The 57,671-nt window shown below is 41.2% G+C and carries 48 protein-coding genes and 1 tRNA gene (1 of these 49 running past the window's edge); 32 read left to right on the top strand and 17 right to left on the bottom strand.

The annotated features are described in order from the left end of the window. Positions 1–746, top strand: partial view of an ATP-binding protein gene (locus H6A27_RS04020; RefSeq protein WP_204507776.1) — the 3' end only. Its footprint begins 1,765 nt before the window's first position; the window shows 746 of its 2,511 coding nt (coding positions 1,766–2,511); its start codon lies off the left edge, out of view; its stop codon occupies positions 744–746. Between the two features lie 41 nt (positions 747–787). On the opposite strand, the gene H6A27_RS04015 is transcribed toward H6A27_RS04020, so the two are convergent. Then, positions 788–2,869 (bottom strand): hypothetical protein, encoded by a 2,082-nt coding sequence (locus H6A27_RS04015; protein ID WP_420867842.1) that lies wholly within the window; start codon positions 2,867–2,869, stop codon positions 788–790. A 336-nt stretch (positions 2,870–3,205) separates the two neighbouring features. Between H6A27_RS04015 and H6A27_RS04010 the strand changes: the two genes are divergently transcribed. Then, the gene (locus H6A27_RS04010) at positions 3,206–4,912 is read left to right on the top strand and encodes a GH35 family beta-galactosidase (protein WP_204507775.1); all 1,707 of its coding nucleotides are present in this window, start codon (positions 3,206–3,208) and stop codon (positions 4,910–4,912) included. 57 nt (positions 4,913–4,969) lie between these two features. Here H6A27_RS04010 and H6A27_RS04005 read toward each other — a convergent pair whose 3' ends face one another. The 7 genes from H6A27_RS04005 to glsA all read right to left on the bottom strand — a co-directional run bounded on the left by H6A27_RS04005 (position 4,970) and on the right by glsA (position 12,761). Continuing rightward, positions 4,970–6,253, bottom strand: a complete 1,284-nt coding sequence (locus H6A27_RS04005; protein ID WP_204401766.1) for a murein hydrolase activator EnvC family protein — start codon at positions 6,251–6,253, stop codon at positions 4,970–4,972. A 62-nt stretch (positions 6,254–6,315) separates the two neighbouring features. Beyond that, positions 6,316–7,143, bottom strand: coding sequence for a lipoprotein insertase outer membrane protein LolB1 (lolB1, locus tag H6A27_RS04000; RefSeq protein ID WP_204401764.1), 828 nt, complete (start codon positions 7,141–7,143; stop codon positions 6,316–6,318). Between the two features lie 28 nt (positions 7,144–7,171). After that, positions 7,172–8,956 carry a tetratricopeptide repeat protein gene (locus tag H6A27_RS03995; RefSeq protein WP_204507774.1) on the bottom strand — a complete coding sequence of 595 codons (1,785 nt, stop codon included), beginning with the start codon at positions 8,954–8,956 and terminating at the stop codon, positions 7,172–7,174. Positions 8,957–8,970: 14 nt separating this feature from the next. Beyond that, positions 8,971–9,405 (bottom strand): dUTP diphosphatase, encoded by a 435-nt coding sequence (gene dut, locus H6A27_RS03990; RefSeq protein ID WP_204507773.1) that lies wholly within the window; start codon positions 9,403–9,405, stop codon positions 8,971–8,973. A gap of 57 nt (positions 9,406–9,462) precedes the next feature. Beyond that, on the bottom strand, positions 9,463–10,794 hold the full coding sequence (locus H6A27_RS03985; RefSeq protein ID WP_204507772.1) for a deoxyguanosinetriphosphate triphosphohydrolase: 1,332 nt from the start codon (positions 10,792–10,794) through the stop codon (positions 9,463–9,465). A 142-nt stretch (positions 10,795–10,936) separates the two neighbouring features. Further along, on the bottom strand, positions 10,937–11,914 hold the full coding sequence (gene glsB, locus H6A27_RS03980; RefSeq protein WP_204401756.1) for a glycine N(alpha)-acyltransferase GlsB: 978 nt from the start codon (positions 11,912–11,914) through the stop codon (positions 10,937–10,939). Between the two features lie 28 nt (positions 11,915–11,942). Continuing rightward, positions 11,943–12,761, bottom strand: coding sequence for a lyso-glycine lipid O-acyltransferase GlsA (glsA, locus tag H6A27_RS03975; protein ID WP_204507771.1), 819 nt, complete (start codon positions 12,759–12,761; stop codon positions 11,943–11,945). Positions 12,762–13,272: 511 nt separating this feature from the next. Here glsA and rsmH point away from each other — a divergent pair. The 15 genes from rsmH (at position 13,273) to H6A27_RS03900 (ending at position 31,596) form a co-directional block, all read left to right on the top strand. Further along, the gene (rsmH, locus tag H6A27_RS03970; protein ID WP_204401752.1) at positions 13,273–14,187 is read left to right on the top strand and encodes a 16S rRNA (cytosine(1402)-N(4))-methyltransferase RsmH; all 915 of its coding nucleotides are present in this window, start codon (positions 13,273–13,275) and stop codon (positions 14,185–14,187) included. A 9-nt stretch (positions 14,188–14,196) separates the two neighbouring features. Continuing rightward, on the top strand, positions 14,197–14,553 hold the full coding sequence (locus tag H6A27_RS03965) for an FtsL-like putative cell division protein (protein ID WP_204401750.1): 357 nt from the start codon (positions 14,197–14,199) through the stop codon (positions 14,551–14,553). Then, positions 14,553–16,664, top strand: a complete 2,112-nt coding sequence (locus H6A27_RS03960; protein WP_204401748.1) for a penicillin-binding protein — start codon at positions 14,553–14,555, stop codon at positions 16,662–16,664. The genes H6A27_RS03965 and H6A27_RS03960 overlap by 1 nt, the downstream gene beginning before the upstream one ends. A 46-nt stretch (positions 16,665–16,710) precedes the next feature. Further along, a complete protein-coding gene (locus H6A27_RS03955; protein WP_204507770.1) occupies positions 16,711–18,162 on the top strand; it encodes a UDP-N-acetylmuramoyl-L-alanyl-D-glutamate--2,6-diaminopimelate ligase in 1,452 nt (483 codons plus the stop codon). Positions 18,163–18,210: 48 nt separating this feature from the next. Then, on the top strand, positions 18,211–19,479 hold the full coding sequence (locus H6A27_RS03950) for a phospho-N-acetylmuramoyl-pentapeptide-transferase (protein WP_204401744.1): 1,269 nt from the start codon (positions 18,211–18,213) through the stop codon (positions 19,477–19,479). Between the two features lie 10 nt (positions 19,480–19,489). Further along, positions 19,490–20,824: a UDP-N-acetylmuramoyl-L-alanine--D-glutamate ligase gene (gene murD, locus H6A27_RS03945; RefSeq protein WP_204401742.1), complete on the top strand. Its 1,335-nt coding sequence runs from the start codon at positions 19,490–19,492 to the stop codon at positions 20,822–20,824. A gap of 12 nt (positions 20,825–20,836) precedes the next feature. Further along, positions 20,837–22,117, top strand: a complete 1,281-nt coding sequence (locus H6A27_RS03940; protein WP_204401740.1) for an FtsW/RodA/SpoVE family cell cycle protein — start codon at positions 20,837–20,839, stop codon at positions 22,115–22,117. Between the two features lie 147 nt (positions 22,118–22,264). Continuing rightward, positions 22,265–23,395 (top strand): undecaprenyldiphospho-muramoylpentapeptide beta-N-acetylglucosaminyltransferase, encoded by a 1,131-nt coding sequence (murG, locus tag H6A27_RS03935; protein ID WP_204401738.1) that lies wholly within the window; start codon positions 22,265–22,267, stop codon positions 23,393–23,395. Beyond that, entirely contained in the window at positions 23,385–24,758 is a 1,374-nt protein-coding gene (locus H6A27_RS03930; RefSeq protein ID WP_204507769.1) for a UDP-N-acetylmuramate--L-alanine ligase, read from the top strand. The genes murG and H6A27_RS03930 overlap by 11 nt, the downstream gene beginning before the upstream one ends. Further along, the gene (locus tag H6A27_RS03925; protein ID WP_204401734.1) at positions 24,759–25,493 is read left to right on the top strand and encodes a cell division protein FtsQ/DivIB; all 735 of its coding nucleotides are present in this window, start codon (positions 24,759–24,761) and stop codon (positions 25,491–25,493) included. Between the two features lie 6 nt (positions 25,494–25,499). After that, on the top strand, positions 25,500–27,257 hold the full coding sequence (ftsA, locus tag H6A27_RS03920) for a cell division protein FtsA (RefSeq protein ID WP_204507768.1): 1,758 nt from the start codon (positions 25,500–25,502) through the stop codon (positions 27,255–27,257). Positions 27,258–27,333: 76 nt separating this feature from the next. Further along, complete coding sequence (ftsZ, locus tag H6A27_RS03915; protein ID WP_204401730.1) at positions 27,334–28,635, top strand: cell division protein FtsZ; 1,302 nt, start codon at positions 27,334–27,336, stop codon at positions 28,633–28,635. A gap of 127 nt (positions 28,636–28,762) precedes the next feature. Beyond that, complete coding sequence (locus H6A27_RS03910) at positions 28,763–29,212, top strand: GatB/YqeY domain-containing protein (protein WP_204507767.1); 450 nt, start codon at positions 28,763–28,765, stop codon at positions 29,210–29,212. Between the two features lie 118 nt (positions 29,213–29,330). Continuing rightward, positions 29,331–30,248, top strand: a complete 918-nt coding sequence (locus tag H6A27_RS03905; protein WP_204507766.1) for an ABC transporter ATP-binding protein — start codon at positions 29,331–29,333, stop codon at positions 30,246–30,248. Positions 30,249–30,297: 49 nt separating this feature from the next. Then, positions 30,298–31,596: an ABC transporter permease gene (locus H6A27_RS03900; protein WP_204507765.1), complete on the top strand. Its 1,299-nt coding sequence runs from the start codon at positions 30,298–30,300 to the stop codon at positions 31,594–31,596. A gap of 77 nt (positions 31,597–31,673) precedes the next feature. Here H6A27_RS03900 and recO read toward each other — a convergent pair whose 3' ends face one another. The 4 genes from recO to H6A27_RS03880 form a co-directional block, all read right to left on the bottom strand. Continuing rightward, positions 31,674–32,399 carry a DNA repair protein RecO gene (gene recO / locus H6A27_RS03895; protein ID WP_204507764.1) on the bottom strand — a complete coding sequence of 242 codons (726 nt, stop codon included), beginning with the start codon at positions 32,397–32,399 and terminating at the stop codon, positions 31,674–31,676. Positions 32,400–32,595: 196 nt separating this feature from the next. Then, complete coding sequence (locus tag H6A27_RS03890; protein WP_204507763.1) at positions 32,596–34,044, bottom strand: catalase; 1,449 nt, start codon at positions 34,042–34,044, stop codon at positions 32,596–32,598. An 11-nt stretch (positions 34,045–34,055) separates the two neighbouring features. Then, a complete protein-coding gene (locus H6A27_RS03885; RefSeq protein ID WP_204401719.1) occupies positions 34,056–34,493 on the bottom strand; it encodes a flavodoxin family protein in 438 nt (145 codons plus the stop codon). Between the two features lie 5 nt (positions 34,494–34,498). Next, the gene (locus H6A27_RS03880; protein WP_204401717.1) at positions 34,499–35,362 is read right to left on the bottom strand and encodes a YncE family protein; all 864 of its coding nucleotides are present in this window, start codon (positions 35,360–35,362) and stop codon (positions 34,499–34,501) included. Between the two features lie 106 nt (positions 35,363–35,468). Between H6A27_RS03880 and H6A27_RS03875 the strand changes: the two genes are divergently transcribed. The 11 genes from H6A27_RS03875 (at position 35,469) to gpmI (ending at position 47,184) form a co-directional block, all read left to right on the top strand. Then, a complete protein-coding gene (locus H6A27_RS03875) occupies positions 35,469–36,353 on the top strand; it encodes a LysR substrate-binding domain-containing protein (protein WP_204401715.1) in 885 nt (294 codons plus the stop codon). A gap of 195 nt (positions 36,354–36,548) precedes the next feature. After that, a tRNA-Glu gene (locus H6A27_RS03870) sits at positions 36,549–36,620 on the top strand. A 41-nt stretch (positions 36,621–36,661) separates the two neighbouring features. Continuing rightward, positions 36,662–36,916: a 30S ribosomal protein S20 gene (rpsT, locus tag H6A27_RS03865; protein ID WP_204507762.1), complete on the top strand. Its 255-nt coding sequence runs from the start codon at positions 36,662–36,664 to the stop codon at positions 36,914–36,916. A gap of 187 nt (positions 36,917–37,103) precedes the next feature. Then, positions 37,104–39,065, top strand: a complete 1,962-nt coding sequence (gene gyrB, locus H6A27_RS03860; RefSeq protein ID WP_204507761.1) for a DNA topoisomerase (ATP-hydrolyzing) subunit B — start codon at positions 37,104–37,106, stop codon at positions 39,063–39,065. 259 nt (positions 39,066–39,324) lie between these two features. Then, entirely contained in the window at positions 39,325–42,003 is a 2,679-nt protein-coding gene (locus H6A27_RS03855; RefSeq protein ID WP_204507760.1) for a 4-alpha-glucanotransferase, read from the top strand. A 177-nt stretch (positions 42,004–42,180) separates the two neighbouring features. Then, positions 42,181–42,783, top strand: a complete 603-nt coding sequence (locus H6A27_RS03850) for a ribonuclease HII (RefSeq protein ID WP_204401707.1) — start codon at positions 42,181–42,183, stop codon at positions 42,781–42,783. A 452-nt stretch (positions 42,784–43,235) separates the two neighbouring features. Then, on the top strand, positions 43,236–43,673 hold the full coding sequence (locus H6A27_RS03845; protein WP_204401705.1) for an Hsp20/alpha crystallin family protein: 438 nt from the start codon (positions 43,236–43,238) through the stop codon (positions 43,671–43,673). A gap of 105 nt (positions 43,674–43,778) precedes the next feature. Then, entirely contained in the window at positions 43,779–44,732 is a 954-nt protein-coding gene (locus H6A27_RS03840; protein ID WP_204507759.1) for a DnaJ C-terminal domain-containing protein, read from the top strand. A 75-nt stretch (positions 44,733–44,807) separates the two neighbouring features. Further along, on the top strand, positions 44,808–45,161 hold the full coding sequence (locus tag H6A27_RS03835; RefSeq protein WP_204507758.1) for a type II toxin-antitoxin system RelE/ParE family toxin: 354 nt from the start codon (positions 44,808–44,810) through the stop codon (positions 45,159–45,161). After that, a complete protein-coding gene (locus tag H6A27_RS03830) occupies positions 45,127–45,429 on the top strand; it encodes a helix-turn-helix domain-containing protein (RefSeq protein WP_204401699.1) in 303 nt (100 codons plus the stop codon). The genes H6A27_RS03835 and H6A27_RS03830 overlap by 35 nt, the downstream gene beginning before the upstream one ends. A 240-nt stretch (positions 45,430–45,669) precedes the next feature. Next, the gene (gene gpmI / locus H6A27_RS03825) at positions 45,670–47,184 is read left to right on the top strand and encodes a 2,3-bisphosphoglycerate-independent phosphoglycerate mutase (RefSeq protein ID WP_204507757.1); all 1,515 of its coding nucleotides are present in this window, start codon (positions 45,670–45,672) and stop codon (positions 47,182–47,184) included. 441 nt (positions 47,185–47,625) lie between these two features. Here gpmI and H6A27_RS03820 read toward each other — a convergent pair whose 3' ends face one another. Both H6A27_RS03820 and H6A27_RS03815 read right to left on the bottom strand, forming a co-directional pair. Beyond that, positions 47,626–48,939, bottom strand: a complete 1,314-nt coding sequence (locus H6A27_RS03820) for a leucine-rich repeat domain-containing protein (RefSeq protein ID WP_204507756.1) — start codon at positions 48,937–48,939, stop codon at positions 47,626–47,628. A 6-nt stretch (positions 48,940–48,945) separates the two neighbouring features. Further along, on the bottom strand, positions 48,946–49,098 hold the full coding sequence (locus H6A27_RS03815) for a hypothetical protein (protein WP_204507755.1): 153 nt from the start codon (positions 49,096–49,098) through the stop codon (positions 48,946–48,948). A gap of 235 nt (positions 49,099–49,333) precedes the next feature. Here H6A27_RS03815 and H6A27_RS03810 point away from each other — a divergent pair, with 235 nt between their 5' ends. After that, positions 49,334–49,915 (top strand): DUF3109 family protein, encoded by a 582-nt coding sequence (locus tag H6A27_RS03810; protein WP_204507754.1) that lies wholly within the window; start codon positions 49,334–49,336, stop codon positions 49,913–49,915. 192 nt (positions 49,916–50,107) lie between these two features. Here the strand turns inward: H6A27_RS03810 and H6A27_RS03805 are convergent, their stop codons facing one another. Genes H6A27_RS03805 through H6A27_RS03795 form a run of 3 tightly spaced genes read right to left on the bottom strand, consistent with a single transcriptional unit; the run spans position 50,108 to position 55,388 of the window. Continuing rightward, entirely contained in the window at positions 50,108–51,841 is a 1,734-nt protein-coding gene (locus H6A27_RS03805; RefSeq protein WP_239469562.1) for a TonB-dependent receptor, read from the bottom strand. 5 nt (positions 51,842–51,846) lie between these two features. Continuing rightward, complete coding sequence (locus tag H6A27_RS03800) at positions 51,847–54,855, bottom strand: tetratricopeptide repeat protein (RefSeq protein ID WP_204507753.1); 3,009 nt, start codon at positions 54,853–54,855, stop codon at positions 51,847–51,849. 8 nt (positions 54,856–54,863) lie between these two features. Then, positions 54,864–55,388 (bottom strand): NUDIX hydrolase, encoded by a 525-nt coding sequence (locus H6A27_RS03795; protein ID WP_204507752.1) that lies wholly within the window; start codon positions 55,386–55,388, stop codon positions 54,864–54,866. Positions 55,389–55,661: 273 nt separating this feature from the next. Here H6A27_RS03795 and H6A27_RS03790 point away from each other — a divergent pair, with 273 nt between their 5' ends. The 3 genes from H6A27_RS03790 to cysK all read left to right on the top strand — a co-directional run bounded on the left by H6A27_RS03790 (position 55,662) and on the right by cysK (position 57,476). Next, complete coding sequence (locus H6A27_RS03790) at positions 55,662–56,126, top strand: Lrp/AsnC family transcriptional regulator (RefSeq protein WP_204401689.1); 465 nt, start codon at positions 55,662–55,664, stop codon at positions 56,124–56,126. After that, a complete protein-coding gene (locus tag H6A27_RS03785; protein WP_204507751.1) occupies positions 56,126–56,461 on the top strand; it encodes a DUF4491 family protein in 336 nt (111 codons plus the stop codon). The genes H6A27_RS03790 and H6A27_RS03785 overlap by 1 nt, the downstream gene beginning before the upstream one ends. 82 nt (positions 56,462–56,543) lie before the next feature. Continuing rightward, a complete protein-coding gene (gene cysK, locus H6A27_RS03780; RefSeq protein WP_204507750.1) occupies positions 56,544–57,476 on the top strand; it encodes a cysteine synthase A in 933 nt (310 codons plus the stop codon). The last annotated feature ends 195 nt before the right edge of the window (positions 57,477–57,671 follow it).

Raw genomic sequence — 57,671 nt, 5'->3', positions numbered from 1 at the left:
CACATGATATGCTACATACTATCTCACCAGATAATAGTGGAATAGCCATAGAGTCAATAACATGCTGTATGCACCCAGATGAAGTATTCAATAGAATAGAAAAAGAAAGATTTGATATTCTCTTCACAGACATACAAATGCCTGCTATGGACGGTTTCAGTCTGCTTGAAGCAATACGAGCAATGTCATGTCAACAAGCACAAAAAATACCCGTAGTAGCCATTACAGCACGAGCCATGCCCGATGACGAAGCATTCCGCATCAAAGGTTTTTCCGCTGTATTACGCAAACCTTTCAATATAGTTGACATAAAGAATGCAATAAACACAGCTTTGGGAAATTCACCAATAGAAAATCATATTCAAGAAAAAGGAAATAAAGAAGACTCTTTAAATAACGATAAATTAAGCGAAGAATTCAATTTTTCCAGATTAACAGAGTTTTCAATGGATGATGACAAAGCTGCACAACAGATTTTATCCACATTTGCCGATGAAACCAGAAAAAATATTATCAGATTAAAAGAGGCAATTGACAAGAAAGATACTATGTCTGTTTGTGCTATTGCTCACAAGATGCTGCCAACTTTCATAATGATTGAAGCAAAGGATGCAATCCCGTCACTTCAATGGCTTGACGAACATAAAGGAAAAGGCATGGAACCTACAATAGCAGAATCCCATGCCCTTAAAATAATAAGTATAGCCGAAAACGTAGTAAATAATATATGTAACCTAAATTCTTGAAATAACAACAGGAACCCAAAATCCTGTCATATATTTTCTGTTCAGTTAAACTTTATAAGATATTTCTTTTTCAAACCAAGATAATCGAATGTCACTACAGCCTCGTCCGACTTGTTCTCAGCCTGTTTTATATCGGTCCTTACCTGAGCATTGTCTGAAAAAGCAGTAACCTTTGGCAATTCATCTGTATCAGACAGCTGATAATTTATATTATATACATCATAGCCTGTATATCCATTACCATGATCTGCTCTAACAGGCAGAGAAGGTAATTCCAGATTATTACCGTTAATCTGTAAAGAAACAGTAGGAACATGAGGATAATCAATATCAGTCATTTTATTGCTGAAACCAATACCTATAATGTCGCATAAAGGTTCTGCACCCTCACCTTCTGCTACACAATAAACAGCATGTTTACCGCTCAGATTTTCAACGTACTCAGCCACATCAAGTTTCAGTCTGGTAATTACTTGTTCTGAATCTGGAGCAACAACTGCTTCCGCAATTTTTTTACCCTTCCATACACTGTTGTCCCATGGCCCGTCAAGCCATATATTAATCTTGAAAGGTTTGTCAGACAAAGGCTTAACGAATAGATTAACACATGTCGAATCACCTTCTTGTACTCCTCTGAAAGCCTTCAAGCCTTTAATATCTGCATTCAAGCCTCCAAAGCCAAAATACTTGAATCCTATGATATCACCATTCTTCATTCCGCCTACTACCATATTGTTATCCCATATATCCCATGAATCCTGCAATAAATTATTATCAGAGAAATAACAGGCATAACCGGCAGAATAATATTTAAACGGATCAAGACCGAAAATGCTGAATCCTTCAGAAGTTACTTCTGCGCCTTTATATTCGTCGCCATTGGCAGCCTTAACGGTCAATACATTATTTTTCAAATATGGATCATAACCAGTAATAGTAACTTTACCTCCTTCGGATACAGGTGTTTCATCGTATTCCACTTTTATAGGAGCAACCATAGCCTGACGGGCAAAGCCGAAGCCACGCGGACATCTGTGATAGAATACATACCACTGATCGTTTATCATCTCAATACTTCCATGAGTATTATGTCCAGCTCCGGAAGTAATGATAGATTTTCCATCGCTGCTCAAAACAGGGGCTCTATTATCCACCAATACTCCACCAATCTTCCATGGTCCTAATGGAGTATCACCATAAGCATATCTCAGAGTAGAGTTAGAACTGGCAATACCATATTCAGGTCCTGAATATCCACTATATACAAAAACATATTTATTGCCGACCTTTCTTATAGATGAAGCCTCGAAGAAATTATATTCGCCAGCTTTCTCGCCATCAAAAAGACATTTATAGTCAGTTCCTTCAGGATCCTTAACATCACCATAACTGTTTCCAGCTGGAATAAAATAATTTATAATATCATGTCCTGGCATTACTGACCACATTGTATTAGGGTCAAGCCTTGCTGCATGAGATTTCTGAAAGCCCCAATACACATAAGCTCTGAATCCGGTTTCGTAATCAGGATCTGATTCGTCATTAACATATTCCACTATAGCGGCAGGATCGAAGTCAATGAAACTTCCCTCAAGAAGGCTTTTACCATCTGAAGCGACATTTAATGGAGTAAAAGGTCCATCCGGTCGGTTGCTTTTTACTACCATACCCTCTCTATTCTTTCCACGGCAGTTTGGATATAGATAATATTCTTTTGTCCCGTCCCTATGCTTTAGCTCAACAATATCAGGAGCATACATAATGTCCCATTCATCACCATTATTGTAAGTAAACACAGGACCTTCATCTCTCCATTGTGATAAATCTTCAACTGGAGCTGACCATGCTCTTACGTCAAAGCCACAATATTCTTTGAAAATAACGTCATGCGACCCGTAAACATACACTCTGAATTTCCCCGCACAGTCAGGATCTTCAAACACTTTAGGTTCACCGTCAGGAACATGTTCCCACAACGGAAGATACGGGTTACCCTGTCCCACATAAACATACTCTTTTTCCTCCATAACCTGTTTATTACCATTACTACATGATGTCATGACACAGGCGAAAATTACGCCTCCCACCAAAAATGGAAGATTCTTCAATAAAGATTTTCTCATATCATTCATTTAATTAATTACCAGTATTCTTTCGCCATATATCATTATTAACAGACGCACATAATGACCAATGCACGCCAACATTATAAATCAATCTAAAGATAGTTAAGATTTATAAGATTCATGTATATTGATATTACATATATTTAGGTTTATGTAACGTTATACAGTAATGATGTTACATATTCTTTACCACACATTACATCTATGCTTTATAACATAAAAGGATATAAACGACTTGGATAAAATGACATGAAAAAGAAGTATTTTTGAGTTGTAGATTACACTATTTTACTGGCAAAAAACGTTGTTATAACATAAAAGAACAATAAAAACATGAGAAAACATTTATTAACATTATCTCTATGTCTTGCTCTTACCACAATTAATGCCCAAGACATTCCGCATTTCATAAAACAGGGAAGCGCTACACAAATGATTGTAGATAATAAGCCAATGCTTCTACTTGCAGGTGAAACCGGAAACTCATCGGTTTCATCAGTAGAAGACATTGAAACCATCTTTCCGAAACTCAAACGTATTGGATTAAACACAGCTCTTGTACCTGCCTACTGGGATCTGATAGAAGCGGAAGAAGGAAAATTTGATTTCTCACTTATCGACAAAACCATTACTGAAGCCAGAAGACACGACATGAAAGTGGTTTTCCTATGGTTCGGCGCATGGAAAAACTCAATGAGCTGTTATGCTCCTTTGTGGTTCAAAAGCGACTACAAAAAATATCCACGCTGTTACACTGAAACAGGAAAGCCGCTTGAAATAGCCAGTCCTTTCTCGGAAAATGTTTTCAATGCCGATTCTAAAGCTTTCGTAAGGTTTATAGAACATATAAAAAGTATTGATGAAAAAGAGAATACAGTAATCATGATTCAGGTAGAGAACGAGATTGGAATGCTTGAAAGCGCAAGAGACCATTCAAAGATAGCAAACGATTTGTTCTATTCTGCTGTTCCTGATGAACTTATAATGTATCTGAAAAAAAACAATAAAACACTTCACCCATGGCTGAAAGAAAAATGGCAGAAGGCCGGTGGAAAAACAGAAGGTACATGGGAAGAAGTTTTCGGAAAAGACATATTCACTGATGAAATTTTCATGGCATGGCAATATGCAGCTTACGTAGAGAAGATGATACAGAAAGGTAGAGAGGTATATAATCTGCCGATGTATGTCAATGCAGCGATGAACAGCCGCAACAGAAAGCCGGGCGAATATCCTTCTGCAGGACCGCTTGCCCACCTTATCGATATATGGAAATGCGCCGCACCAAGCATAGACATGCTTGCTCCTGACTTGTATGACAATGGATTCGTGGACTGGGTAGCGCAGTATAAGCTCCATAACAATCCGCTTTTTATCCCTGAAATAAGACTTGAGCCTAACGATGGAGTGAGAGCATTCTATGTATTCGGACAGCATGACGCCATTGGCTTCAGTCCTTTCTCGATAGAGGATGCTCCCGACGACGGCAATTACAAACTAACCAAAGCATATGCAAAACTTGACGAACTTATGCCTCTGATTACCAGACATCAGGGTAAGGAACAGATGAAAGGCATATTATTCGACCAGATGAACAAGGAAAAGAATATTGAGTGGGACGGAATAACTCTTTCGTGCAAGCATTTCTTTACTCTCCCCTGGGACGCCCGTGCCACTGACGGAAGTGTATGGCCTGAGGGCGGAGGCTTAATCATAAAATTGAACAAGCTGGAATATATTGTTGCCGGAAGCGGTATTGTTATAGAATTCAAATATCCTGACGAATTGAAAGGATTTATACAGAAGAAGCTTGGCGAGGATGGTTTCATTGCTGCCGGAGGGGACACAACAGATAAAGAAAAATGGTACTCAGAAAAACGTATCGGAATAGGTTCGGTAGATGAAGTCAGTATAGACAATGAAGGCAATATGAAATATTTACGCAGGCTGAACGGCGACCAGGATCATCAGGGACGACACGTAAGAATAGGAGTTGACGATTTCAGCATTTTGCACGTGAAACTATACGAATATAAATAAATATACATAGCAAGACTTCCCTGCCTGTACAATAGACGCAGCAGGGAAGCTTAAATATCATCTAACAATCCATTGTTCAGGATTAAGTTTCGCAGTCTCCTTACGAAGCTGAAAATGAAGAACTGTATTTCCGTCGGCATCTGTATTTATCTGTCCGATAACGTCGCGTGTCTTCAACTGGCTGCCTTTTTTTACAATTACAGATTCCAGATTACAATAAACAGAGATGTAACTTCCATGTCTGACAAGCACATTTGCCAGTCCATTATACTGGAACACAGCAGTAACCTCACCATCGAATATTGTACGGGCCATCGCCCCCTGCTTGGTTTTTATATCAATTCCCTTATTGTCAAGGCGTACATTCCTCAAGCCCTCAACCTGATACTGCCCATAATGCCCTATTATAACGTATGCGCCTGTCACTGGTACAGGAAGTTTACCTTTATTACGTTCAAAAGAGCCTGAAAGCTTACTGTCTGACTCATCAACACGATATACATCCATTTGTTCCTTTACCGGCTTATCCTGTTCTTCTGTCGCTTTTTTCTTTGCTGCAGCCTGTCTGCGACGACGTTCTTCCTCAGCTTTTTTACGTGCGGCCTCAACCTCTATAGCTATCAGACGGTCTATTTCAGAATTTAGTCTGTTGGCAGCCTTTCGCTGTATTTCAAGTTCCTTTCTTATTTGAATCTGCTTGTTTTGTATTGAAGACAGAATTTTCTTTCTTTCAGCCTCCTGTTCTTCAAGCTTTTTCTTCTCAGCTTCCTGATGCCTCAAAAGTTCCACTTTGGCATTATACGTTTCTTCAGTAACTTTTTTCTTTTCTGTTATTTCGGCCTGCTTATTTTTAATCTCCTCCCCTTTCAGACGCTGAAAATCAGCATACTGGCGCACATAGCGCAAACGTCGGTACATCTGACTAAGATTATCCGCCGCAAATATAAACATAAGCTTCTCCTGAATAGAGCTGTTACGATGAAGATATTTCAAGGATTTTTCATAACGCGCCTGTTTCTGTTTGAGTTCAGCGCCAAGAGTTTTGAGTTCACTCTCCAGACGATTTATCTCCTGCTGAATACTGTTTATGTCTTTCTGTACCGAAGAAAGATACTTTTTCCTCTCAGAAATCTGTCCGGTTATCAGAGAAAGATTATCAAGCTGACTTTTTACATCCTTACCTGTTGATTTTAACAATGTCTCCGATTCACTAATTCGTTTGTGTAATTCATTACGTTCCTTCTCCAACTGTCTTATTTTAGGCGTGGATTGTGAAAACACTGTCTGAAATGACAATGCAAACAGCAATGATATTAAGAAAGAGATGAATTTGTGAGGCATGTTAATTATGAAGTTATAGAAGTTTTGACGTTAAAGAAGTTATATGACCAACTTACATTTCATCACTTAAGCTGCTCAAATATTTTCAATAGTTCCGGAAGTGAGATTTTTTTATACTTTGAGGACAGTTCAGTATTTGTATCCCAATTTGAGTCAGTTCCAATTCGCGAAAGTTTCATATCAAGCGAATACTTTTTTCCTGTTCCTTCAGTATATAAATTAATTCTCTGTGGAAATACATCACGGTTCAGCATCGTAAAATCTGAATAACTGCAATGCAGAGAGTATGGCAATCCCTTGAGCGATATAACAGTTTCTTCCAAACGTCCGTCTGTAGCCGAAGTAAAAAAACTATAGTCTATCTTTTTTGATGACTTCACCTTAAGTTGCGCTCTGCTATCAGCAGATGTAAGACTGAATTCATCTGCATCCGACAGAGACAAACTTGGTTTGCCAGGCAAAAAGATTTCATTCAATATCAACGATTGGATAATATTGAAATCAATCCGTGTATTCATAAGACTGCTTAATTCGGAGAAACTTACTTCTACATAACGCTTGTTCATCCTGTCCACAGCCAAAACATAATCAGGCGTAATATCAATTCGCACCACTTCAATGCCTAATAAAGGAGCGACACTCAAACGTATTATTTCACCACGACGAATACGCATATTGGCATTGATACTCTTTGTTGAGGAAGTACCTGTATTAAGTTCTATGCGTGTTCGTGCTGTAAGATTTTCACGTGCAGGAGTCCATTCTATTACTTTCTCCATATACTCCACGCCGGACAGGCCGCCAATTGTAGTATTACGAAGCGATTTTCTTGATGTGGAACATGATGCCATCAACACCAGACAAAGTAATAAATATATAATGCGTTTCATTTTATATAAGTTATTTAGTTGTAATTCACTATTCCACATATTTTTCCAATTCTATTTTGCGTTTCAGCCGCTTCAATTCTTCTTCCGACCGCGGGGTACTGCCATCCTCCGGTGTACTTCCCATCGCATCAGCCTTTTTCCAATACTCAAGAGCCTTATCCTTGTCTCCTAATTTGAAATATATATCGCCGCAATGCTCCACTATCACCTGACTGGAATCACCACCGTTCTTCATAGCCTGCTCAATGTAAATTCTTGCTTCAGTGTATCTTCCTTTTTCAAAAAGAATCCATGCGTAAGTATCAAGATAGGTCGCATTCTCAGGTTCGGCCTTCACAGTAATGAAACTCATTTCCTCAGCCTTGTCAAGGTTTGTGCGCTCTACAGACAAGTAATAAGCATAATTATTAAGTGTATTTATATTATTGGGATTATACACCAACGATGAATCGTATGCCGCATAAGCTTCAGCCTTCATTTCCTTTGTGTGATACAAATCGCCAAGTATGGAATAAAAATCTGAGGCAATATTCTTATCACTCTTATCATTAATTTGCTGTACACCCTTATTGAAAACATCCAATGCCTTGTCTGTCTCGTCCTTCTGATAATGAGCCAATCCTAAATAATAGTAAAACTCCATTGCTTCAGGATTATATACTATGGCAGGAGTAGCAACACGTATAACCTCGTCAAGGTCATTCTTGTTGATGGCATAGCTCAAAAGCTGAAGTCTTGCAGGTTTGTTTTCAGGATCCAGTTCCAGAACCTTATTAAGTACAGGAACAGACTCCTTCTCCATTTTTTTTGTAATAAGATACTGTGCATACAGCATCGGCACATCTGCATTAGGCTGTTTCTTTGTAAGAATGGTTTCGAAAAGACGGATAACCTTTGTACTGTCCCTGTCAGTCTGTTCCGATCTTAAAATCTGCTGACGCATGAAATCAAGTTTCAGCTTTGTATCCACATTTTCGTTCACCAATATGGAATCCAATTGCACAGCATACAGGCTGTCCTGACCTGTTTTCTGATAATATGATGCCAATGATACCATAGCAGGAGCATAATCAGGCTCTTCCTTCAGGATGTCCTGATATACTTTCAACGCCTCATCGTTACGGTCATTGCTCAGATATACATCACCAAGAACTGTTCTGTAGCGCATATCGTACGGATATTCATCCACTAAAGACTGTATCTCGCTGAAAGCCTTCTCCATATTGTCAAGCTGGAGATATGCACGGAATTTCTCCATACTCAACTGCTCGGATTTTCCGTCAAGTTCTTCAATACGGTCAAGCGTAGCGACAAGATTGTCATAGCTTTTAGTACGACCGTAAAGATCGGCCAACGAAAGCAGAGGTTCAAGACGTGACGGGAATATATGTGCCATATCTTCATACACTGATATAGCCTTCAGCCAATTCTGTTTTGACTGATAATAAGATGCCAAAGTCTGTTTATACCAAAAATTACCCTCGTCGGAACGTGAAGCCTGTTTTAATGCCTCCTCTCCCTTAGCTTCCTGACCTAAGAACATATAGAACTGTGATATTTCGTACAGAACTGCAGCCGACTGTGGGTATATGTCAAGGCAATGTTCGTACAGTTTGAAAGCCGCATCGTATTCTCCTTTCTGCTTCATACGTACAGCTTCCAGAAAATAATAATCAAACTTACGGCGTTGTTCATATGTCAAAGGGTCTTTCAGCTCCGAAACGGCCTTGTCCGCACGCTGTTTCTTTTGATTCAATGTCCCGCAAGAAAAGAATAAAGGCAATATAAAAATTAATAAATAAATGTACTTCATTGGTTTTTCTATAATCATTTCTTTCCGCTGTGGCCGAAACCTCCAGTTCCACGCTCAGTCTCGTCCAGTGTGTCAGTTTCATCCCATTCGGCCTGTTCATGACGCGCTATAACCATTTGTGCTACACGCTCACCATCTTCTATTACAAAAGGCTCGTTCGACAGATTAACGAGTATGATACATATCTCACCTCTATAATCGGCATCTATCGTACCGGGACTGTTCAATACAGTAACACCTTTCTTTATAGCCAAACCGCTACGAGGACGCACCTGTGCCTCATAACCCTCTGGGAGCGCCATGAAAAGCCCGGTAGGAACAAGACAACGCTGAAGGGGCTGAAGAGTAATTGGAGTATCAATATTCGCACGTAGGTCAAGACCTGCAGAAAGTGATGTCGCATACTGCGGCAACGGATGTTTGGATTTATTGATTATTCTAATTTTCATATAGACAAGTGTATTTATAATAGTGCAAAGTAAATAGAAATATTTTATTTCTCAAAATCAAACGGCCGGCAGGCTGTTACCATTAATTTTTCTATACAAATCAAGTGCATATACATCCGTCATTCCTGAAATATAGTCAAGGACTGCTATAATTCTTCCATATAGTGTAGGCGCAGAAATGTCATATTGTGCGGAAACTCTGTTTATAAGGAGTTGCGAATATGCCTTTTCGGGATAGCGTACAGCCTCTATCATCAAATCAATAAGTGTGGATATAACCTGATAACCTGCCAATTCAATATCTACGACATCTTTCGAACAGTATATACGCTTGAAAGCTGTATCCGAACAATTCTCGTATGCTTTCCGCACATGCTCATCAAGATGGCTTATCAACTGCCCTTTAAAAGTTCCCGCCAGAATACTTTCCTCGTTTTCCAGAAAGACACGTGTACATTCCTTGACCAATATTCCGATGGCAGTGCTGCGGAGATATGCTATCTGCTCGTTAGTATCTGTTACCATAGAGCATATCATGTCCGTACGTTCCAAGCGTTCCTTACTCAGGAAACCTCTGTACAACTGTTTTGTCTCCTCCGATGTAAGAATTTTCAGCTTATGGGCATCTTCTATATCCATCATCTGATAGCAGATGTCATCGGCAGCCTCTACAAGATACACTAACGGATAACGGGCATATTTCACCGGTTCGCCTTCCTTGCTCAATCTGACAATGCCAAGCTCATCGGCAATCTTCCGGAAATATTCCTCTTCGGTAATGAAGAAACCGAATTTCTGTTTTCCGCCTGCCAGGACAGATGAATAAGGATATTTCACGATAGAGGCGAGAGTGGAATATGTCATCACAAAACCACCCTTCCTACGTCCTTTGAATTGATGGGTTAGCAACCTGAATGCATTGGCATTCCCTTCGAAATGAATAATGTCATTCCATTCCTCAGGAGTAAGCAAATCTCTTAACACTTGGCCTTTACCTTCGGAAAAATATGTTCCGATAGCCTTCTCGCCCGAATGTCCGAAAGGTGGATTGCCAAGGTCATGGGCAAGACATGCCGCAGATACTATTGAACCTATCTCGCTTAGATGTGTATTTGCCAGTTCAGGATGTTTACAGAGCAAACCCTGAGAAACTTCATTTCCTAACGAACGACCTACACACGACACTTCCAGACTATGCGTAAGCCTGTTATGGACGAAGATACTGCCCGGCAACGGAAAAACCTGGGTCTTATTCTGCAGACGACGGAACGGAGCTGAGAACACAAGTCTGTCGTAATCCCGCTGAAACTCTGTCCTGTCGTCCTTACGCAATTCATGAAGATGTTCCAATCCGAAACGTTTATTTGATATAAGTTGCTGCCAATTCATGTATATCTGTATTTAGTAATGCAAATATATAGTTTTGTTTCCCAAAATTCAACTTTTTGATAATCAATAAAATCGGGCAATTAAAAAGGGCGAAGACAAAAAAAACTCTCCGCCCTATCAATATATTATCCAATTTTCATTGTTATCTCATTAAAGGATTTGCGCCTGAAGTAAGATTCAAAGCTTCAGGATGTTCCTTTATGTAAGATTCTATGTGACGCACACGTTTTTCTTCAAGAATCTCATCTACCGCAATAAGTATTCCGGTTTCCTCCACATCGCCAAAACCATAATTTATGGCAGTACCGAACATGCGCATTGTTGGCGACAAGCTCATATAGGCATTAACCAAAGGAGGAATATTATATCCAAGTTTACGTACCTCGGTGTTAAGTATCTTATAGTCTTCCTTAAACGTATCGCAGCAGAAAAGTTTTTCAAGCACTTCCACGTCTGTTTCTATTTTAAGTGGCTGAACCGGAGTAATAAGTCCGTCAGGATCGCTGAAATGCTTGTTAAGGAAATACAGAATCATGTCACGTCCCAGTCTGTTATAGCTCGGATACATTGTCATCTTTCCGAAATAATATTTCATATTCGGATTGATTACTGTAAGGGCTCCAAGTCCGTCCCACAAATTATCAAGGGCAAACAGTCCTTTAGAACCAGCACGGCTTGACTGATATTCAAGAGTAACGAACGAACGTCCAAGCTCCACGGTATATGGCATATACTCTTTAAGGAACTTCTCTGAAAAATCGAACATGTGAGCTGTAGCAAGCACAGGTTTTCCATGTTGGTCAAATTCCACTTCATCGCCAAACAAATAGCGATATCCGCCCAATATTTCCTCAGCATCAGGATTCCATACCACAAGCTGCTTGTATGGATTCTCCATCAAATCATATTCGTCAAGGTCAAGCGACTTGCCTGTACCACCGCCTGCTTCGCGGAATGCGATTTCGCGCAGACGACCAATTTCCTTAAGCACATTTGGAGAGTCCTTCCATGTAACAATATAAATCTCATTGTTACTCTTATTGGTAAATCTTAATCGCTTTTCTTCAGTCAATTCCGATTTTAAGATTTCCTTGTCAATCGGAGCAATAATATCTTCCATATATCTTCTTGTTTATTTTCTATCTTATCTATAGCTTGTAAACTATATCGCGTACGTATGCCGCCCATGCCGCATGCGAACGCGACTTATCAAAAGTCTGCCAAGGTATAGGCTTGCCAATCGTAATCTTGAATGTCTTATGTCTGTTTTTATACATCTCGTCGGCAAGATACAACATGGCGATATTGAATTTTATTCCCAAAAACTTACACAGATTGGCCAAGTTATAAAAGAAATCAGAGTTTCTGCCCTCGAAATGAACAGGGATGACATCCCTTTGAGTTTCAATGCTCTTGGTTATAAATGTCTTTTTCCATTCCAAATCTCTTATCACTCCATTACGCCTTCTTGAGCATAAACCGGCAGGGAACATAATTATATGTTGGTCCGAATGAAATCCGGCCTCCACCATACGTGGAAAATCTCTTGACTGCGAACCGGTTTTATTTATAGGAATACATAATGGAGCAAGACCATGCAGATTCATCAGCAGGTCGTTTACAAGATATTTTATTTTCCCGTCGTAATGCTTGCCCAGAACATAGCCTAAAGCTATACCGTCCTGGCCTCCAAGAGGATGATTCGATACGAATGTACATAATCTGTCATCCGGAAGGTTCTCAAGTCCTTCTACTTCCAACTTAATATCCAAATAATCCATACATGCTTCCAGAAAATCTACACCAACTTTATCTGATACACTTGTAAGGAAAGCATTTATCTCATCCTGATGAACTATTCGTTTGAGATAGGAAACCACAAAACGCGGAACACGACGAGCTTTATCACCCGCCTTTTCCTTTAGGACTTTATCAATATCAATCAGAAAAACAGAATTGTCTGACATATTTATTCTTGTTCTTTTGAAGTTATACACCGCAAAAATAGTGTATCTTTTGCAAAAAGTTACATTTTCTACTAAAAATTATACAATAATACGCCAAAAAAGATGGAATGGCATATTTTCTGGAAGATATTTTACATCTGATTGAAATAATCTCTTTTACCGAGGAATGGGCTTCATAGACATCAGATATACCACATTTTTTGGTGCCGACTATAGTGGGCAGCATTGCTGACAATCGTGGGCAGCATTGCCGACTACAGTGGGCAGCATTGCCGACTACAGTCAGCACCAAAAAGCCTGCCGATGTTCTTATCAGCATTCAGCCAGCCCATCATTCAGCCATATAAACAGTCCCGCAAAACAACTGTGTCCAAATTTTAAGTCACATACCGTACCTGTTGATAACTTTTGGAAAGATTTTCAGAGTTTGATACCAAACTTTTGTAAGGAAATTTATAATTTTACGCCTCAATTGGATATATAAGGTATAAAGCATTAAAAAACAACATATATGGACGATATTAAACAGACATATCATGTTCCGGTCCTTCTGGAAGAAAGTATAAACGGATTAGACCTGAAAAAAGGGGGCGTTTATGTTGACGTTACTTTCGGAGGCGGAGGACATTCCAAAGAGATATTGCGAAGGATGGATAAGAGCTGCAGACTTTACAGCTTCGACCAAGACGAAGACGCTGAAAGAAATATTGTCCATGACGACAGATTTACTTTTGTAAGAAGTAATTTCAGATACCTGAAAAATTTCCTCAAATATTACGGAATAGAGGAAGTTGATGGTATATTAGCCGACCTCGGAGTATCGTCACACCACTTTGACGATTCTGAAAGAGGTTTCTCATTCAGGTTCGACGGCAAACTCGACATGAGAATGAACAAAAGAGCAGGAATGAATGCGGCCGATATCCTGAACAACTACGACGAAGATAAACTGGCTGATATTTTTTATCTGTACGGTGAACTGAAAAACAGCAGAAAATTAGCGTCGGTCATTGTAAAAAGAAGAAATGTAAAGTCTTTTGATACCATTGAGGACTTTCTGGAAGTAGTGAAACCACTTTATGGCAAAGACAGGGAGAAAAAAGAACTGGCCAAAGTATTTCAAGCACTCAGAATTGAAGTAAACCACGAAATGGAAGCTTTGAAAGAAATGCTGTATGCCGCAACCGAAATGCTGAAACCGGGAGGAAGACTGTCAGTCATCACTTACCACTCTCTTGAAGACAGAATGGTGAAAAACATCATGAAGACAGGTAATATAGAGGGTAAAATGGAACAAGACTTTTTCGGGAACATCAAGACTCCGTATAAGATTATAAACAACAAAGTCATTGTACCGGACAACGAAGAAATAGAAACAAATCCACGCTCAAGAAGCGCGAAACTTAGAATAGCCGAGAAAAAATAAAATTAAATTATGAGCAGCAAGGACAAGACAAAGAACGAGCACAAAGGTTCAAACATTACCTGGGGAAGTATTCTGGGAGGAGACATCCTTGCCCATGATTTCTTCAGGAGACAGATTAACCTGCTATGCCTGATTGTAGTACTTACAATTGTATATATCGACAACAGATACTCCAGCCAAAGGGAAATGATAGAGATAGACAAACTGAAAAAAGAGCTTACAGACATCAAGTATGATGCACTGACTATCTCGTCTGAGCTTACAGAAAAGAGCCGACAGTCGAAGATTGAGACTTACATTTCCGAGAAGAGCAATCCATTGAAGACTTCTGCACAACCACCATTCTTGATTAAGGAGGATTATTAATGATACCTGGACATAAAAATATTACTCTCAGATATACGTTTTTCGTACTTATCATGGCACTGCTTGCTATCGCTGTAATAGTCAAAGCAGGAATTATCATGTTTGCCGAAAGACAATACTGGAAAGATGTAGCCGACAGATTTGTCAGAGAAAACGTAATAGTATTCCCTACAAGGGGTAATATCATATCATCCGACGGTAAACTCATGGCAAGCAGTCTGCCTGAATTCAGAATTTACATGGACTTCAAGGCCGGAGGAGTGAAGAAGGATACTATGCTGATGAATCATTTGCAGGAAATATGCGAAGGACTGCATAGAATTTTCCCCGATCAGAGTGCCGCTGAGTTCAGAAGGACAATACTGAAAGGAAGAAAGGCCGGAAGCAGAAATTATCTTCTTTATCCCAAAAGAATCTCATACATCGAATATAAGGAAGTAAAGAAATTACCTGTATTCTCGCTCAGCAGATACAGAAGCGGACTTCACGAACTGGCATATAACCAAAGGAAGAAACCTTTCGGCTCGCTTGCAATGAGAACATTGGGCGACCTGTATCCTGACACCGCACTTGGAGCAAAAAACGGATTGGAACTTACATACGACAAATATCTTAAGGGAGAGGTAGGTATAACGCACAGACAGAAAGTCAGAAACCAATATCTGAATATCGTGGACAAAGCTCCCGTTGACGGATGCGACCTCATTACGACAATAGATGTCGATATGCAGGATATAGCAGAAAAAGCCTTAGTGGACCAGCTTACAAATCTTGAAGCCGAAGCCGGTGTCGCTATTGTTATGGAAGTGAGTACCGGAGAAGTTAAGGCCAACGTAAACATGACAAGAGCAGGCGACGGCAAATACTACGAAATGAGGAATCTGGCCGTTAGCAACCTTATGGAGCCAGGTTCAACATTCAAGACAGCGTCCATCATGGTTGCAATGGAAGACGGTTATATCACTCCGGATTATGAAGTAGATACAGAGCAAGGTACAGTGAACATGCATGGCAGCAGAATGAGAGACTGGAACTGGTACAAGGGTGGATATGGAGTGATAGACGTAACGAAAATCCTTGAAGTATCATCAAACATCGGTGTATCAAGAATAATCGACAAATTTTATGGAGATAACCCTCAGAAATTTATCGACGGACTGAAAAGGATGAGCATAGATACTCCGCTTGAGTTAGGATTTACCGGAGAAGCAAGTCCAAGAATATTAGGTCCGAAAGACAGATATTTTGCCAAAACGACTTTACCATGGATGAGCATCGGTTACGAGACCCAGATACCACCTATCTATATACTGAATTTCTATAATGCAATAGCAAACGACGGAAAGATGGTAAAGCCAAAATTTGTAAAGGCAATAACAAAGGACGGCGACATAATAAAAGATTTCCCGACTGAGACAGTAAACGAACAGATATGTTCAGAAAACACACTAAACCAGATAAGAACAATTCTTAAAAGTGTTGTGGCTAATGGACTTGCCAAACCTGCCGGAAGTAAACTTTTCAGCGTTTCAGGTAAGACAGGTACGGCTCAGATTTCACAAGGAAAAGCCGGATACAAAAATGGCGGCACCAAACACCTTGTAAGTTTTTGCGGATATTTCCCGTCAGAAAATCCTATGTACAGCTGTTATGTAGCTATACAGGCTCCTAAAGCCAGTCCTTCGGGTGGTGTTCAGGCGGGAAGTGTATTCAGCAGAATAGCCGAACGAGTTTACGCAAAACATCTGTTCTTTGATTTGGCTCAGGCAAAAGACTCTACGTCCATTATGATACCAGACGCAAAGAACGGCTACACAAGCGAAACAGCATATATACTTGACGAGCTAAATATAAACTGTAACTCGTTAAGCGGCGATGCAAAATGGTGTAAGGCGACAAGTGGAAGCACAAGCGTACAACTTAGCGAGCTGAACACAGACGAAAAAACTGTCCCAAACGTAAGAGGGATGGGAGCCAAAGATGCTGTTTTCCTGCTCGAAGAGAGAGGATTAAGAGTGAGACTGAACGGCATGGGTAAAGTCGTTTCGCAAAACATACAACCTGGAAGCACTGCCGTGAGAGGACAAACGATAACATTAAACCTCAAATAATAAGGTATATTATATATAAGGAATAACAAATTTAAAGTTCAGATTTATGTTACTTAAAGAACTATTGCAATCAGCCGGCAAGTATGTCATTTCTGGTTCAGATGAAATTGACATCAACGGCATAGAAATAGACTCAAGAAAAATCAAAGGCGGGAATGCGTTTATTGCTATCAAAGGAACGCAGACTGACGGACACGACTATATTTCTAAAGCCATCGAACTTGGAGCCACAGCTATCATCTGCGAGAAATTACCTGAGACACTCGCCGAAGGTGTTACTTACGCGAAATTTGATGACACTGAAGATGCCGTAGGTAAAATAGCCACAACCTTTTATGGCAATCCTACAGATAAACTTGACCTTGTCGGTGTAACGGGTACAAACGGAAAGACGACTATAGCCACATTATTATATAATATGTTTAGAGCATTTGGCTATAAAGTGGGACTTATCTCAACCGTTTGCAACTACATTGACGGCGAAGCCATACCTACAGAACACACTACTCCTGACCCTATAACCCTGAACCAACTGTTGGGAAGAATGGCTGACGAAGGATGCAAATACGCATTCATGGAGGTCAGTTCACATTCTGTCGCACAAAAACGTATTGGGGGATTGAAGTTTGCCGGAGGTATATTTACAAACCTGACAAGGGACCATCTTGACTATCATAAAACTGTTGAGAACTATCTGAAAGCCAAAAAAGCTTTCTTCGACGGACTTCCAAAGACCGCATTCGCACTTACAAACGCCGACGACAAGAACGGTATGGTCATGGTACAGAATACAAAGGCCAAAGTTGTCACATACTCTTTGCGTACGATGGCTGACTTCAAAGGTAAAGTTCTTGAGGACGGTTTCGAAGGTATGCTGATGGATATCAACAACAAAGAAGTAAACGTCCAGTTCATTGGCCGATTCAATGCGTATAACCTCCTGGCAGTTTATGGTGCCGCATGCATGATGGGTAAAAATGCTGATGACATTCTGCTTCAACTAAGCGTACTCAGACCTGTAAGCGGACGTTTCGATTCCATGCGCTCACCTGAAGGTTATACAGCTATAGTGGACTATGCCCATACGCCTGATGCTATAACTAATGTATTGGATGCAATACACGACGTGCTTAAAGGAAGAGGAAAGGTAATCACTGTAGTAGGAGCCGGAGGCAACAGAGACAAAGGTAAAAGACCTATCATGGCAAAAGAGTCTGTAAGACAAAGTGATAAGGTGATAATTACATCCGACAATCCTCGTTTCGAAGAGCCACAGGACATCATAAACGATATGCTTGCAGGACTGGACAAAGAGGAAATGAAAAAAGTACTTGCCATAACAGACCGTAAGGAAGCTATCCGTACTGCATGTATGTTGGCTTCGCAAGGAGATGTAATCCTGATTGCAGGAAAAGGGCATGAAAATTATCAGGATATAAAGGGAGTAAAACATCATTTCGACGACAAGGAAGTTGTCAAAGAGATTTTCTCAAAATAATTTGTAACTATCGAACGAGTTTAGAACTTAAATAAACATAGAAACTTAATGTTATACTATCTATTCAAATATTTGGAACAGTTTGATTTCCCCGGGGCAAGAATGTTTGGCTACGTCTCCTTCAGGGCAATCATGGCTGTGATATTATCACTTCTGATTTCGGCTATATTCGGTGAATTTTTCATCAACATGCTGAAAAAGAAACAAATAACCGAAACACAGAGAGATGCGTCTATAGACCCTTTTAATGTAAACAAAAAAGGAGTTCCAACAATGGGAGGTATAATTATTATTGTAGCTATACTGATACCATGCCTTCTTTTGGGCAAACTACACAATATCTACATGATACTTATGCTCATAACTACTGTTTGGCTCGGAACATTAGGCTTTCTTGACGACTACATCAAAGTTTTCAAGAAAGACAAGGAAGGGCTTCACGGCAAATTTAAAATCATAGGTCAGGTCGGACTGGGATTTATAGTAGGGCTTACGCTGTATCTCAGCCCTGACGTAGTGATAAGGGAGAATGTAGAGATACAGAGAAACGGTGAGGTAGTTGACGTAATCCACAAAGCACAGGATGAAAAATCAACAAAAACTACTATCCCATTCTTTAAAAACAACAATCTGGACTATGCCGACATCGTAGGCTTCATGGGAGAACACGCCCAAACAGCCGGATGGATTGTTTTCGTAATTATCACAATATTTGTTGTTACGGCAGTATCTAACGGAGCAAACCTCAACGACGGTATGGACGGCATGACAGCCGGAAACTCTGCAATAATAGGGGTTACCCTCGGGATATTAGCGTACGTATCGAGCCATATTGAATATGCATCATATCTTAATATTATGTATATTCCAGGAAGTGAAGAACTGGTAATATATATTTGTGCCTTTATCGGTGCATTGATAGGTTTCCTATGGTACAATGCATTCCCGGCACAAGTATTTATGGGTGATACCGGCAGCCTTACTATCGGAGGTATAATAGCTGTATTCGCAATCATCATCCACAAAGAACTGTTAATACCGATATTGTGCGGAATATTCCTTGTAGAGAATCTGTCTGTTATATTACAGGTCAAATATTTCCAGAGAGGGAAGAAAAAAGGAATCAAGCAAAGGGTGTTCAAGCGTACTCCTATACACGACCATTTCAGGACCACAATAGCACAGCTTGACCCTAACTGCTCATATATTTTCACAGGACCAAGTAATGTTTTCCACGAAGCTAAAATAACAGTTAGATTCTGGATTGTAACCATAGTACTTGCTGCTATAACTATTATAACTTTAAAGATTAGATAAATTTTTCACCATGGCAAAAAGAATTGTCATTTTAGGAGCCGGAGAGAGCGGAGCGGGAGCTGCCGTATTGGCTAAAAAAGAAGGATTTGACACGTTCGTATCAGACATGTCGTTGATTAAGGACAAGTATAAGTATATGCTTGACAGTAAAGGTATAGCTTGGGAAGAAGGCAAACACACAGAAGAGCTGATACTCAATGCGGATGAAGTTATAAAAAGCCCGGGAATACCGAACGACGCACCTATGATTTTAAAAATCAAGGAAAAAAATATTCCTGTAATATCTGAAATTGAGTTCGCAGGAAGATACACAAATGCGAAGATGATATGTATCACTGGTAGTAACGGAAAAACGACCACTACATCACTTATTTACCACATATTCAAGAAAGCAGGATTGAATGTGGGGCTTGCCGGAAATATAGGGCAGAGTCTCGCATATCAGGTAGCTGAGTGCAATTATGACTACTACGTGATAGAACTGAGCAGCTTCCAGCTTGACAATATGTACGATTTCCACGCCAATATTGCTGTGCTCATGAATATCACTCCTGACCATCTGGACCGATATGAATACAAAATGCAGAATTATGTGGACGCAAAATTCAGAATCATACAGAACCAGACAGAAAATGATGCGTTCATATTCTGGAATGACGACCCTATAATACAACGCGAATTACACAAATACGGCATTCACGGTCATTATTATCCTTTTGCCGAAAAGAAAGAAGAAGGAACAGTGGCATACGTGAAAGAGAAAAGAATTTGTTTTACAGAACCTATCGCTTTCAATATGGAACAGGAGGAGCTTGCACTAACAGGTAAGCATAATCTGTTCAACTCTATGGCGGCAGGATTGTCTGCCAACATAGCCGGAATCAAGAATGAATGTATCCGCGAGGCTTTAAGCGACTTCAAAGGTGTAGAACACAGACTTGAAAAGGTTGCCAGAGTAAAAGGAGTGGAATATATAAACGACTCGAAAGCTACAAACGTTAACTCATGCTGGTACGCGCTTCAAAGCATGACAACAAAGACTGTGCTTATTCTTGGCGGAAAAGACAAAGGAAACGACTATAACGAAATAGCCAACCTCGTTAAAGAAAAATGTAGCGGGCTTATATTTATGGGGCTCCACAATGAAAAACTGCATGAGTTCTTTGACGGTTTCGGTTTACCAATTGCCGACGTACAGAGCATGAAAGACGCAGTGGACGAAGCATACAAGATGGCAAAGGATGGTGAAACAGTTCTTTTGAGTCCTTGCTGTGCAAGTTTCGATTTGTTTAAAAGCTACGAAGATAGAGGAGAACAATTCAAAGAGTGTGTAAAAAAACTATAATACGCTATTAAGATGGATTTGCTAAAGAAACTATTTAAAGGCGACAGAATAGTATGGATTATTTTCATGCTATTCTGCCTTATATCAATTATTGAAGTTTTCAGTGCTTCCAGTACGCTCACATTCAAGTCTGGCGACCATTGGAGACCTATAACTTCGCACATATCATTGATTATGGCAGGTACCATCATAGTATTTTTTACACATCTGATGCCCTGCAGATGGTTCAAGAAATTCAATCTGTTTCTACCTATATCATGGGGGTTGCTTTTATCTGTTCTCATTATCGGGGCAATGACCAATGGAGCAAAAAGATGGATTGATTTCGGATTCTTTCAGTTCCAGCCATCGGAAGTTGCAAAGATGGCACTGATAATATCAGTAGCCATGACGCTTGCAAAATTTCAGTACGAAGATGGAGCCGACAAGAAAGCATTCAAATACATTCTTATATCAACAGGGATTACTGTGGCACTGATTATCTCGGAAAACCTTTCGACAGCCGCACTCCTTTGTGCGACAGTTTTCGTAATGATGTTCATCGGCAGAGTTCCAATGAGACAATTAGGAAAACTTGCCGGAGCAGGAATATTAGTATTGGTTATCGGCTTATGTACAATAAAGTTTGTTCCTAACCAGGCTTGGGATGCCGTAGGACTACACCGCTTCACCACATGGAAAAGCCGATTCGAGAACCATTTCAACCAGGCTCAAGTGCCGGCCGCAAAATTCGACATCGACAATGACGCACAAATAGCGCATGCCAATATCGCAATCGCCACCAGCAATATCATAGGAAAAGGTCCGGGCAACAGCGTGCAGCGAGACTTCCTGTCACAGGCTTTTTCCGACTTCATCTATGCCATTATAATCGAGGAGCTTGGATTAGTGGGTGGAGCATTCGTTGCCATGCTGTACATAGTCCTGCTATTACGAATAGGCAAGATTGCCCGAGGGTGCGATGAGCCTTATTATGCTTTACTCATTATTGGCATTGGCATATTACTGTCAATTCAGGCAATGTTCAACATGCTTGTAGCTGTAGGAATAATCCCTGTAACAGGACAGCCTCTTCCATTAATAAGTAAAGGAGGAACATCAATACTCATCAATTCTGTGTATATAGGAATCATATTGAGCATAAGCCGACACGTTTCCGATCTGCAGGCAAAAGAGGAAGAAGAAAAGGCAGCTGAAGAAGCAAGACTGCACGATGCCGCAGTATCAATACTGAAAAATGCGGCACTCGAACTGGCAGAAAAAGGACCGGAAGAAAAGAAAGGCGAAGATTGAAACTAAAAAGTTGTAATATAACTATATAAAGATATTAATTTATCATTATTCTATATTTATTTGAAGTTTATTAATAACTTTGCGAAAAATAGTTTTAAGAGAGAAATAATAAAATAACAGGTTGAAAGCCTTACAAAATATAAAACAATGAACGATAATCTACGTATAATAATAAGCGGAGGTGGAACCGGAGGACATATCTTTCCGGCGATATCTATAGCTAATGCAATAAAAGAACTAAGACCTGACACTGAGATTCTTTTTGTCGGAGCTGAGGGAAGAATGGAAATGCAACGAGTTCCAGCTGCGGGTTATAAAATCATCGGACTGCCAGTAGCAGGTTTTGACAGAAAAAATCTGTTGAAGAATTTTTCTGTTATCGTAAGACTGATAAAGAGTCAGGCTATTGCTCGTAAGATTATCAAAGACTTCAAGCCTCACGTTGCCGTGGGAGTTGGAGGTTATGCAAGTGGACCTACCTTGAAAATGGCTGGAGCAATGGGAATACCTACTTTGATACAGGAACAGAACTCGTATGCAGGAGTTACAAACAAGCTTCTTGCCAGTAAGGCATCCAAGATATGTGTCGCATATCCCGGAATGGAAAAATTCTTTGAAAAGGATAAAATAATTATGACAGGAAACCCTGTCAGACAAGGTCTTCTTGAGAATAATATATCTAAAGAAGACGCAATAAAATCTTTCGGTCTGAATCCTGACAAGAAAACAATACTCATTGTTGGAGGAAGCTTAGGAGCAAGAACACTAAATAATTGCGTAATGCATTCTATTGACAAAATCAAGTCTTCGGATGTACAGTTTATCTGGCAGACAGGTAAATTCTATATAAAAGAAGCCAAAGCTTGTAGTGAGGCTGCAGGAAATCCTGAAATGCTTCATACTACAGACTTTATATCTAACATGAATGCCGCATATACAGCAGCTGACCTCGTTGTCAGCAGAGCCGGTGCAGGTTCAATCTCTGAATTCTGCCTTTTGGGTAAACCGGTAATATTGGTGCCATCGCCTAATGTAGCCGAAGACCATCAGACAAAAAATGCTATGGCATTGGTTGACAAAGAGGCAGCAGTATATATCAAGGACTCGGAAGCCGAAGAAAAACTAATTGACTCTGCTATAAAATTGGTAAACGACGAGCCAAAACTAAAAACACTTAGCGGCAACATCAAGAAACTGGCATTCAACAATTCGGCTAACGTAATTGCTGAAGAGGTTTGCAAACTGGCCGATAAATACAAAAAAGAAAATGAACATTAATACTATAAAATCCGTATATTTCATTGGTGCCGGTGGTATCGGTATGAGTGCATTGGTCAGATACTTCCTGTCAAAAGGCAAGGAAGTGGCTGGCTACGACCGTACACAAAGCGAACTGACAGAAGAACTGATAAAGGAAGGAGCAAATATTCATTACGAGGAAAACATATCACTAATTCCTGATAGTTGCAAAATAAAAAAAGACACATTGGTAATATTCACTCCTGCCATTCCACAGACACATAAAGAGTTCACATACTTCAAAGAAAACGGTTTCGAAATCCTAAAACGTGCACAGGTTCTCGGAATGATTACAACAACCGAGAAGGGACTATGCGTGGCTGGAACACATGGTAAGACAACGACTTCTACACTTACAGCACATCTGTTACACCAGTCCCACATAGGCTGTAATGCTTTCCTTGGCGGAATTTCGAAAAATTACAAAACAAATCTGCTACTGTCTGAAACAAGTAATTATGTAGTTATTGAAGCCGATGAATTCGACAGATCTTTCCACTGGCTGACACCGTTTGCGACAGTAATCACTGCGACTGATTCGGATCATCTGGATATATACGGAACACGAGAAGCATATCTGGAAAGCTTCAACAAATATACCTCTTTAATATGCCGTGGCGGATATCTGATAGCGAAAAAAGGCATCGACCTTTCACCTGCGGTACAGGAAGGAGTAAAAATATATTCATACGGAATTACAGACGGTGATTTCAAGGCTGAAAATATCAGAATAGGAAACGGTGAGATTGTATTCGACTTTATATCTCCATTCGGGAATATTAACGACATCAAACTTGGAGTACCAGTATATGTCAATATAGAAAACGGTATAGCAGCTATGGCTCTTGCACAAATAGCTGGAGTAAGCAATGAAGAAATAAAAAATGCAATGCCTACATTCAGTGGCGTGGACAGACGTTTCGACTTCAAAATAAAAGAAGACAACCTGGTTTTCCTGAGCGACTATGCCCATCATCCAGCAGAAATCAGACAAAGCATATCATCTATAAAAGCTCTTTATCCTGATAAAAAGGTAACAGCTGTATTCCAGCCTCATCTTTATACCAGGACAAGAGATTTTTATAAAGAATTTGCCGAAAGCCTGTCATTGGCAGATGAAATCATTCTGCTGGACATTTATCCGGCAAGAGAGCTCCCTATTGAAGGCGTTACAAGTAAACTTATTTACGACAATATACAAGAAGGAAAAGTCAAGACTCTTTGTAAGAAAGAAGAACTTTTAGACTTACTGAAGAAAAAGGAGATTGAAGTTCTTATCACACTCGGTGCAGGAGACATTGACAATATGATTCCACAAATTTATAATATATTAAAAAAGTAAATGATAAAACGAATTCTCATACTCTTGGCTCTGATCGCAACATCGGTTTACCTGGTGCTGGCAGTCACTATATTTAATGCAAAGCCGCTTGACCGGAATTGCAAGGGTATAGAATTGGAAATAATGGATAAGGTAGATTACAATTTCGTCACACAGCATGATATAGAAACAACATTAAAGAACAAAAAACTCCTTCCAACGGGGGTAAAACAAAAAGATATCGATATCCGGAAACTTGAAACAGTACTTGAGGATAATCCGTTTATCAAAGATGCTGAATGTTATATGACGAAAGGCGGAAAGGTCAAGATTGACATCTACCAGAGGATTCCACTAATGAGAGTAATGAGCAGCAACGGCGACAACTACTACATTGACAACGAAGGCAAAGTAATGAAAGCCAATGGCAAGGCAGTACGAGTAGCAGTAGCGACAGGATATATCGACAGGAAATTTGCCAGCGAGAAGCTTTACCAGTTGGCATGTTTCCTTAACTCAGACAAATTCTGGAATTCACAGATAGAGCAGGTAAATGTTACCAGGGAACAGGAAATAGAACTTGTGCCAAGAGTTGGTAATCATATACTCTTCATAGGGAAACCGGAAATGTTTGAGACTAAATTCAAAAAATTAAAGGCATTCTACACTGAAGGTTTAAACAATGTAGGATGGAATAAATATAAGCGCATTAGCGTTGAATTCAACAACCAGATAATTTGCACAAAAAAGGAGTAACAATATATGGCAGCATCAGATTTCATAGTAGCGATTGAGCTTGGTTCTACAGAAATAACAGGTATCGCAGGTAAAAAGAATGCAGACGGCAGCTTGAACATTTTAGCTTATTCTTCGGAAAGGTCAGCCGACTGTATTAAGAAAGGAGTTATCTATAATCTGGATAAGACTACGCAAAAGCTTACTTCCGTAATCAAAGACCTTGAAAACAAACTTCAGGCTGGGATTAAGAAGGTATATATTGGCGTAGGTGGTCTGTCTTTAAGAAGTATCAAAAATACTGAAAACAGACAATTAGGCGAGGATACCAGAATATCGCAAGCCATAATAGACAGCATGATGGAGAACAATCTGGAAATCCCTTTACTTGACTATGAGGTACTGGCGGTAGAACCACAAGAATACAAGATAGGCAACAATCTGCTTACTGAACCTGTAGGAACAACTGCCAACAGTATCGAAGGGAACTACCTTAATATTATTGCACGTCCTTCTGTTAAACAGAATATAAGACAATGCCTTTCTCATACCGGATATGAAATAGCAGGATTTACAATATCTCCGATGGCTACTGCAGACGCCGTACTTACTACAAATGAGAAAAGATCAGGTTGCGTGCTTATTGATTTTGGCGCTGATACTACTACTGTTAGTGTTTACAAAAACAACATACTCCGCCACGTATGCGTAATTCCTTTGGGAGGGAATAATATCACAAAAGACATTACCAGCAAACAGATAGAAGAAGACGAGGCTGAACAAATAAAGTTGAGATATGCTTCCGCATATACTGAATACAAAGAAGGTGAAGAAGTGCAAGACTCTGACTTATCCATTGACGGGAAGGTAGTAATCAAATCAAGAACTCTTGAAGATATTGTAGAAGCCAGAGTAAACGAGATACTTAACAATGTGTTCAATCAGATAAAACTGTCAAACTACAGTGACACACTGATGGCAGGTATTATAGTAACAGGTGGAGTGGCAAATATGCCTAACATTGATAAAGCCATTACCAACATCACAAAAATCGATAAAGTAAGAGTAGCTTTAGCAGGTGACACAAATGTAGTAGGCAATATTGTAATACCTAAAAATGGCAAACTAAATACCATAATAGGCATACTGATGTCCGGTGAAGAGAACTGCTGCAGAATAGATCCAAGGAAAGGACATCAGTTAGACTTCAATGAAGAGCCGGTGGCCGTAAACGAAAAAGCTGACGATATCATTGTAGAACAACCTGAGAAGCAAGAAGAAAAAGTTGAAGAGGACAAAATAAAAATAGAAGTTGTTGACTATTCAAAAGAGTGTCATCAGTTGGTCATTACAGCTTCCCAGTTGATATTGAGCAGGGATTACTCTGAAGCACTGGAGATTCTTGACAAAGCCAAAAAGCTGAATGTAGAAGCTAAGGCAAAGGAAATAGAATCATTGGAAAAAGAAGCTAAAAGGCTGCTTGATGAGGCTGAAAGAGTAAGAGCCATAAAAGAAGCCGAGAAACAGCGTGAAGCACAGAAAAAAGCAATTTGTGAAAAGCTGCTGGAAGAAGCGGTCGAACTGATTGACAAAGCGCATTACGATGCAGCCAAGGAAAAGCTCAAAACAGCCAAAGGATATAATTTTGCAGAATCAAACGCTGTGATAGAAGAACTTGAAGAAAAAATTATCAAAGCTCAGAAAAACAAGAAAAGAAGTATATTCGACAGAATAAAACAAGGTATGAGCAAAGCTTCTGAAGAGTTTTTCGATGGAATAAAATAAGGCACTGTACTTGTATAAAATCAGGTAAACAGTTATAAATATAATTTTAGCAAATAAATTTAAATACTAAGATAATATGTCAGACGAAACAACAATGCCTTTCGATTTTCCGAGAGACGTACAACATATAATTAAAGTCATTGGTGTAGGTGGCGGTGGAGGTAATGCTGTCAACCACATGTATAGGAAAGGTATCCACGACGTAAACTTTGTAGTCTGCAATACAGATAATCAAGCTTTAGACGAATCGCCTGTACCTTTTAAGCTTCAGTTAGGAAGCGAAGGCCTTGGTGCCGGTAACCGCCCTGAAAAGGCAAGAGCAGCTGCCGAGGAAAGTATAGAGCAGGTTAGAGAAATGCTTAGTGACGGATGCCGAATGGCATTCATTACAGCCGGAATGGGTGGAGGAACCGGTACTGGTGCGGCTCCTATCATTGCAAAGGCAGCCAAAGACATGGATATACTTACTGTAGGTATCGTTACTATTCCATTCATGTTCGAAGGTAACAAGAAAATAGACCAGGCATTGGACGGTGTGGAAGAAATGAGCAAACATGTCGATGCTCTCCTTGTTATCAACAATGAAAGACTGCGCGATGTTTATTCAGACATAAGTGTAATGAATGCTTTCGGAAAGGCAGACGACACATTATCTGTTGCAGCAAAAAGTATTGCAGAAATCATCACATTAAGAGGTAAAATAAACCTCGACTTTAACGATGTCAAGACAGTACTTAAAGATGGTGGTGTGGCTATCATGAGTACAGGATATGGCGAAGGTGAAGGCAGAGTGACAAAAGCTATCAAAGATGCGCTGAACTCACCACTACTTAACAATAAAGACATATTCAACTCAAAGAAAGTATTGTTTGTCATTACGTATAGCCCAACAAGTGAACTCATGATGAACGAAATGGACGAGATACATGATTTCATGAGTAAATTCGAAAAAGAATTCGAGACAAAATGGGGACTCTACGAAGACAGTACACTTGAATCAAAAATCAAGTTCACTATATTGGCAACAGGTTTCGGTATCTCGGATGTCCCTGGCATGGATAATGTAATACAGAAACATACCAGAGAGGAAGAAGAGAAACTCGCCGAACAGGAAGAAATCAGACAAAAGAATGAGGATCGAAGAAAAGATTACTATCCTGAAGCCAAAACAAACAGAAAGAGAAGACACCACATGTATATATTCAGCCAGGAAGATCTTGACAATGATGATATAATAAGTATGGTGGAAACTACTCCTACTTACAAAAGGACAAAGAAAGAACTTGAAAGCATACAGTCTAAAGCTGCCATGCAGGAAACTACAGTACAATCATCAGATAACAATAACGCAGAAAGTACTGTTATAAGTTTCTTCTAAGAAGTTACAAGGCTTCAGTTACAAGTCGACAAGGCAATCTATCCGGATACTTGTCAACTTGTCAACTTGTCAACTAACTTAAAAACTTAAAAATTTAAAAACTCAAAAACTCAAAAACTTATATATTATGGATTTATTTGAACAGATAAGCAACGATATCAAAGAAGCCATGAAGGCTAAAGACAAAGTAAAACTTGAAACTTTGCGTAATGTGAAAAAATTCTTCCTTGAAGCAAAAACAGCTCCGGGAGCCAACGATACCCTGACTGATGATGCCGCACTGAAGATTATGCAGAAACTTGTGAAACAAGGAAAAGATTCTGCTGCAGTGTATGAAGGACAAGGACGCGCCGACCTGGCTGAAGCTGAAATGGCCCAGGTACACGTAATAGAGACATATCTTCCTAAACAGCTTTCTGCAGAAGAACTGGAGGCTAAGCTGAAAGAAATTATCGAACGCACAGGAGCCAAAGACGGCAAAGACATGGGCAAAGTAATGGGAGTCGCTTCGAAAGAACTTGCGGGTCTTGCTGAAGGCAGAGCTATATCAGCCAAGGTTAAAGAGCTTCTGGGCTAATAATCACGACATACAAAAATAGAGACAATACAAGAGACAACGGTATATAGATTATGACACAGATGACGACACATGCATAATTTATATACCGTTTTTTACAACTTAAAATCAAACATTTATGAGCGAATACTTCTTGGAAGCGCATAACATAGTGAAAAGTTATGCCAACCACACGGCCCTCAACGGCGTCAGCATAAATGTTCCGAAAGGACAGGTCTTCGGACTGCTGGGACCTAACGGAGCCGGAAAAACTACACTGATAAGAATCATCAACCGCATTACAGCCCCTGACTCGGGTGAGGTATATTTCGACGGACATCTTTCGCAGGCTGACGACATCTACAAGATTGGCTATCTGCCTGAAGAAAGAGGACTATACAAGAAAATGAAAGTAGGCGAACAAGCCATCTATCTGGCACAGCTCAAAGGACTGGACAAACATGAAGCTAGAAAACGCCTGAAAGAATGGTTCGACAAATTCGAGATTACACAGTGGTGGGACAAGAAACTCGAAGAACTCTCAAAGGGTATGCAGCAGAAAGTACAGTTCGTAATCACTGTACTCCACAAGCCTCAGCTGCTGATATTCGACGAACCGTTCTCCGGTTTCGACCCAGTGAACGCGGAACTTCTGAAGAGAGAGATACTAGAACTCAAGAATCAAGGCCACACCATTATCTTCTCTACTCACAACATGTCGTCGGTAGAAGAGATATGCGACAACATAGCACTGATAAACCACTCGCAGGTGGTACTTCAGGGGGAAGTGAACGAAGTACGTTCTCAATTCAAAACCAATACTTACAGACTGGGACTGCGCATAGGAAAAGAGCTGTCTGCCAACAGCATGTTCGAAATCCTTTCGTCAGAAGTTAAAGGCGGAGAACAGATATTCACTATCAAGAAGAACAGCGACCTGAGCAACTCGCAACTGCTGGCCGGTATCGCAGCTGAAAATGAGATAACTTCATTTGCCGAATGCCTGCCGTCGATGAACGAGATTTTCATCAGAACTGTGGAGAACAGCAAACCGTAAAACCCACAAACTTATAAACTCAAAAACTCACAAACTCACAAACTTATATATGAACAAGACATTCATTATAATTCACCGCGAGTTCATGAACCGCGTGAGCAAAAAATCATTCATCATACTGACTGTTCTGATGCCGTTCATCTTCGCAGCACTGATATTCGTACCGCTGATGCTTTCGATGGTAAAGAGCGACGAACAGAAAAACATTGCCGTGATAGACCATACAGGAAAATATTTCCCAATGATGGCTAATGACGAATCCTATCTTTTCTACCCTGAGGAGGAAATGAAAGAGGAATTCCGATCGGATACAACAGCCTACAGCGCAGTAATAGAAATCACAGCCGACCTGATAGAGAATCCTGATGCGGCAGCCATCTATTCGCGCAAGGAGATTCCACAGGGACTGTCACGAATAGTGAACAATGCCATCAACGAACAGATCCGTCACGACAAACTGGTAAGCTACAATATTCCCCAGTTGCAGAGGATTATGAACGATTTCGACCAGACCTACAGCATACGCACAATCAAATGGAGCGACGATGGCAGCGAGAGCGAATCGAATGCGGGAGTAGCAGTAGCAGCAGGTATGATACTGACATTCCTCATCTATATGTTCGTAATGTCATACGGAGGTATGGTAATGCAGAGCGTGATGGAAGAGAAAACTAACCGTATCGTAGAGCTTATGATTTCGTCAGTACGTCCGTTCCAGCTTATGATAGGCAAAATCATAGGAATAGGACTTGTGGGAATACTTCAGCTTGCCATTTGGGGAGTAATGCTCGCCATAATAATTACCGTAGCAGGATTAATGTTCGGAGTATCAGCAATGTCAAATCCTGACGCAATGATGGCTGCTACTTCGACACCAATGCCGGAGCCTTCGGAAGCAAATGCAATACTTGCATCTATCCACAACCTTAACCTGCCTGCACTGGGTGGTATCTTCGTCCTGAATTTTATAGGCGGATATCTGGTTTATGCCTCAATATTTGCAGCAATAGGCGCGTCTATCAATGAAGCAGAAGATTCACAGCAGTTCATGACACCAATAATTTTCCTTCTGGTGTTCGCACTCTATGCCGCAATCTACAGTGCAGAAAATGCCGACGGTCCACTAGCCGTTTGGTGCTCAATGATTCCATTCACTTCGCCTGTAGTTTCCATGGTGCGTGTTTCGCTGGATGCTCCGGGATGGCAGACAGCTCTATCGCTCGTTATTCTCTATGCATCGGCATTCACACTGATATGGCTGGCTGGCAAAATTTACAGAGTAGGAATACTTATGTACGGCAAGAAACCTTCGTTGAAGGAAATGATAAAATGGATAAGCTATAAATAATATATCAGCACTTCCCTAAAGATGATACAATAATACTTCCCTGTTGGTACAGCAATGCCGGCAGGGAAGTATTGTATTTATATAAACAATTCCTGCAATACAGGCAAAGACTTCAGTTCCGGGAAATCAGGCAGATGCAGCCTGTAATACTCGTTTATGATATCAAGGCACCTGTTTCTCTCCATACGGTTCATGGCAAACAGATGCATATTGTCGTACTTCATACGCATCAGATTAACTATACGTGCCGACTCCTCCGGATGGAGGAACATCCCATGAAAAGGTTTCTCCATTGTGAAACAGGCATTCATAAGGTCGAAATAAGCACCTTCGGCATAATCCTCTGTATTGGGATAAAGTCCGAGAAACCTCGACAGGCGAATGAGGAACACAAGATGGAAATTCGAAAAACTTTTCTCGCAGGCATCAAGCCACATCACCGAACCGGACAAATACGAAAAAAGAGCCTCATCCCTACCCTCTTCTTTCAAGACACGAAAAAGGAACTCAGACAGAAACATCGCTATTCCGGACTTATACGGATTATATGGGAGTGAACCGAATACATGCCAAAGCCGGGCTTCACGAACAGGATGCAGCGAAGAACGGGGACGAATATCAGCTTCAAGTTCAACCATCGCCAATGGCTGGAACAGCAAACTTATGGCCCCCTGCTTCTTCGAACGTGAAGCTGACACAAGAAAAGACATTCGCCCATTCTCACGCGTGAAGACATGGGCGATATTTTTTGTGTCATTATACTTGAATGAACATAATACTATTCCTTTATATCTCTGCAACATATCAATACAAAGTTATCAATAAAATACGAAACACTGAAACCCGTTGTAAAGTTATTTAAACGATTGGCGTATTTCTTTTCCTATATGATAAAATGCACTTCAAAGACTTTAAAAAAAACACGGCCGTGTTTGACTTCGAATAACACCACGTTCGAATCAAAACACGGCCGCGTTTTATTTTATTATTACAGCAGCATCAATCAATCTCCAGTCCAAGTGCTTTTGCCACTCCACGGCCGTAAGCCTCATCGGCTTTCATACAGTTGTCTATATGTCTGCGCTTGATTTCTACAGGTATGTCGCCCATAGATCTGGCTGTGTTTTCAAACAAAACCTGCTGCTGTTCCGGAGTCATCAGACGGAAGAGGGCCCTTGTCTGTGAATAATAGTCAGTGTCGTCCTCACGGTAATCCCACTGATATGCTGCTCCGTCAAGTTCCAGAGGTGGTTCCTTGTATTCAGTCTGGTTCATCCATTCACCGAAGCTGTTTGGCTCGTAGCCGATAGTAAAACCATGATTGCCGTCCACACGCATCTGTCCGTCGCGGTGATACATATTAAGGAACGGACAACGGCTACGGTTTACAGGTATCTGATGATGGTTCACGCCGAGTCGGTAACGCTGGGTGTCGCCGTACGAGAACAGACGTCCCTGAAGCATGCGGTCAGGCGAGAAGCTGATGCCCGGAACCACGTTTGCCGGATTGAACGCAGCCTGTTCCACATCGGCAAAATAGTTTTCAGGATTACGGTTGAGTTCCATGATACCCACCTCTATCAGCGGATATTCTTTCTGCGACCATACTTTGGTCAGGTCGAACGGATTGTAAGGACAGTTTCTTGCCTGCTCCTCTGTCATAAGCTGTACGAACATCTTCCATTTCGGGAAGTCGCCCCTCTCAATACTTTCGTACAAATCGCGCTGATGGCTTTCACGGTCTTTTGCTATGATTGCCTCTGCCTCCTGGTCTGTAAGGTTCTTGATTCCCTGCATGGTGTGAAGATGGAATTTCACCCATGTGCGTACACCTTCGGCATTGATGAACGAGAATGTATGACTTCCATATCCATGCATGTGTCTGTAAGAATACGGAATACCTCTGTCGCTCATAGTGATTGTAACCTGATGAAGTGCTTCGGGAAGCAGTGTCCAGAAGTCCCAGTTGTTCTTAGCGCTGCGCATGTTTGTGCGAGGGTCACGCTTCACGGCATGATTCAAGTCAGGGAACTTAAGCGGATCACGCAAGAAGAATACCGGAGTATTGTTTCCCACGAGGTCCCAATTGCCTTCCTCTGTATAGAACTTAATGGCGAAACCTCTGATGTCGCGTTCCGCATCGGCAGCTCCGCGTTCGCCTGCCACAGTAGAGAAACGTACGAACAGTTCTGTCTCCTTGCCTACTTCCGAGAAGATGGCAGCTTTGGTGTATTTGGTAATATCATTAGTAACAGTGAATTTTCCGAAAGCGCCCGAACCTTTTGCGTGCATACGCCTTTCAGGAATTACCTCTCTGTCAAAATGAGCCAGCTTCTCAAGGAACCATACGTCCTGTAGAAGCATAGGTCCTCTCTTTCCGGCAGTAGCCACGTTCTGATTGTCGGCTACAGGTGCCCCCTGGGCTGTTGTCAGTTTTTTTGTTTCCATAAATACCTCCTTTATTTAGTTAACATGTTGTTTTTTATAAAAGCATCGAGTTTAGTTTTGTCTTCGTCTGTCAAACGGGCCGTTTTCGATTTCAAAAAACCGTTTACGCCTTTTCCGGTCATATTCATAGCTTTTCTCATCCTGCGGTGCATACTTCCGGTCCTTATCTTATATGTAGTAAAAAACATGACTTTGCGTTCGTCCACAAAATCTGCTGCAGACTTGCTGAAATCAATCCATCTCCGATGCGGATGTTGCCCTATCACAAACCACCCACACGTCCAGCATCCCGACAGCACAATGTCTGAATTCAGCAACCGCTGCTTATCGAAATCGGAAATAGAAGATAAACTGACATCAAGACCTTTCGACCACAGATACATTGCTATCTCTCTGGCGTACGCAGCCGTCCTACCCGTATGGCTATAATATAAAACCGTTGCCCTCATGATTATTACTCCTTCACTACTATTACCCTGCTGTTTGGCAAATCAGGTATATAGATGTATCCCTCTTTAACTGAAATATCTGCAGGGCCTATCAAAGGACTGTCAAGACTGATATTGACAGGAGCGACGGAACGGTCGGAAAGGCTTACTTTGCTTACAGAAGCCGGAGCCCAGTTTGTGATATATATGTAATTTCCGTCGGTAGATGTTGCAATACCGTCATACTGTCCTGCAATATCGACAAACTTCTCAAGTTTAGGATTAGCCATATCACCTATCTTATATATAACATTCTTTCCTGTTGTATTTCCATCTGCAGGATAAGATGCTACATACATGCTGCCGTTATTAATGAGCAAACCGTTAGGGCCAGGCACTTTCAGCCATTCTTCAGGAGTATAACCTTTGTCACCGCTGATATCGATTCTGAATATACGGTCCGAATTTGTAACAGAAGCATACAGGTATTTACCGTCAGCAACAAGGTCGTTTACGAACAGATGCCCTTCCGGCAACCTGATAACTACAGGCTTAGATGTCTTATTAACTGTGCTATAAACTACAATCTTGTTTACATCACAGACAAAGAGTCTGTCTCCTTGTGCAAGCATTCCCTTAGGAGCGGACAGATTTCCGTCAGTAGGAATAAACGTCTCCGTTTTTCCATCCTTATAATACATTATATATCCCTTGCCTTCATCATTCAACGGATTCAAATTCTCAGTTCCGAAATTGGCTATAAGAATACCATTGTTATAAGGTAATGTACTTTCGCAAAAACGTAAACCGTCATTTACAACACTCAATCCTGCCTGTGCTGAAACATATCCACAGACTCCAATAAACATAATAGTCAATAAACTTTTCATACGCATTTAAAATTTGTAACAAATATAAATATGCAAAAGATATTTTACTATATTTGCGAAATTCTATTTTCCGATAACAGTTATTGATAAAAACGATAAAGCCTAAATGGAACTAAGACAACTGAAATATTTTGAGAAAGCCTGCGAACTGAAAAACTTTTCCGAAGCATCAAGAATGCTGCATATCTCACAAAGTACTCTGTCGCAACAGATCAAGCAACTGGAAGACGAACTCAACGTTCTGCTTTTCGACAGAATTGGCAAAAGAATCATACCGACTGAAGCAGGACTTGCCTTTCTGCCTTTCGCCAGAAACTCAATACTTGAAGCTGAAAACGGGAAACAGATTATAAAAGACTTGAAAGGCATCATGACAGGCACACTTAATATAGGTGTAACTTACAGTTTGAGCCATCTGCTGACATGTTCAATTACTGAATTCAAGAAAACATATCCAGGAATAAAAGTCATTATAAATTTCGGAACATCAAAAGAGCAGATAAAACTCCTTGAAGAAAAGCTGGTGGATTGTGTACTATCATTCGAACCGGAAGAAATCGATGAAGAATATGATAAAATAAAACTGTTCTCATCAAGACTATATTTCATCGTACACGAATCAAGTCCTTTGGCACATCTATCTTCAATATCATTAAAAAGGCTACAGAACATTGAATTAATACTGCCTGCGGTAGGGTTTGCCACAAGAATGAAGACAGACGAGATATGCTGTAACAACAACATCACACTAAATACAGTAATGGAAATAAACGACGTACAGACTATTATTAATCTTATAAGGAAAGGAAACTGGGGAACAATATTGACGAAAGCTGCCATTAAAGATGAACCTGACTTAAAAGCAATTCCAATATTATCGGCAGAGATACTTACATCACAAGCTTATCTGTTTTGGCCCAAAGGAAGCTATAGGAAAAAATCGGCAATCGAATTCGCCGAATTCGTACAAAAAGCAGTAAGAAACGGATAACAAGTAAACATCTTAATACGCTTAAACTCATTCGTAAACGGATACAAACTATATTTATCTGCAATAAAACACTTTTTCTCCCCTCTTAAGAAAAAAAATAGTATATAAGTTTTGGTATTTAGAAAAAACTTCATACCTTTGCATCCGCAATCGAGAAATAATAAGCTCGAAACATCGGAATATCCGATATAGGATGGCCCGTTCGTCTATCGGTTAGGACGCAAGATTTTCATTCTTGAAAGGGGGGTTCGATTCCCCCACGGGCTACAAATAAACAGTATAACGAACAATATTAAAGATTAGTCGAGATGGCAAATCACAAATCATCTATCAAAAGAATTAGACAGGAAGAAAAAAGAAGACTTCACAACAGATATTATGCAAAAACCATGCGTAATGCTGTAAGAAAACTTCGCGCTACATCAGACAAAGCTGAAGCAGTAGCATTGTATCCAAAAGTACAGAAAATGTTGGATAAATTGGCTAAGGTTAACATTATCCACAAGAACAAGGCTGCTAACTTGAAGTCAAAATTAGCTGCACACATCGCTAAGATTGCTTAATTTTGGTACCTTAAAAAGATATTAAGGCTAGGTTTTTACCTAGCCTTTTGTCGTTTATACACTTCGCATCCGAAAGCAAGGTGAGAATCAAAAAACATGCTGATTTTCACCTTTTTTTTGGCTATTTGAAAAGGTTATTACATAGATTTTTCGTAACTTTGAACGATTAAATAAACTATTTAAAAACATGAGTGAAGAACTGACACCAAACAGCGGAAGTAACTACTCGGCTAGCAGTATCCAAGTACTTGAAGGACTTGAAGCCGTACGTAAACGTCCCGCTATGTATATCGGCGACATCAGCGAAAAAGGTTTGCATCACCTCGTATATGAAGTTGTAGATAACTCTATCGACGAAGCGCTCGCCGGATATTGTACACATATAGAAGTAACTATAAACGAAGATAATTCAATCACCGTACAGGATAACGGACGTGGTATTCCTGTCGATTTCCATGAGAAAGAAAAGAAATCTGCTCTTGAAGTCGTTATGACAGTACTGCACGCCGGAGGTAAATTCGACAAAGGTTCATATAAGGTTTCCGGAGGTTTGCATGGTGTGGGTGTATCGTGTGTGAACGCACTTTCAACTCACATGACTACAAACGTATTCAGAAACGGAAAGATTTATCAGCAGGAATACGAATGTGGTAAGCCACTTTATCCTGTAAAGGAAATAGGTACAACAGAACTCAGAGGTACCCGACAGACATTCTGGCCGGATGCTTCAATATTCACCGTAACCGAATATAAATACAACATACTTCAGGCACGTCTTAGAGAACTTGCATATCTGAATAAGGGTATCACAATTACCCTTACAGACAAGCGCGAGAAAGAAGAAGACGGAAGCTACAAGAGTGAGGTATTCCACTCTGACGAAGGTGTTAAAGAATTCGTACGTTTCCTCAATTCTACAAATACTCCACTTTTTGATGATGTAATCTATCTGAACACTGAAAAACAGGGTGTTCCTATAGAGTGTGCCATCATGTATAACACAGGTTTCCGCGAGAACCTGCATTCATACGTAAACAACATCAACACTATAGAAGGCGGTACTCACGAAGGTGGTTTCCGTGCGGCACTTACACGTGTATTGAAGAAATACGCCGAAGAAAGCAAGGCACTGGAAAAAGCCAAAGTTGAAATCTCAGGTGAAGACTTCCGCGAAGGCCTTATCGCAGTAATCTCTGTAAAAGTTGCAGAACCTCAGTTCGAAGGTCAGACAAAGACCAAACTTGGAAACAGCGAAGTTAGCGGTGCCGTGCAGCAGGCTGTGGGCGAAGCTCTTTCAAACTATCTTGAAGAGCATCCTAAAGAAGCAAAAGTCATTGTTGACAAGGTGGTGCTTGCGGCAACAGCACGTATTGCAGCCAGAAAGGCACGTGAGTCTGTACAGCGCAAGAGCCCAATGGGCGGCGGTGGACTTCCGGGAAAACTGGCAGACTGTTCAAGCCGTGTGGCAGAAGAATGCGAGTTGTTCCTAGTAGAGGGTGACTCTGCGGGTGGTTCTGCAAAACAGGGACGAAGCAGACAGTTCCAGGCTATCTTGCCTCTGCGAGGAAAAATCCTTAACGTAGAGAAAGCGATGTGGCACAAGGCATTCGAGAGTGATGAAGTAAACAACATCATTCAGGCACTTGGAATACGTTTCGGTGTTGAAGAAGAAGACAGCAAGAAGGCAAACATCGAAAAACTCCGCTACCACAAGGTGATAATCATGACAGATGCCGATGTCGATGGTTCTCACATCGACACACTTATCATGACTCTGTTCTACAGATATATGCCTGAAATCATTCAAGAAGGTCACCTGTATATAGCTACTCCTCCATTGTACAAATGTACAAAGGGTAAGGTTAGCGAATATTGCTACACCGAAGAAGCGAGACATGCTTTCATCCAGAAATACGGTGACGGAAGCGAACAGGGAATACACACTCAGAGATACAAAGGTTTGGGTGAAATGAATCCGGAACAGCTTTGGGAAACAACAATGAATCCTGAAACACGTATCCTGAAACAAGTACAGATAGAAAATGCCGCTGAAGCGGACTATATCTTCTCTATGCTTATGGGAGACGATGTAGCTCCACGACGCGAGTTCATAGAAAAGAATGCCACTTACGCCAATATTGACGCATAAGGTGGTTTATGTTTAACTAAATTTTTTACCTCCTCACATCTTACACGGAGGAAAGCCTCGGAATTCACAAAGTTCCGGGGCTTTTTATTTATAAAATCATTATATTTTATCATAGATAAATCACGTCCAGAAAGCGTATAAACGGGTTTCATGTCATAAAACATTTATATTTTTCATATTTAAGGATTATGTATAATTATAAAATAGCTACATTTGGAAAAAGAAACAATTAAATAAAAAACTAATACCTAAGAAAGATATGAAACTGACATTTCGTATTAAGTATTGTACCGTATGGGGAGAAAGTCTGAGAGTTATTATCAATAACGATGAGAAAAACTCATTAGCTCTCTTCACCCGCGACGGACAAGAATGGCAAGGAACTTTCGATTACGATTTGCCCGAGAATGAAGACATGGCATCATACAGATATGCCGTATTCAGAAATGAAAGATGCGTAAGGAAAGAGTTCGGAGCAATTCCTCACTCTATTATAAAAGGCAATGCACAGCAACATCATTTTATTTTCGATGATTGCTGGAGAGATCTTCCTGAAGGAAATCACAGATACAGCTCAGCATTCAACGGTATTCCACACACCGAAGAGCCTAAAAAACTTAAAGACAATGTAGGCAGCTGTATAACATTCAGGGCATTATGTCCCGGATTGAGACACAAAGCACAGGAACTTGGAATCATAGGCAGTTGCAACATACTCGGCAGCTGGGAATATTACCGTCCACTCAGAATGCAGGAAGTATTGCCTGACGTATGGTATATCTCTATAGATTCATCTTCACTGACATTCCCTTTTGAATATAAGTTTGTTGCGGTAAGTTCAAAGAACGGAGCTGTAGAAGAATGGGAAAACGGATGCAACCGTACATTCAACACCCAGCCACTCATGCGCGGTGAGACATATTTCCCTATGGAAACGGAAGTATTCTTCAACCTGCCGGAAAGAAAAATCGCAGGAAGCGCAATACCGGTATTTTCTCTCCGCTCAAAAGGCAGTTTCGGAGTTGGCGACTTCGGCGATTTGAAAACATACATCGACTGGGCTGCCGATACCAACCAACAGGCCGTACAAATATTGCCTATAAATGATACTACCATAACAAACACATGGACGGACTCATATCCATACAACAGCATATCCATATATGCGTTCCATCCTATGTTTATAGATTTAAGGCAATTGCCTGCATTGAAAGACAGTGAAAAAGCTACTGAATACGAAAAGGAACGTGTCAAACTGAACAGTTTGTCGCAGGTTGATTACGAAGGAGTGAACAACGCCAAAAGGGCATATCTGAAAGACATATTCGCCCAAGAAGCCGAAAACATACTTTCATCGGAAGATTTCAAATCATTTTATGCAAAGAATGAAGAATGGCTTAAACCATATTCTGCATTCAGCTACCTAAGAGATTTATATGGCACAGCCGACTTCAATACATGGCCTGAATACAAGGAATACAATGCTGAAGAAATAAACAAATTGTGCAATACAGAATCCGAAACATATAATAATATAGCATTCTATTATTTCATTCAGTACATTCTGCACATACAATTGCTCGCAGCAACAAACCATGCACGCGAAAAAGGCGTAATACTTAAAGGCGACATACCTATCGGAATAAGCCGCAACAGCGTGGAAGCATGGGTGGAGCCATATTACTTCAATATGAACGGCCAGGCAGGAGCGCCACCAGATGCTTTCTCTACCAAAGGACAAAACTGGGGATTACCTACATACAACTGGGACGTGATGGAGAAAGACAACTACCAGTGGTGGAGAAAGCGCTTCTCAAAAATGGCAGAATACTTCACAGCTTACCGTATTGACCACATACTTGGATTCTTCCGTATTTGGGAAATACCTATACACTCCGTACACGGACTATTGGGACAATTTGCTCCTGCACTACCAATGAGCGAGGACGAAATAAAAGGCTTCGGACTGAACTTCCAGAAAGAATTCATGACAGAGCCGTTTATAAACGACTATATGCTCAACACTATGTTTGGCGACAAGAGCGACGAGGTACGCAACACTTTCGTGGAACATGTTCATCATGACATCTACCGCATGCGTCCTGAATTCGACACCCAGCGTAAGGTTGAAGCCTACTTTGCAGGAAAGACCGATGAAGAAAGCCTCAACATGAAGGAAGGACTCTATGCCTTGATAAGCGATGTGCTGTTCGTTAAAGACAGGAAAAACCCTGAAATGTACCATCCAAGAATATCTGTACAGAACGATTTCATATACAGACAACTTAACTGGCAGGAACAGGAAGCATTCAACAGACTGTATAACCACTACTACTACCAGCGACACAACAAGTTCTGGTACGACGAGGCGATGAAGAAACTGCCTGTACTTACTCAGTCAACCTCAATGCTTGTTTGCGGTGAAGACCTCGGAATGGTTCCGGACTGTGTGCCATGGGTAATGAACCAGTTGCAGATTCTTTCTCTCGAGATACAGAGAATGCCTAAGGACCCGAAAGACGAGTTCGGACATGTCTATAACTATCCGTTCCGCTCGGTATGTACCATAGGTACGCACGATATGTCGAGCCTTCGCGGATATTGGAAAGAAGACCCGCAAATAACAGAAAGATACTATCATTACGAATTAGGTCATTGGGGAGATGTACCTCAGGACGCTCCTGGATGGTTGTGCCAGGAAATTATCAACCAACATCTGGCAAGTCCGTCACTCCTCTGCATCCTGACATGGCAGGACTGGACATCTATAGATGAAAGTCTCCGCAATCCGAATATTGATATAGAACGTATCAATATTCCGGCGAATCCACGCCATTACTGGAGATGGAGAATGCACATCACTCTGGAAGAACTAATGAAGAGAGATGATTTCAACAAACAGATAAGAAACATGATTTCTGAAAGCGGAAGAATCTAATATTGAATTGAGTTATTAACATCTGAACAGGGTTTAAACAGTATTTAAAGGCTGTTTAAACCCTGTTCTTTTAACACCGTATGTGAATAATACATTAATAACTTGGACTATAAATACTGTCGCAATAAAATATTAATGCGTACCTTTGCACCCGGAAATTTTAAAGACCACATAAAGATGCTTTTACCATACTTGAATGAAAACCTTATAGAAGCCGGATGCGACGAAGCAGGACGCGGATGTCTTGCCGGAGCAGTTTATGCCGCAGCCGTTATCCTGCCGAAAGACTTCAAGAATGAGATGCTGAACGACTCGAAGCAACTGTCTGAAAAACAGCGTTATCAACTGAGAGAAGTTATAGAGAAGGAAGCATTGGCATGGGCAATAGGTGTTGTAGAACCGGAAGAGATTGATAAAATCAACATCCTGAACGCTTCGTTCCTGGCGATGCACAGGGCCGTGGACCAACTGAAAATCACCCCCCAACATCTGCTGATAGATGGCAACCGTTTCAACAAATACAAGAATATTCCACACACAACAATAGTGAAAGGGGACGGAAAATATCTTTCAATAGCAGCCGCTTCGATACTTGCAAAGACTTATCGCGATGACTATATGAACAGGCTACACAGTGAATATCCAATGTACGCATGGGATATGAACAAGGGATATCCGACAAAGAAACACCGTCTGGCAATTAAAGAATTCGGCACTTCGCCTTATCACCGCCTGAGTTACAACCTTTTAGGCGACACTCAGCTTTCATTAGATTTCTAAATCAAATCATGGATTTTAACTTCAACAGACGTTATTAACAACATGTTGAAAACCTACGTTATTAACGACCTGTTAATAACCATGTTTCCATGCACTTTCTTTTTGGAAATCATCCGGTAATAATTATAACATTTTTCCAGCATACAAACACTAAGCACGAACATCAAAGTCCACGAGAGGACAATTTGACATTAAAATCGGTACATACAAATGACAATTTGTCAATCCATAAGTTTATCAACACCTGTTAATATATTAATAATGTTTCCATACATTTAAAACCATCGGATTAAAGTTTAAAATCGGATTATAAACATTAAACACCATCTGACAAAAATTCAAGCTTCCAACATCGGCATACAGTTTGCAATATCAATAGTGAACTTGAGGTTCAAAACCAAAAGTTCGGAAACAATTGAAAATGTATAACTTAAATATAGGAGATTAAAACTATGATGCCGATTAGAAAGTATTACAATCAGAACTGGTTACCAAGTATCTTTAACGATTTCTTTGATAATGACTGGATGGAAAAAACTAATGCTACAGCTCCGGCTATCAATGTAATTGAGAGCGAAAAGAACTACAAAGTAGAGGTTGCAGCTCCGGGAATGACCAAAGACGATTTCAACATCCACTTGGGAGACGACAACGAACTTGTCATCTCAATGGAAAAGAAAGTTGAAAACGAAGATAAAGATAAAGAAAACAAGAAATACTTGCGACGTGAGTTCTCTTACACAAAATTCCAACAGTCACTTTACTTGCCTGACAATGTTGATAAGGAAAAGATAAGTGCTAATGTTTCAGACGGTGTATTGACTATCGAACTGCCGAAGTATTCACCTGAAGAAAAAGCTAAGGTTAATCGTGTTATTGAGATACATTAATCATTGGTAAACCAAATAAGAGCCTCCCGCAAACAGTCAACGGGGGGCTCTGTTTTTATGTGAAGAAAACATTTATAAACCACCAACTTTAAAAACTCAAAATATATGGCTTTTATAGATTATTACAAAGTATTAGGCGTAGAACGTAATGCCACACAAGATGATATCAAGAAAGCCTATCGTAAGATGGCCAGAAAGTATCATCCTGACCTGAACAAAGACGACCCTAACGCCAAAGACAAGTTTCAGGAGATAAACGAAGCTAACGAAGTTTTGAGCGATCCTGAAAAGAGAAAGAAATACGACGAATACGGTGAACACTGGAAACATGCCGATGAGTTCAAGGCAGAACGTGAAGCATACCAGAGGGCACAACAAAGAGGCGGACAGTCGGCCTACTGGTATTCCGTGAATGGCGACGATTTCATGGGCGGATTCGGAGGAAACGCGCATGGATTCGGAGGAAACGCAAGCGGCTTCTCCGATTTCTTCGAACAGTTGTTCGGACATGGAGCCTCATCAGGCAGAAGCGGAAGAAGTTACAATATGATGAGCCGCGGAGGTGACATAGAGGCACAGATGAGCCTTTCACTCCGCGATGCAGCCGTTACGCACAAACAGACTTTCAGCGTGAACGGCGAGAACCTGCGTATAACCATACCTGCCGGTATTGCCGACGGACAAATGATAAAACTGAAAGGCCACGGCGAAAAAGGTACCAACGGAGCGCCTGACGGAGACCTTTACATCACATTCCAGATTGCTCCAGACCCAAACTTCAAACGTGAGGGCGACGACCTGTTCACTGATGTTGACATCGACCTTTATACAGCCGTACTTGGAGGTAGTGTAAATGTCAATACCATAGACGGAATGGTCAAGCTGAAAGTAAATCCGGGCACTCAGAACGACACAAAAGTCAGACTGCGTGGAAAAGGATTCCCTGTATATAAGAAAGAAGGTACATTCGGCGACTTGATTGTGACATATCATGTAGATATACCTACATCATTAAGCGAAAAGCAGAAAGAACTGTTCACACAGTTGAAAAATAGTTGATTACGAAGCTAAAGCCTCAATATATTAGTTCGAGTAAATGTTGTATAATTGAGCAACATTTACTAATTTTGCGACATGGAAACTGAAAGGAAAATACGAACATACGGAGGTTACTTTGAGAGATTTATGGAGACCTTAAATGAAAATGAGCAAGAAAAGGTACAGTACGGATTGCTCCTTCTCAAAACCCAAGAAAGATTATCCACAAAATTCGTAAAAAGTATCAAAGACGGTATTTTCGAACTACGTACAAAATACGGAGGAAATATCTACAGGGTGTTTTTCATATTCGATGATGGTAATATCGTAATACTGTTCAATGGTTTTCAAAAGAAAACACAGAAAACACCAAACAGTGAAATAGAAAAAGCTATAAAAATAAAGGAGGCATATTATGCAGACAAACAATCATCAACTGGCAGACTATGATGCAGTACTTGACGCTAAGTTCGGTGCAAAAGGGACAGCAAGCAGACTGGAAGCGGAAGAAAAAGCATACGCATTCTATACCGGACAGATTATTGAAGACGCAAGGAAGAAAGCTAAAATAAGCCAAGCTGAGCTGGCAAGAAGAATAGGTTCAAACCGTTCTTACATTTCAAGAGTAGAAAGTGGACAGACAGAACCGAAAGTTTCAACATTCTACAGAATAATGAATGCATTGGGTTGTAAAATAGAATTATCAATGTCGCTATAAAACCAATACTAAGTAGCATGTCGCAAATTGCGACATGCTACTTAGTACATATATGATAATTCTCTTCCATATCATTTCCGCATTCTTTTCTTATCAAATTTATTTTTGTAAAAGAATTGCAGTATGTTTCCCATTCTACATACTAAAAATACTCAAAACATTCGCTCAAAAAGCAGATATTTTGTACTTTTGCAAGCGGAAAACAAATTGGATTTCAAACTTCTAAAACATATTACAATTATGGCAAAGAAAGCACTTTTAATGATCCTCGACGGATGGGGCTGCGGCGACCATCACAAAGACGATGTAATCTTTAACACTCCTACTCCTTATTGGGACAGTCTGTTGGCTAACTACCCTCACTCACAGTTGCAGGCAAGCGGCGAAAACGTAGGTCTTCCTGACGGACAGATGGGTAACTCGGAAGTTGGTCACCTCAACATCGGTGCCGGACGCATCGTTTATCAGGATTTGGTAAAAATCAACCGTGCTTGTGCCGACGGAAGCATCATGCAGAACCCTGAAGTTGTTTCTGCCTTCACATACGCTAAGGAAAACGGTAAGAACATCCACTTCATGGGTCTTACTTCAAACGGTGGTGTACACTCTTCACTCGACCACCTGTTCCGCCTTTGCGACATCGCTAAAGAATACGGAATCGAAAATACTTTCATCCACTGCTTCATGGACGGTCGTGACACTGACCCTAAGAGCGGTAAAGGATTTATCGAAGAACTTACTGCACACTGCGCTAAATCAGCAGGTAAAATCGCTTCTATTGTAGGTCGTTTCTATGCAATGGACCGCGACAAACGTTGGGAACGTGTGAAAGAAGCTTACGACTTGCTCGTTAACGGTACAGGAAAGAAAGCTACAGACATGGTTCAGGCTATGCAGGAATCATACGATGAAGGTGTTACTGACGAATTCATCAAACCTATCTCTAACGCTAACTTCGACGGTACCATCAAGGAAGGCGACGTAGTTATCTTCTTCAACTACCGTAACGACCGCGCTAAAGAGCTTACTATCGTTCTTACTCAGCAGGATATGCCTGAAGCTGGTATGAAGACTATCCCGGGACTTCAGTTCTACTGTATGACTCCATACGATGCTTCATTCACAGGCGTACACATCCTCTTCCCTAAGGAAAACGTACAGAACACTCTTGGCGAATACCTCGCTGCAAACGGAAAGACTCAGCTTCACATCGCTGAAACTGAAAAGTATGCACACGTTACATTCTTCTTCAACGGTGGACGCGAAACTCCATACGACAACGAAGACCGTATCCTGGTTCCTTCTCCAAAGGTTGCTACTTACGACCTTAAGCCTGAAATGAGTGCTTACGAAGTTAAGGACAAACTGGTAGAAGCTATCAACACTCAGAAATATGACTTCATCGTTGTTAACTATGCCAACGGTGACATGGTAGGCCACACAGGTATCTACGAAGCTATCGAAAAGGCTGTTGTTGCTATCGACAACTGTGTGAAAGATACAGTAGAAGCAGCTAAGGCTAACGGTTACGAAGTAATCATCATTGCTGACCACGGAAACGCTGACCACGCATTGAACGAAGACGGAACTCCTAACACTGCTCACTCACTGAACCCTGTTCCATTTGTTTACGTAACAGAAAACAAGGACGCCAAGGTTGAGAACGGTGTATTGGCAGATGTTGCTCCTTCTATCCTTCACATCATGGGTATGGCCCAGCCGACTGATATGACTGGAAAAGACCTGATTAAGTAATTAATCTACTCAAGTTTCGCATTTGCAAAACTTGCTGTATTAAAGTAATAAAGGAGGTATCAGCCCACTAAATGTTGGCTTCAGGAGATAAAGCATTAAAGTTGTAAAGTATCAAGCTTTACTTTCTTTACCTTCTAAGACAGCTTGCTGTCTGATAGTACTTTAATACTTGCGAAACTTAAGTTAATCTAATATAAAACGAACGGACACGGACGTGAGATTGTATGAATCTCTGTCCGTGTCCGTTTGTTATTTACATATACATAGAATAATCTTCCGCTCTGATATCTGTACCGGATAATGGTGTTATTTTTCCGGAAAGAGCATACTCTTTTCAAATTGGGATAATCCTCACACTGCTTACATAGTACATATATAATGCCACCGGTGGTGCCCTAAAGTGAAAAGGATGGATGGAAGATAATGGCAGTAGGCGGTCTGTTATTTCACGTCGAGGGTGACATTCGTGTTATCACTGTCGAACCTCCACCAGGTGTTCCACATCGTTTCCAGTGCCGCCGTCAGGGTCAGCGTCAGCTGCCGGCCGTCTTTCTGATTGCCGCACTTAAACGTATACAGGTTGGATAGCCGGGTGATGTCCAGCTTGGTCAGTTTGTTATCTTGACACCACAAGTCCGTCAGGTTGGTCAGCTGGCTGACATCCAGCGTGGTCAGCTGGTTCATATTGCAACGCAACGTGGTCAGCCGGGTCAGCCCGTTGAGGTTCAGCTCGGTCAGCTGGTTGTTGGTGCATTTCAGTGTGGTCAGCCCGATGCAGTAGCCGATGCCGCCCAGCGAGGTCACACCTCCCGAAGGAAGATCCAGCTCGGTCATCGCTGCCAAGGCCGTCAAATCGGCATCGCTCAGCGTGACTGTGCCGTCGGCATTCTCGCTTGCGGTTCCGCCCTCGAGTCCGGCATATATCTCCTTGATAACGGCCTTCTCGAAGCCGGTCAATGACAGCTCGCCCAGGTTGAGGATGCGTCCGGCCTTGAGTTCGGTACTCTTGCCGGTGGCCTTGCGGTAGAGCTTGTCCGTGCTGTCTTTGTAGAGCAGGCTGAAGCCGTTGGGCAGCGTGCCGGGAAGCACGACGAAGTAGTAGTCCTTTCCGGCCTCGAAGGTACCCTTGAGGGCGATGCGGGTGGCTTTCACGGCGGAAGATTGATTACCGGTGGAGTATTCTACCCAGTATTTGCCGGCCAGTGCCTCGGTGGCGTTGCCTCCCACGAGGGTGAGGGTGCCTTCACCGGCCATGTCGGCTCCCGCGGTGAACTTCACCAGGGCGCAGAGGTTGTTGAACACCAGGTTGGTGCTGCCGCCTGTGGCCTTGGCCAGCGAGGGCGCCAGGTTAGAGGCAAAAGTGCCTGCCACGGCGGTCTGCTCGGCGGGCAGGTTGAAGTTGACGGACGTGCCGTTCATGCTTTCTACGGCTACCAGGGGGTAGAAGGCGGTGTAGTCGACACCCGGCAGGGCAGTGCCCGAGAAGGTGGCGTTGCTGCCGCTGATGGATTCGGCGTCGACCATGAACTTCTGATAGGCTCCGCTTCCGTCCCATATAGCAATCTCGTCATACTCTACCCAGTGCACATTAAGTCCGTCCAGCTGTGTGCGTGTCTGCGGCATGCCGGCGGTAAAGGTCATGGGCACGGGCTTTGCGGCCTCGTTGCCCGGATTGTTCTCGATGAACTCTTCGTTGCCGCAGGCGGCCAGTGTCAGTACCGCGGCGGCCAATGATAAGATACGTGTTGTTTTCATAAGGCATTACCATGTAAATTCGTCTTGTTGATAAGGGTTGTGCGTGCTGACGTTGCTTCCGCAGAGCACGCCTTCCTGTTGCATCTCGATGATTTCGCACTTGGGGGCCTCGTAGGCTCCTCGTATGGTCTCGGTGTTTAAGGTTGTAATTGCTTTCATATTCAATTTATTTATAAATGAAACATCAAAAGCAAATATAGTGTTTTTTCATTAAGATGTCACAAAAAAAAAAAAAATGTGAATATCGCATCGTTTTATCATTTAATGTCTCATTTATTCCGCGCTTGGGCACAATATCGTGAAAACCGGATAGCAGGCATCGCATTAGTTTTTTTTCTGTATGATAACAAGAATATACCCACTATGACTTATCTTTGCATAAAAAATATACTTTATGGTTCAGATAGACGATGTAGTAGTAAGCCTCGACGTATTCCGCGAGAAGTTCCTTTGCAATCTTGATGCCTGCAAGGGAGAGTGCTGTATAGAGGGAGATGCCGGCGCACCGGTAGAGCTCGACGAGGTGGAAAAACTGGAGGAAGTACTCCCGGTGATATGGAATGAGCTTTCGCCGGAAGCACGCGCCGTGATAGACAAACAGGGAGTGGTTTATACCGACCAGGACGGTGACCTGGTGACTTCCATCGTAAACGGCAAAGATTGTGTTTTCACATGTTACGACGAGAAAGGCTACTGTTATTGCGCAATAGAAAAAGCCTACCGCGAAGGCAAATGTAATTTCTACAAACCGATATCTTGTCATCTGTATCCTATCAGAATAGGCGATTACGGCCCTTTCAAGGCTGTAAACTATCACAGATGGGACGTATGTAAAGCTGCGGTTTTACTTGGGAAGAAAGAGAACCTGCCGGTCTATAAATTTCTGAAAGAGCCGCTGATAAGAAAGTTCGGTCAGGCATGGTATGACGAGCTGGAGAATGTGGCAGAGGAACTGAAGAAGCAGAAACTGATATAAACTCAGTTCTGCGTTTCGCATAACACCAGCTTCCCATAGAAGTATAAAGACTGAGTATCTGCAGTCTAGAAACAACCAATAAAGAGAGAAAACAATTATCCCCTGTTTAGAAACTGTTTACATGTATTTGCCAAACAATTCCAAACAGGGGATAAATAGTAGTTTAACAGTGATTATTTTTATCTGAGTTTATCAGAAATTCAGACTTACTCCCGCCATCACATTGAAGCCCTGAACAGGATAGCCGTTTTCTGTCACATAGTTCTTGTTCAAAAGGTTATTTAGCTTCAGGAATACATTCACCCTGTCGTTGAACAGATATTCTGCCCCAATATTCAGTTCGTTCACGGCATCAGCCTTTATACCCAAAGTCTTCTTGCGGCCTTCGAAAGTATATTCTGCCGTTGCATGTAAGCCTTTGAACACTTTGGCACGTGCATTAAATCCGATACTGTAAAGCGGTTTGAGCCATAACAGCTGCTCCATTTCCTTCTGAACATTCCAGCTGTAGAAATTACCGTTAAGACCAAAGTCCAGCATATCCCTGAACGAATAATCAACAGAAAAACCTGCATATGCCACACGGGCTTTTGCCTGCGCTATTCCATTATAAATACCTCCTCCATCTGCATAAGGCATAGAGAAGAGTTCGTTTCTTGTCTCACGATAACCGCCATATATTCCCAATCCGAGACCCGCAACCGGCGATGCCTTCAGACCAATTTTAGCATCATACGGAGTGTATGAAGTATTCAGTTGCAAAGGGAAATTATAAATTGGAGATTGCACCCAGAACGGAGAGAAACCGTTTATTGTTCCGAAATCATTCAGACGTGTATTACCCGTAACATGAACATAAAGCACATAATTGTCGGCAAATGTATAATCAAACTTTACATCCGGCGAAAGTTTCAGTCCGCCATCGTTCGAAATCTGGAAATCCACATTCACTCCGGCAGTAAAAGATACAGATTCTGTACTTACCGAATAATAAGGACGAAGCTTTATCAGTGAATAGTTGCTGAACGACTTGTCATAGAACACATTGTCCATACCCAATAATACACCTACATCCTGTCTGTCATCAATCCCAGCTGAAATATATCCTTGAGTATGTACAACACTCTCCGACATGCTTCCCGGAATATATATACCATGTTTGCGGTTGAACATCTTATATCCCGTCTGTAAACCGAATTCTACCGGAAGAGCATCTTTCACAGAAGATACACCTACATATCCACCACCTGACATGAACAACTGATGTCCGAACGAAGGTACATCTATTTTCTCTTCAGTCTGTGATGTTGACGCTGACAACTGTACATCAGGCATATAGCTGAATACCTGCGATGCAAAATTACCGCCTACGTACATGCTCACCTTATCGAAATCGTGAGTATATTTAAGCGAAGCACCTGTACGGAAGAAACGATGCTTCCACTCTTTATCGTAATTAAGAGTCGGTATATCCGTCACCGGATCAAAATCATATCCTGCTCCTATATTGCCTGAATACCCATGGAAAGTAGCCATTACATCCAAAACATCCCTGTCGGTGATATTCCACAAATATGAACCTTTCAGGTCGGTATTGTTTCTGTTGCCATAAGACAGACGCACATAGCCTCTTCTTGCCTTATCCTCTGTAACATCCCTATTCATAACATCCATGTGATATACAGGGAAATTGTTCATCTGATGCACAGACGATGCATAGTTAATCTGTGTTTTCGCCACAGTCGGCTCCTCTATTTTGGGCAATACATTCACCTTGAATGCATCCATCACCTCCGGATTATACTGGTTCTCCACCACCACCGTACGGTTTACGGTAGAGTCATTCTTCTGTTGCTGTTGTGCCGCCACATTAGTCAGTGTGACAAGTCCGGCACATATCAAAATCTGTTTTCTATATTTCTTCATTGTCGTTACTGGTTAAGTTTAGCCAATCTGGTTTCTATCATTTCCGCTATGTCATCGTCTGCCTGATAGTTCTGCTGCAGAGACAACAGATACTGTTTTGCATCCAGTTTGCGTCCGAGTTTAACATATACATCACTTAACAGCACAAAGCTTCTTGCAAGCCAATAAGCATGCGGTGTGCTGACTTCAATATACTGAAGGACCTCATTCTCTGCAGCCTCAGTTTTTCCTTCGTCGAAGTAAATCTGTGCCACCAGATATTTGGCTTCTGCACCATAAACATTTCTTGTATCTCCGGCAAGCACTTTCAGGTCAGCAAGAGCCTCATTGCTCTGTCCGTTCTTGATAAATGCCTTTGCTCTATAGTATCTTGCCTCGTTTTCCAGTTCAGGTGCAAGCTTGCTGTGAGCCATCATAGCCGATGCGGCACTGATAGTTTCGTTTGTATCTCCAGCCATATATGCGCTGCGCAAAGCACCGGTCTGTGCCTGAAGACGTTCTTCCTGATTTCCTGCACGGTCCGACAAACGCTTATAAAGTTCCAGTGATCGGCCATATTCTTTACCGTTATAAGCCATTTGTGCGCACAGTGTCATAGCCTCTGTAGAGAATTTGCTGTCAGGATATTCCAGTACCTTGTTCAGATATGTTGCAGCCCCCTGGTAATCCTTTTCGTTATATGCTATGATACCAAGATAATACGAAGCATTCACGCTGAATGCGCCCTGCGGGAATGACTGCAGATACGAAGTAAAGCTATTCTTGGCCTCAGCAATGTTTCCACGCATATAAACACGTTCAGCAGCTACATAGGTCAGTGAATCTCTCTCATTCACATCGAAGTTTGCCCCACCAGGCAAAGACGATGCATACGACATATATTCGTCCACCTTATTTATATCTATATATACAGATTTCAGGTCACGCTGTGCCATCCTTGCCTCTTCACTTCCCGGATAGTCTGCAATTACCTTCTTATATGCTGCGATAGCTTCATTGAATTTGTCATTCTGATAATAAAGCAATGCTATCTCACTTGCCGCCTTGCGGGCCAACTGGCTTTCAGGCCATTTCTCAACAAGAATCTTATAACGTCCTATAGCATTGTCCGCCTGTTCCATCTGCACGAATGCACGTCCCTGTTCATACAAAGCATCGTCAATATACTGCGATGAAGGATATTTAGAAAAAAGGGTGTTCAGTGTCTCTATCTTTCCTGTATAATCACGCTGCAATCCTTTTACGAAAGCTTCCTGGAATAATGAATAGTCTCCATACGACGGTTCGATGGTTACTGCTCTCGCATATTGAGCCCTGGCCTCATCGAAACGGCGTGCATAGAAATAGCAGTCGCCGGCACGGTTGCATGCGTCACCTCTCACCGAAGCATCTATGGCAGCATCCGTATCTGCACATCTCACGAACCATGTCAGAGCCTTATCGTAATTCTTCTGTTTGAACGATGTATATCCCATGTTATAAAGAGCAAGACCATACTCCATACTCTTCTTGTCTGTGGCAAATTCCATATACTGTCTATAGTCGGCAGCCGCCTGTGCAAACCTGTCAAGACGGTATTTTGCCTCACCACGCCAGAAATATGAGTCAGCTTTGGTCTGTGCATTATATCTGCCAAGCTGAAGCGACTGAGAGAAATAGTCTATGGCATTCTCGAACGAAGCCTGGGCAAAAGCCTGTGTACCAAGACGGAACAGCAGTTTCTGTTTTGCTTCCAATATTCGCGTTCCAGGCTGGCTGATTTTAGCAATGGAGTTCAAGGCAGCCATATAACTGCGAGTGTTCATATACACCTCGATAAGATAATCATTCACCTTGTCGGTATATTGAGAATGAGGGAATTCATTCAGGAAACGTTCGAACACCGTGACAGACTCAGCAAACGGGGAATACGATGTTTCGTGAATACACAAGGCATAGTTGTAAAGAGCCTGCTCCTTTATCTGCATATTGCGGTTGGATGCAGCCGCCTGTTCGAAAGCCATTCGTGCCTGATTACGCTCTTTCAAATTTAGATATGCAAGTCCCATGTGAAGATAAGCATTCTGCGACATATCGTCATCAGGACCGGTAACTCTGCCAAGAGAAGCTGCAGCCTCAGAGTAAACCTGTGTATAATAATAACTCATTCCAAGTTTATAAAGAGCATTACGCTGAGGGTTTGACACCTCATTGCAATATGCCGAAAGGTTACGGACAGCATCGCTATAGTTCTTTTGGGCATAAGCAGCCTCACCTGCTATACGCCTCATTTCTACAGTCTTCTCATTTCCAGGATAATTTTTCAGATATTCGTCAGCGACAGAACGGGCCTTTGCATAGTCTCCCGTAATAAGACTTATATCGGCCATATAATAAGGAGCAAGCTGGGCGTAGTTCTTATTTCCACAAACAGCAACAAAACCTTTCATCGCCTGTGAGTATCTGCCGTTTGAATAGTCTATATATGCTAAATTGTATGTAGCATCATCCGCATACTTGCTGCTGCCGGATTTAAGGACAGTAAACCAGGCCGCGGCTTCAGTTGTATTTCCTATCTGCTGATACGACTGCGCCAAACGATAAACATTGTCATCCCTTTCCTCGTTACCCAATGCATCGAAATCACAACCTCTGTACGAAGCTATAGCTTTAAGGTAATCATTGTCGAAGAAATAGACCGACGCTACAAGAGCCTGTACTCTATTCTTATATCTTGATTCAGGATGGGCGGAGAGATATGACTCAAGCCTTTCCATACGGTCAGGCAAGTTCAGTTCGTATGCGGTACATGCCAACATATATTCCGCTTCGTCCATAAACTCTGAACAGTCGCCGGCATTTACATATTGCATCAGTGTCTGGCGTGCCGCCGCGTAATCATGACGCAGGAATAACTGCTTACCATCATCAAACAGTCTGCACGAACCCGTCAACGGCTGGACCTGTTGCGCTCCTACAGCCATAGGCATAACAAGAAGCAATCCTGCCATCAATGCATTCCTCTTATTCTTCATATATATAATTATTTTGTATGTTCTTTAATAAAACGTTCAACCCCTTTACGTACAGAATCCAATCCGAACTCCTCTGGGTTTATCTTATCCATAGGCATCCAGAAAGTTTCCGCCACATCGTCCATCGCTCCCAATGCCGTGTCATCATCCACCCTGCAAAGGAAGAACATATCAAGCGTATGTACAAGAAATCCCGAATAAAGATAAGTATTCGGATAAGAGAACAGATACTCGGCTCTCACCACATCAAGTCCCGTTTCTTCCTTAACCTCACGAGCCACACCTTCTTCCGCAGTTTCGTACATATCTATAAATCCTCCTGACAGGTCAAGTGTACCCTTGGCAGGTTCTTTGGCACGTCTGCATACAAGAAGTTCGTTTTTGGAATTAAGAATAAAGGCAACAGTCGCGGCACTCGAATTGAAATAATACACAAAGCCGCAATCAGCACATTTCTTTGATTTAAAGTTATGTTCTTCAAAATGAGCCGAACCACATTTAGGGCAATAATTGAATAGATGTAAAGGGTGCATAATCACACAAGTTTAGTTACAGTGGCAAAGTTAACAGAAATAATGATAATATGTTACAATTCTGACATAAAGAACAATTTGCCTTATACTAATGTTTATAACATTTAGTTAGTTTATATATGTTTTACAAAACAAAACTATAAAAAATATTGTTATCTAACAGTTAATATGCTCTTTTTATTAAAAAAAGAATGTTTTTTTGACGATAATAACGAATTAATAAAAAAGTTTTTCTACATTTGCTTACAAAATGATATAACAATACACACGATTATGGAAAAGATTGATAAATTAGACAAACAGATTCTGGAAATTATCTCTCAGAATGCACGTATTCCTTTCAAAGACGTAGCAGCAGAATGCGGAGTATCACGTGCAGCAATTCACCAGCGTGTACAGCGTTTGATAGACCTTGGTGTAATCATCGGTTCAGGCTATAATGTAAATCCTAAGAGCCTTGGATACATGACTTGCACATACGTAGGTATAAAGCTTGAAAAAGGTTCTATGTATAAAAGCGTAGTAGCAGAGTTAAAGAAGATACCTGAAATTGTAGAATGTCACTTTACAACAGGCCCTTACACTATGCTTACAAAGCTGTATTCAACAGATAACGAACATCTTATGGACCTCTTGAACTCACGCATTCAGGAAATTCCCGGTGTTACCGCCACAGAGACACTGATTTCTTTGGAACAAAGTATCAAGAAAGAAATTCCTATTCATTTGGATAAATAATGGAAATCATAACCGAACTTAACGCGGGAGGCATTATAATCGGCCTGTGTACATTCCTTATAATAGGACTTTTCCATCCCATAGTGATAAAAGCGGAATATTATTGGGGTACAAAGTGCTGGTGGATTTTTCTACTTCTTGGAATATTAGGTATAGCAGGTTCTGTTATGACCGACAACATCCTTGTTTCCACACTTCTTGGTGTATTTTCTTTCTCATCTTTTTGGACGATAAAGGAACTTTTCGAACAAAGGGAAAGAGTCATGAAAGGATGGTTCCCCATGAATCCTAAAAGAAAGGATGAATACAGGAAATATTCCGATAATAAAAGATAAACATTTATGAGATAAAAGAGTTCATGGATTTCTTTGCTGAAACACATGAGCTCTTTTTTTATCCAATAAAAACCGAAGAATCATGCAAAACATAAAGAACAATCTGACAGAACTAATCGGAAACACTCCGATGCTTAGACTCAACAATATAGAGACAGCTCATAATTCGGTAGCAACAGTTATAGCCAAGCTTGAAATGTTCAATCCCGGAGGAAGCGCAAAAGACAGGATTGCACTCAACATGATAAACGATGCCGAGAAAAAAGGCATACTCAAACCAGGAGCAACAATAATAGAACCTACAAGCGGCAACACAGGTGTAGGATTGGCATGGATTGCCGGACTCAAAGGATACAAACTGATACTGACAATGCCGGAGACCATGAGTCGCGAACGTCAGCTCCTGCTGAAAGCATACGGTGCTGAACTTGTACTGACAACAGGAAGCAAAGGAATGAGCGGAGCAATAGAAAAAGCGAAGGAACTGAATTCGGAAATATCCGGCTCAGTAATATTGCAGCAATTCTGCAACCCTGCCAACCCTGAAGCGCATTATAATACTACAGCCGAAGAAATATGGAGAGACACTGAAGGCAAAATAGACGTATTCGTGGCCGGAGTTGGCACAGGAGGAACAATAAGCGGAACAGGCTGTAAGCTGAAAGAAAAAAATCCGGCGATAGAACTGGTAGCCGTAGAACCGGACTCATCGGCAGTAATCTCAGGCGACAAACCGGGACCGCACAAGATACAGGGTATAGGTGCAGGATTCATTCCTGATACACTTGACACAAAGATTATTGACAAAGTGTTCCGCGTAAAGAACGATGACGCGATGGCGACTGCACGCGAGCTTGCAAATAAAGAAGGAATACTTTGCGGAATATCATCCGGAGCGGCTGCATACGCAGCAATGAAACTATCTCAGGAAAGCAGATACAAAGGAAAGAACATTGTAGTATTGCTACCTGATACAGGTGAGAGATATCTCTCTACAGAACTTTTCGACAGATAACAAAAAGAGGGTGTGTCAAAATGATGCATCCTCTTTTCGTTATATAATCATCGGTTTCTCATTTTTCATAGAGTATGATTTCTATTTTTCCGTATTATCCCTATCTCCATGCTTTCAAGTAGTATAATCGGCTGTAGATGGCTTATGCCACTCTTATATTTTGATAATTTTTGTCTGTCATCTTCTGGTTTTTGA

Source organism: Bacteroides caecigallinarum (assembly GCF_016902295.1).
Lineage (GTDB): Bacteria > Bacteroidota > Bacteroidia > Bacteroidales > Bacteroidaceae > Phocaeicola > Phocaeicola caecigallinarum_A.
This window is presented reverse-complemented; position numbering and strand designations above follow the sequence as displayed.

Excerpts from the sequence above, each read along its gene's own strand:
- murD (WP_204401742.1), top strand. The coding sequence starts at position 19,490 with ATGGCAAAAAGAATTGTCATTTTAGGAGCCGGAGAGAGCGGAGCGGGA.
- H6A27_RS04010 (WP_204507775.1), top strand. The coding sequence starts at position 3,206 with ATGAGAAAACATTTATTAACATTATCTCTATGTCTTGCTCTTACCACA.
- H6A27_RS03795 (WP_204507752.1), bottom strand. The coding sequence starts at position 55,388 with ATGCACCCTTTACATCTATTCAATTATTGCCCTAAATGTGGTTCGGCT.
- H6A27_RS03820 (WP_204507756.1), bottom strand. The coding sequence starts at position 48,939 with ATGAAAACAACACGTATCTTATCATTGGCCGCCGCGGTACTGACACTG.
- H6A27_RS03800 (WP_204507753.1), bottom strand. The coding sequence starts at position 54,855 with ATGAAGAATAAGAGGAATGCATTGATGGCAGGATTGCTTCTTGTTATG.
- H6A27_RS03835 (WP_204507758.1), top strand. The coding sequence starts at position 44,808 with ATGGAAACTGAAAGGAAAATACGAACATACGGAGGTTACTTTGAGAGA.
- H6A27_RS03955 (WP_204507770.1), top strand. The coding sequence starts at position 16,711 with ATGTTACTTAAAGAACTATTGCAATCAGCCGGCAAGTATGTCATTTCT.
- ftsA (WP_204507768.1), top strand. The coding sequence starts at position 25,500 with ATGGCAGCATCAGATTTCATAGTAGCGATTGAGCTTGGTTCTACAGAA.
- recO (WP_204507764.1), bottom strand. The coding sequence starts at position 32,399 with ATGTTGCAGAGATATAAAGGAATAGTATTATGTTCATTCAAGTATAAT.
- H6A27_RS03785 (WP_204507751.1), top strand. The coding sequence starts at position 56,126 with ATGGAAATCATAACCGAACTTAACGCGGGAGGCATTATAATCGGCCTG.
- H6A27_RS03840 (WP_204507759.1), top strand. The coding sequence starts at position 43,779 with ATGGCTTTTATAGATTATTACAAAGTATTAGGCGTAGAACGTAATGCC.
- H6A27_RS03790 (WP_204401689.1), top strand. The coding sequence starts at position 55,662 with ATGGAAAAGATTGATAAATTAGACAAACAGATTCTGGAAATTATCTCT.
- H6A27_RS03900 (WP_204507765.1), top strand. The coding sequence starts at position 30,298 with ATGAACAAGACATTCATTATAATTCACCGCGAGTTCATGAACCGCGTG.
- rpsT (WP_204507762.1), top strand. The coding sequence starts at position 36,662 with ATGGCAAATCACAAATCATCTATCAAAAGAATTAGACAGGAAGAAAAA.
- H6A27_RS03960 (WP_204401748.1), top strand. The coding sequence starts at position 14,553 with ATGATACCTGGACATAAAAATATTACTCTCAGATATACGTTTTTCGTA.
- H6A27_RS03830 (WP_204401699.1), top strand. The coding sequence starts at position 45,127 with ATGCAGACAAACAATCATCAACTGGCAGACTATGATGCAGTACTTGAC.
- H6A27_RS03880 (WP_204401717.1), bottom strand. The coding sequence starts at position 35,362 with ATGAAAAGTTTATTGACTATTATGTTTATTGGAGTCTGTGGATATGTT.
- ftsZ (WP_204401730.1), top strand. The coding sequence starts at position 27,334 with ATGTCAGACGAAACAACAATGCCTTTCGATTTTCCGAGAGACGTACAA.
- glsA (WP_204507771.1), bottom strand. The coding sequence starts at position 12,761 with ATGTCAGACAATTCTGTTTTTCTGATTGATATTGATAAAGTCCTAAAG.
- glsB (WP_204401756.1), bottom strand. The coding sequence starts at position 11,914 with ATGGAAGATATTATTGCTCCGATTGACAAGGAAATCTTAAAATCGGAA.
- H6A27_RS04015 (WP_420867842.1), bottom strand. The coding sequence starts at position 2,869 with ATGAGAAAATCTTTATTGAAGAATCTTCCATTTTTGGTGGGAGGCGTA.
- H6A27_RS03890 (WP_204507763.1), bottom strand. The coding sequence starts at position 34,044 with ATGGAAACAAAAAAACTGACAACAGCCCAGGGGGCACCTGTAGCCGAC.
- H6A27_RS03965 (WP_204401750.1), top strand. The coding sequence starts at position 14,197 with ATGAGCAGCAAGGACAAGACAAAGAACGAGCACAAAGGTTCAAACATT.
- gyrB (WP_204507761.1), top strand. The coding sequence starts at position 37,104 with ATGAGTGAAGAACTGACACCAAACAGCGGAAGTAACTACTCGGCTAGC.
- H6A27_RS04005 (WP_204401766.1), bottom strand. The coding sequence starts at position 6,253 with ATGCCTCACAAATTCATCTCTTTCTTAATATCATTGCTGTTTGCATTG.
- dut (WP_204507773.1), bottom strand. The coding sequence starts at position 9,405 with ATGAAAATTAGAATAATCAATAAATCCAAACATCCGTTGCCGCAGTAT.
- H6A27_RS03875 (WP_204401715.1), top strand. The coding sequence starts at position 35,469 with ATGGAACTAAGACAACTGAAATATTTTGAGAAAGCCTGCGAACTGAAA.
- H6A27_RS03885 (WP_204401719.1), bottom strand. The coding sequence starts at position 34,493 with ATGAGGGCAACGGTTTTATATTATAGCCATACGGGTAGGACGGCTGCG.
- H6A27_RS03940 (WP_204401740.1), top strand. The coding sequence starts at position 20,837 with ATGGATTTGCTAAAGAAACTATTTAAAGGCGACAGAATAGTATGGATT.
- H6A27_RS03850 (WP_204401707.1), top strand. The coding sequence starts at position 42,181 with ATGCTTTTACCATACTTGAATGAAAACCTTATAGAAGCCGGATGCGAC.
- H6A27_RS03855 (WP_204507760.1), top strand. The coding sequence starts at position 39,325 with ATGAAACTGACATTTCGTATTAAGTATTGTACCGTATGGGGAGAAAGT.
- H6A27_RS03995 (WP_204507774.1), bottom strand. The coding sequence starts at position 8,956 with ATGAAGTACATTTATTTATTAATTTTTATATTGCCTTTATTCTTTTCT.
- H6A27_RS03805 (WP_239469562.1), bottom strand. The coding sequence starts at position 51,841 with ATGAAGAAATATAGAAAACAGATTTTGATATGTGCCGGACTTGTCACA.
- H6A27_RS03950 (WP_204401744.1), top strand. The coding sequence starts at position 18,211 with ATGTTATACTATCTATTCAAATATTTGGAACAGTTTGATTTCCCCGGG.
- H6A27_RS03845 (WP_204401705.1), top strand. The coding sequence starts at position 43,236 with ATGATGCCGATTAGAAAGTATTACAATCAGAACTGGTTACCAAGTATC.
- murG (WP_204401738.1), top strand. The coding sequence starts at position 22,265 with ATGAACGATAATCTACGTATAATAATAAGCGGAGGTGGAACCGGAGGA.
- H6A27_RS03910 (WP_204507767.1), top strand. The coding sequence starts at position 28,763 with ATGGATTTATTTGAACAGATAAGCAACGATATCAAAGAAGCCATGAAG.
- lolB1 (WP_204401764.1), bottom strand. The coding sequence starts at position 7,143 with ATGAAACGCATTATATATTTATTACTTTGTCTGGTGTTGATGGCATCA.
- H6A27_RS03930 (WP_204507769.1), top strand. The coding sequence starts at position 23,385 with ATGAACATTAATACTATAAAATCCGTATATTTCATTGGTGCCGGTGGT.
- H6A27_RS03985 (WP_204507772.1), bottom strand. The coding sequence starts at position 10,794 with ATGAATTGGCAGCAACTTATATCAAATAAACGTTTCGGATTGGAACAT.
- gpmI (WP_204507757.1), top strand. The coding sequence starts at position 45,670 with ATGGCAAAGAAAGCACTTTTAATGATCCTCGACGGATGGGGCTGCGGC.
- H6A27_RS03925 (WP_204401734.1), top strand. The coding sequence starts at position 24,759 with ATGATAAAACGAATTCTCATACTCTTGGCTCTGATCGCAACATCGGTT.
- H6A27_RS03815 (WP_204507755.1), bottom strand. The coding sequence starts at position 49,098 with ATGAAAGCAATTACAACCTTAAACACCGAGACCATACGAGGAGCCTAC.
- H6A27_RS03810 (WP_204507754.1), top strand. The coding sequence starts at position 49,334 with ATGGTTCAGATAGACGATGTAGTAGTAAGCCTCGACGTATTCCGCGAG.
- H6A27_RS03905 (WP_204507766.1), top strand. The coding sequence starts at position 29,331 with ATGAGCGAATACTTCTTGGAAGCGCATAACATAGTGAAAAGTTATGCC.
- rsmH (WP_204401752.1), top strand. The coding sequence starts at position 13,273 with ATGGACGATATTAAACAGACATATCATGTTCCGGTCCTTCTGGAAGAA.
- cysK (WP_204507750.1), top strand. The coding sequence starts at position 56,544 with ATGCAAAACATAAAGAACAATCTGACAGAACTAATCGGAAACACTCCG.